Genomic DNA, 57164 nt, shown 5'->3' on the forward strand with positions numbered 1-57164 from the left:
CCATCGCCGAGAGTCTGGAGCGCTTCGTCCCAGTAATGGACGCGGCCAAGGCCCACGGCATCAGCGTGCGCGGCTATGTCTCCTGCGTGCTTGGCTGCCCCTATGAGGGCGAAATCGCACCCGAGCAGGTCGCTGCGGTGGCCCGCGAGCTGCTCGCCATGGGCTGCTACGAAGTCTCGCTGGGCGACACCATCGGCACTGGCACCGCCGGGCAGACTCGCCGCCTGTTCGAGGTGGTCGGTCGTGACATCCCGCGCGAAAAGCTCGCCGGGCACTTCCACGACACCTACGGCCAGGCCCTGGCCAATATCTACGCCAGCCTGCTGGAAGGCATTGCCGTATTCGACAGCTCGGTCGCCGGCCTGGGCGGCTGCCCGTACGCCAAGGGCGCCACCGGCAACGTTGCCACCGAGGACGTGCTTTACCTGCTTAATGGCCTGGGCATCCACACCGGCATCGACATGGAGCAACTGATCGCCGCCGGCCAGCGCATCTGCGACGTGCTCGGTAAGCCCAATGGCTCACGCGTGGCCCGCGCCCGCCTTGGCTGTCAGGGAGTCTGAGCATGCACACCCCGCTCTGGGCTCCGTCCGCCGAACGCATCGCTGCCAGCCGCATGGATGCGTTCCGCCGCTTCGTCAACCAACGCCACGCCCTCCAGCTGGCCGACTACCCCGCCCTGCACGCCTGGAGCGTGGCGCAGCGCGCGGCGTTCTGGCAGGCCATCGTCGATTTCTTCGAAGTGCGTTTTACCCAGCAGCCCGAGGCGGTTCTGCGCGAAGGCCCAGCCATGCCCAGCGCGCACTGGTTCCCCGGCGCCAGCCTGAACTTCGCCGAGCACCTGCTACGCCGCCGCGACGCGCATCCGGCGCTGATTGCCATTGGCGAGGACGGTTCGCGCGAGCAGCTCTCCTACGCCGAACTGGCCGCGCATGTCGCCGGTTTGCAGCAGAGCCTCAAGGCCGCCGGTGTTGGCGTGGGTGACCGCGTGGCCGCCTTTATGCCCAATACCTGGCAGACCGTGGCGGGCATGCTGGCCACAGCGAGCCTGGGGGCGACCTGGTCGTCCTGCTCACCGGACTTCGGCACCCAGGGGGTGATCGACCGCTTCGGCCAGATCGAACCCAAGGTGCTGATCGCCGCCGCCGGCTACCGCTACGCCGGCAAGAACCTCGACCTGACCGGCAAACTCAACGAAATCCTCGAACGCCTGCCCTCGCTGGCACAGCTGGTGGTGGTGCCCTACTCCCGCCCTGAAGCCCAGGCGGACGACTTCCGCAGCAACGCCCGCGTCAGCCTGTGGCAGGACTTCTACCAGGCCGGCGGCGAGCCGCAGTTCACGCCAGTCGCCTTTGAGCAGCCGCTGTACATCCTCTACTCCAGCGGCACCACCGGCGTGCCCAAGTGCATCGTCCACGGCGTCGGTGGCACCCTGCTGCAGCACGTCAAGGAACTGGGCCTGCACACCGACCTGACGGCCGACGACACCCTGTTCTACTACACCACCTGCGGCTGGATGATGTGGAACTGGCTGATCTCAGGGTTGGCGCTGGGCGCCAGCCTGGTGCTGTTCGACGGCTCGCCCTTCCACCCTGGGGCCGAGCGCCTGATCGACCTGATCGACGCCGAGAACATCAGCCTCTTCGGTACCAGCGCCAAGTTCATCGCCGCCCTGGAAAAGGCCGGTGCCAGGCCGCGCGAAACACACAACTTGAGCCGCCTGAAGGCCATTCTCTCGACCGGCTCGCCGCTGGCCCATGAGAGCTTCGAGTACGTCTACCGCGACATCAAGCGCGACGTCTGCCTGTCCTCCATCTCCGGCGGCACGGACATCGTCTCCTGCTTCGCCCTCGGCAACCCGGTGTTGCCGGTATGGCGCGGCGAGCTGCAGTGCAAGGGCCTGGGCATGGACGTGCAGGTATGGAGCGATGAAGGCCGTCCGGTGACCGGCGAAAAAGGCGAGTTGGTCTGCGCCCGCCACTTCCCGTCGATGCCAGTGGGCTTCTGGAACGATGCGGCAGGCGAGAAATTCCACGCGGCCTACTTCGCCAGCTTCCCCGGCATCTGGGCCCATGGCGACTATGCCGAGATCACCAAACACGGCGGCCTGGTCATCCACGGTCGCTCCGACGCCGTGCTCAACCCCGGCGGCGTGCGCATCGGCACCGCCGAGATCTACCGCCAGGTGGAAAAGGTGCCGCAGGTGCTGGAATCCATCGCCATCGGCCAGGACTGGGCAGGCGATGTGCGCGTGGTGCTGTTTGTCCGTCTGCGCGAAGGTGTCGTGCTGGATGACGCGCTGCAGGCCGCGATCCGCCAGGTGATCCGCAGTAACACCACGCCACGCCATGTGCCGGCGAAGATCGTCCAGGTCGCCGACATCCCGCGCACCATCAGCGGCAAGATCGTCGAGCTGGCGGTGCGCAACGTGGTGCACGGCAGACCGGTGAAGAACACCGACGCCCTGGCCAATCCACAGACGCTGGAGTTGTTCCGTGACCTGCCGGCGCTACGCGACTGAGCAAATGCGCGCGTGCGCAGGCAAAATAGCCTTTTGACCATTACGAGAGTCCCTCCATGGCCAAGGCAATGGCACGCCACATCCTGCTCAAGACGGAAGCTGAAGCAGCCGCCTTGAAAAAACGCATCGCCGCTGGCGAAGCCTTCGACATGCTGGCGCGCAAATACTCATTATGTCCGTCCGGCAAGCGCGGTGGCGACCTGGGCGAAGTTCGCCCTGGGCAAATGGTCCGTGCGGTGGATCAGGTGATCTTCAAAAAGGCTCTGCGCGAGGTGCATGGCCCGGTGAAAAGCAGCTTCGGCTATCACCTGATCCAGGTCTTCTACCGGGACTGATCGACACGCCGCAGGATCACCCCCTGGCGTGCCACTCGCAACAGTTCCACCAGCCAGTCGCCTGGAGCCGCCGTACTGCGTACCGCGGCAAAGTGATAGTGATCATCCGGCTCGCCAAGCAGTTGCTGCCAGTTATCCAGGCTATCGAGCTTTGGTGCCGACACGGCACGACTCCATTGTGCCAGCTGGGCCAGTTGCAGGTCTGGGCTGAGGAGAACGCGTGGCAGCTCGGCACGGCAAGCCTGGGTGATCGCGCTCAGGCGCAAAATGCGGGGATGTGGGGACATGCTGGATACTCCGCCTCGTTGCTGCAGCTGGGCAGCGGTGCGAGGCAACACCGGGGCCAGCGCTTTAGCGGAATTTGTTACCGGCAATCTGGGCCGGCGGCGCCCCGCAAGTAGCTGACTAAATCGGCGCGCAGCCATCTTACCCATGCGCCAGCTGCTTTTCAGCAAAAAATCCGGCCTTCTGCTACCGCACGCGATACGGCGGTTGCCATCGGTAACACCAGCTCCCCTCAAGGCTTGTATCTGCGAAAGGCACAGCCCGTCGCAGAGCCTTTGCCAACCATGGCACGTTTCCTGCTATTTGCTGGCAGTCGTACGCCACCAGGACGGTGCGCGAGCTGGCGCAGGGAAAGCCCTTTCTGCCTATTCAATCGAGAGCACAGATGAACAAGAACAAGACCCTGCTCGCCCTCTGCCTGGGTGCCGGCCTGTTGGCCTCCGCACCGAGCCATGCCTTTCTGTTTGGCTCCAGTGGCTACACCAAAACCAAGTACCCTATCGTGCTGACTCACGGCATGCTGGGTTTCGACAGCATTCTGGGTGTCGACTACTGGTATGGCATTCCGTCGGCCCTGCGTCGCGACGGCGCCCAGGTGTACATCACCGAGGTCAGCCAGCTGGATACCTCCGAGGCCCGGGGTGAACAGCTGCTGCGCCAGGTCGAGGAAATTGCCGCGATCAGCGGCAAGGGCAAGGTCAACTTGGTCGGCCACAGCCATGGCGGCCCGACCATTCGCTACGTGGCAGCCATTCGCCCGGACCTGGTCGCCTCTGTTACCAGCGTCGGCGCACCACACAAGGGTTCCGATACCGCTGATTTCATTCGTCAGGTACCTCCGGGATCGGCGGGTGAAACCCTGCTGGCCGGGATCGTCAATGGCCTCGGCGCGATGATCAACTTCCTCTCCGGCAGCTCCAGCACAACCCCGCAGAATGCACTGGGCACCCTGGAGTCGCTCAACAGCGAAGGCGCGGCACGCTTCAATGCCAAGTTCCCGCAAGGCCTGCCGACCACCGCCTGTGGCGAAGGGGCCTACAAGGTCAATGGCGTGAGCTACTACTCGTGGAGTGGCACCAGCCCGCTGACCAACATGCTCGACCCAAGCGATCTGTTGATGGGCGTCAGCTCGCTGACCTTCAAGGATGCAAACGATGGCCTGGTAGGCCGTTGCAGCTCGCGCCTGGGCATGGTCATCCGTGACAACTACCGGATGAACCACCTCGACGAGGTCAACCAGTTCATTGGCCTGACCAGCCTGTTCGAGACCAGCCCGGTCACCGTGTACCGGCAACAGGCCAATCGCCTGAAGAACGCCGGCCTCTGAGTCAGTAGTCGATCTGTAACCCCATGGCCAGCGGCTGTTCGCATCCGCTGGCCATGTTGTTTGTGGAGTCACCCGTGAAGAAATACCTGCTGTTGGCGCCGCTGAGCTTTGTACTGGTACTGACCTGGCTGCAATGGCGTCAGCCTTCCCCCACGCCGCAGGCTGAAGCACCTGCGAGTTCGTCTGCACAGACTACCGCCACGCCAGCGCTGGCCTTGAGCGAGCCCTCCAGCGACAGCCCGCGCCAGACGCCAGCCAAACCTCGCCAGGCATTGCCTGCGTCGTTCCGCGGCACGGAGATTGACGGGGGGTTCACGCTGGATGCCGCCGGCAACCTGCTACCCGGCGAGGACGTTCGCCAGCTGTTCGACTATTTCCTGGCAGCCATGGGTGAAGACAGCCTGCCCGCGACGCTGCAACGCTTGCGTGACTATATTCGTGACAGCCTCGATGAGCCTGCCCGCAGCCAGGCGCTGGCTGTGCTTGAGCAGTACCTGCAGTACAAGCAGCAACTGGTTGAGCTGGAAGGCAACTGGCCGCAACTGCCTGACCTGCAAGCCATGCTGCAACGCGAGCGCGCGGTACAGGCCCTGCGTGCACGGCTCTTCGATCCACAGTGGCATCAGGCGTTCTTCCAGAACGAGGAAGGACTCAATCATTTCACCCTGCAACGCATGGCCATTCAGCGCGACAGCAGCCTGAGTCCCGCGCAACGCGCAGCGGCCATCGATCAACTGCGCGCCGGGCTGCCGGAAAGCGTGCAGGAAGGACTGCTGCCACAATTGCACAGCGAGCTGCGTACGCAGACCCAGTTGTTGCTAGAGTCCGGCGGTGATAGTCGGCAACTGCGCGAGCTTCGCCAACAGCTGGTCGGCGCCGAAGCCACCGCACGGCTAGAAGCACTCGATCAGCAACGCCAAGAATGGCAAAGCCGCCTGGAGCAGTATCTCCAGGACAAACAGGCACTCCTCGACAACCAGGGGCTGAGCGAACAGGCGCGTGCCGAAGCCATTGAGCAACTGGCGGCAGAGCGCTTCAGTGAACAGGAGCGCCTGCGCCTGAGCGGCGCGCAGCAATTGCTCGAAGAACAACGCCGTAGCCGCGAACAAGCCTCCGGCTCATGATGGCAGATTGCTCTGCGACAATTTTTAGGCGCCAACTTTTGTTATGCTGCCAGCCATTTCTTCAGGAGGCTGCATGCAACTGGTCGATATCGGGGTCAACCTGACCCATCCCAGCTTTGCCGGTGATCGCCAGGCGCTTCTGCAGCGTGCCCAGGCAGCAGGTGTCGAACAGCTGGTACTGACGGGCACCAGCCTTGCAGACAACGAACAGGCACATGCACTGTGCCTGGAGCTGGATGACACAGCCAGCCGGCTGTTCTGCACCGCCGGGATTCATCCGCACTACAGCGCGCAATGGCAGCCTTCCCAGGCCGCACAGCTGGCCGAGCAACTCAGCCAGCCTCGCGTGCGGGCTGTGGGCGAATGCGGCCTGGATTTCTATCGCGACCTCGCTCCCCGTCCCCAGCAGGAAGCAGCACTCTGTGCCCAACTGGAGCTGGCCGCCAACCTGGGCCTACCGGTTTTCCTGCATGAGCGTGATGCCTCGGTACGCCTGCTGGCTATACTGCGTGACTACCGTGACCAGCTGAGGGCGGCGGTTGTCCATTGTTTTACCGGTGATCGCCAGAGTCTGTATGGCTACCTGGACATGGACCTGCATATCGGCATTACCGGCTGGCTGTGCGATGAACGACGGGGGCTTGAGCTGCAGGGGCTGGTTGCAGATATTCCCGAACAACGCCTGATGGTGGAAAGCGATGCCCCCTACCTGGTGCCCCGTTCGCTGCATCTCAAGCCCAGGCCACAACGTAACGAACCCGCCTACCTGGTTGAAACCCTCACCACCCTGGCTGGCTTGCGAGGTGTATCGGTTGCCCAGCTAGCCAGTACAACCAGCCGGGTTGCGCGTGATTTTTTTACCCTGCCCGAGCCTCAAGAAGCTGCCTGGCAGGCCGTTAAACATGACTGACCACTCAACTCTGGCGGCGGGCAGAGCGGTTGCAGACCGACTGCCGGCACAACATAAGAAGAGCATCCCATGAGCGACTGGATTCGCGATCTTTCCCTGCGCTACAAGTTCTGGGCGGTCAATGCCGTCGTCTTCTTCATCACTCTGCTGCTGGTGCTGTTTGCCATGCACCTGGAGCAGGATGCCCGCCAGCAACAAGCCAGACAGGCCGCTGAACAGCAAGCCGTGTTGCTGGCCGCCTGGCCCGCCGGGCAAACGCCACCTAGCGGGGCATGGTTCAGCTGGAAGGAAGGTGAAACACCACCACGCCTGAGCCACAGCCTATCCGCCAACGCACGCGGCTGGGTGGCCATTGCCCACAACCCGTTGTTTGATGAGCCAATGCTCAGTGGCGTGGTGGTGACCTCAGGCAACGAAGGCCTGCGTTACGCGGTACCTGCCTACAGCAGTAGCCTCTGGCAAGTGTTTTGTGATCGCTTCTTCGCCTATGCAGGCGCCGTGCTGATCCTCATGCTGATGCTGCTGGGCGCCTCGCAGATGCTCATCCAGTTCATCCTGAAGAGTCTGCACAAGCTCAAGGATGTCATGCTGCACGTCGAACAGACCGGTGATCTATCGGCGCGCGCGCCCATGCGCGGCCGTGATGAGGTAGGCCAGATGGCGTCGGCCTTCAATGCCATGCAGACCTGCTACCAGCGTGTGGTGGGCACTGTAGCCAGCGCAGCACGCGACCTGGATCAGGGCACGACACGCCTGGCCAGCAGCATGACGCAGGTTCGCCAAGGCATGCTGGGACAGCAGAGTGAAACCGATCAGGCCGCCACGGCCATCAACGAAATGTCCACCACCGTGCACCATATCGCGCAGCATGCCGCCGATACCCGCGACCGCTCGCAGCAGGCCGACCAATTGGCTGGCGCAGGCCGCCAGGTCGTTGGACGGGTCAGCAAATCGATTGCCGAACTCTCCAACGGCGTACAGCAAACCGCAGAGATGATCGGCAAGCTGGCCGAAGACAGCCAGCGCATCAGCAGCGTAGTCAGCGTGATTCATGGCATCGCCGAGCAAACCAATCTGCTGGCCTTGAATGCAGCCATCGAAGCCGCGCGCGCCGGGGAAATGGGCCGGGGCTTTGCCGTAGTAGCCGACGAAGTCCGCAACCTGGCCAAGCGCGTACAGGACTCGACTGACGAAATCACCCAGATGATCAATGCCCTGCAAAGCGGCACCCGTGATGCCGTGGAATTCATGCAGGAAAGCTCTTACAAGGCCGATGGCTGCGTACAACAGGCCGAGGAAGCCAGCCAGGCGCTCACGGCCATCGCCGAAGCGGTAGCGCAGATGCGGGAGAGCAACACGCAGATTGCCGTGGCCGCCGAACAACAAAGCCAGGTTGCCGAGGAAATGACTCGTTCAGTGATCGGTATTCGCGATGTAACCGAACAAACCGTTGGTCAAACCCTCGACTCCGCAGCCATCAGCGACCAACTGGCTGGCCTGGCCAGCGACTTGGCAAAAGCCATTCAACAGCTCAAGTTATGAGATATGGCCAGACTGCTCAGGCAGCCTGGCCAATCATTCAGGCAAACACCGTCACCGTCTGTCGACTGATGGCCACTTGCCGGCCCTGACTGTCCCACAAACCCGCCGCTACATGGCCATAGCCATCGGCGGCGTGCTCGATGGTTGCCAGGTAGGCAAAACGGCTATTTGCTGCACAGACCTGCAAGGGCTGCATGAACTCGATGGTCCAAGTCAGCGAACTGCCGGCAGCCGGTGCCTTCAAGTGTGGCAGCAAGGCCGGCGGCCAGGCATCCACCAGCCCCAGCAGATGGCACTCATCCAGACGTTGATCGGCCAGTTGCACGTCAGCAAAACTCACCCAACCGCCCATTTCCCGTGAAAGATTGCCGCTGAAAGGCAGGCCACCCACCGCCCAGCGCATGTCGAAATGCTGGGTGAAATTAGGCGTGATGCCAGGCAACCAGGGCATGCGTTGGCAGACCTCAGCCGCTTTGAAAGACGGCGCTGGTAGCCCAGCAACCTGTACCTGCGAAAGGCGTGAGGCCCCGAAACTGCCCTGCAGCAGCGCTACCACCTGTCCATCCTGGCTGGCTCGCGCCAGCAACTGGCTGACGGCGCGCCCCTCGCGCAGCAGTTCGACTTCGACCTGCATACCCTGCCCCAGCGCTGCCGGAGCAATGAAGCTGATCGACAAGGCACGCAGACAGCGCTCCGCCGGCACCTGCTGACGCATGGCGTCCAGCAGTAACGCGGCCATCATGCCGCCAAACAGCGTACGCCCTTGCCCCCAGTCCTCCGGCAGCCCGGCGAGCTGCCCAGTGCGCTGGGCGTCGAGTAGTTCCTGGAAGTTCATGCCGGCTCCTCGCCTGACTGCTGGAAGGGCGATACTAGTGACCTGCCAGGCAAATTCAAAGCGTGCATTTCAGCCGACAAGCCAGACAGCGCTGCCCTGCCCCGCTAGCGTGACCAGGGCCATCGCTGCATACGCCGGCGCAGCTGCACATAGGCCTGCCGCAGTGCGGACAGATCACCCCGCTCGGCATACTGCAACTGCTCGTAGTAGCGACTGAACGCCTCGATAGCCGTGGCCTGCTCAGGCAACTTGCGCGCCGCGCGACGGGCGTAGGCACGTATTCCCTCGCCCGGCTGGCGGGGCAATCCATGCTGTGCCAGCAATCGTTCATAACGCAGCAACAGGCGTTGCGCGGGCGTGCCTCGTTGCTGCCAGGGTTTGAACAGCCACAGGGCCAACACCCCCATAGCCAGCACAGCCAGGCCCGCCAACCAGCTCGCTAGTCGCCAGCCATCCAGTTGTCCCAACCAGCGCTGCAGGAAAGCCAGTTGCTGCTCTTCCTGGTATCCCAGCACCCAGCGCTGCCAGCCATGGTTGATACTTTCCCAGTGCAGGCGCAGCTGATTGAGCCAGGGCCGGTCGCGATAACGCAACGGCGAGAGCAGCTCGCCTTCCAGGAAGCTGCCCTCCTCGGCGACCGCATCCTGCAGGCTCATCTCGATACGCTGCGGCGCCACCTGATAGGTGGGGTCGACGCTTCGCCAGCCCTGCCCCGGACGCCAGTATTCCACCCAGGCATGGGCATCGAACTGGCGTACCTGCAGATAACTGCCCTGCGGATTGAATTCGCCACCCTGATAGCCTGCCACCACCCGCGCCGGAATACCCGCGGCGCGCAGCACCAGCGTCATGGCGCCGGCATAGTGGGCACAAAAACCTCGGCGCTGATCGAAAAGGAATTCGTCGACGGCCTCCTCGCCATAGCTGGGAGGTCGCAGGGTGTAAACGAATGGCTGGCGATTGAACTCCTCCAGCAGATACGCCACCAGCTGTTCGTCGTCAGCGAAGCGTGCGCGCAACTCGTTGCCCCAGGCCCGCGCACGCGGATTACCCTGGGCAGGCAGGCGTAGTGAGGCACGCAGATTGCTTGGTGCGGCTTCGGCTTCGCGAACGGCCTCGGGCCAGGAAGTCAATTGATAGCTGAATAACTGATCGACGGGTCGCCGTCGCTGCAGATAGAACCCTTGCTGCATGTCCACCCGAGGGATGGCGTGTTGCGGTGTGTCCAGGCTGAACAGCCAAGGCTGGCCCGTGGGCTGCATGATCACGCTGTAACTCAAGGATTCGCCCTGCGGCTGCCAGCTCGGCGCCACCTGCCCGGAAAAAGCACTGTCGCGCCGTGACCAGCGCCGACCGTCGAAGTGCTCCAGGGTCAGGCCACGCCAATAAAGCTGCTCACGGGGCGGCAAGGGCCCCTCGAACGTGACACGGAAGGCCAGTTCGCTGGAGCGACTGAGCTCAACCATGTCATAAGGGCTCATGCTCTCTGCCAACCCGGTGACGCCACGCTCCTTGGCCACCGGCAGGCTCCACAGCGGTGCGATGCGCGGAAACAGCAGGAACATCAGCAGCATCAGCGGTAGCGCCTGCAGCAACAGGCTACTGGCCGTGCGTAAACTATGCCGAGCACCCAGCGTACCAGCAGGACGCTGCAAGGCGATCAACGCGGTCAGCAGTGCGCTGATCGGCAACAGGCTGTATAACGCCGCCAGCAGGCTGCTATCGAACAGGTAATAGGTCAGCACCACGAAGAAGCCGAGGAAGATCAGCACCAGGCCATCCCGCCGGCTGTGCATTTCCACCAGTTTGAGAATGAATGCGGCGACCAGCAGCACCACACCGGCTTCCAGACCAACCAGACTACCCCGCGACAGGTACACCGCGCTCCCCGCCAACAGCAACAGCAAGAGCTTGGCCGCCGTCTTGGGTGCTGGCAGGCGCATGCGGACAATCTGGATACGCCAGCCTAGACAGAACAGCCAGAGTGCGAGGATCCACAGCGGCACATGTAGCAGGTGCGGAATGATCGCCAAAGCTTGTGCCAGCAGCAGCCAGGTCAGCGCATGGCGCGTGAGCATCGGGCTACTGCTCATGCGGCCTTCCCATACAAAGCCAGTGCCTGCAGGCACTGTTCGCGATGTTGGGCGCCACTGCCCGGCGCAATCTCCAGCCCCCCCAGGCGCAGCGCAAAGGGCTGCTGCTGGGCACTGAGCTGCAGCACCCAATGGCACAACTGACTCAAACGGCTTTCCAGATCACCCTCCATAACCGCTAGGTCAAGACACCAGTCATGCCCGGCCAAGGCCTGAAACTGTCGAACCTGCAGGCCCTGGCCACGCGAATAGGCCTTCCAGTCCAGGCGCTGCAAGGCATCGCCTGGCTGGTAGGCGCGCAAACCAGCGAAGTCATCAACACCCTCAGCACGGGCACGTCGTCCGTCCAGCTCCTCGGCCTGCTGCCCCGCTGCCAGCGGTGGTAGCGTGCAGCTCAGCGGAGCCGGATAGACCAGCACACGCTGCTGCAGATCCAGCCAACTCCAGGCCACCAACAGGCCCAGCGGATAGCGACTTTCCACGCGCAGACGCGGTGCCAGCAGCCAGCCGCGCCGGCTCGCCGGCAGGCTCAGGCGACACTCCGCCTGGCCATCGCCAGGCACGTCCAGGCATTCCAGGGCATCCGCCGACCAGCCCAGCGCAATAGCCAGCCTGGCACGCTGCGGGCTATGCAACTGCACAGTAAAAGCGGCCTGTTCGCCTGAGAAAACTGCGCTGTTATTGCTGGCACTCAGCTGCAGGCCCGCCAGGTTGCGGTAGGTATGCAGGATCGCTACGACAAACAGTGCGCCGAGCAAAAAGGTCAGCGCATAGGCCATGCTGTTCTGGTAATTGATCGCCGCCAGCAGCATGACCAGCAAGGTGACCGCGAAGGTCACCCCGGCAGCACTTGGCAGGATGAAAATCCGTCGCTGGTTTAGCTCCAGCTGGCGCGCCGCCGGTATGCGCCGATCCAGCCAGCCGCGCCAGCCGCGCTGTAGCCATCCACTGTGGTACATCAAAGCACCGGCACTTCACGCAGCAGCCATTGCACCAACCCATGGCCGCTCTGCCCACTGCCATCACTGGCCTCGCGCAGACGGTGCCCGGCTACCGCGGGCAATACCGCCTGTACATCCTCGGGAATCACATAATCACGCTGTTCCAGCAGTGCCCAGGCCTTGGCTGCATTCAGTAATGCCAGGCTGCCACGCGGCGACAGCCCCCAGGCGAATTGCGTGTGACTGCGGGTAGCCTGGGCCAGGCGCAGCACGTAATCGACCAGTGCATCGCTGGCGCGAATCTGTGGTACCAGTGCCTGCAACTGGGCCAGACGGGCATGGTCAAGCAACGGCTCCAGGCGCGGCAACAAGGCGCGTCGCTGCTCGCCGAGCAGCAGCGCCTTTTCTGCCGCCAGCGACGGATAACCAAGTGACAGGCGCATGAGAAAACGATCGAGCTGCGATTCGGGCAAGGCGAATGTGCCACTCTGGGTCACCGGGTTCTGCGTGGCGATGACGAAAAAAGGATCGGGCAACGGGCGGGTCTGCCCCTCGATACTGACCTGCCCTTCTTCCATAGCTTCCAGCAAGGCGCTCTGGCTTTTCGGTGTGGCTCGGTTGATCTCGTCAGCCAATACCAGCTCGGCAAAGATCGGCCCGGGATGAAAGACAAAGGCACTGCTCTGGCGATCAAATACCGAAGTACCCAGGATGTCCCCCGGCAACAGGTCGGAGGTGAACTGGATGCGTTGATAACTCAGCCCAAGCACCCGTGCCAGCGCCTGGCTGAGGGTCGTTTTGCCCATGCCGGGCAGGTCCTCAAGGAGCAGATGACCACGTGCCAGCAGACAGGCCAACGCCAGGCGAACCTGGGTCTGCTTGCCCAGCAATACCTGATTGATCGCCTGCTGACAGGCTTGCAGCGTATCGTGCATGAACAGTCTCCTCGTCCTGATAGGCACATGCTAAGTCGTCGCAACCGACGACGGTAGCTCCGTGACATGTTTACTTACCAGATGCGCTCGCCCTGCACGGCTGTTTATTGATTTATGCCCGGTGCGGCAGGCAGTCTGTCATCCAGGATGAAACGCATCATTCATGCAGGAGGCCTTATGCAAACGCATCATGACACCCCAGCCTGGCATGCTCTGGACGGTGCAAGTTGTCTGCAGCAGCTGGACAGCCAGTCCAGCGGGCTGACGGCCGAGCAGGTGCAGCAACGCGTTCAGCAGTATGGCCCCAACAGTCTGCCGTCGGCCCCTCCGCTACCGGCCTGGCGCCGTTTTCTGCGCCAGATGCAGAACACCCTGATCTATGTCCTGCTAGGTTGTGCCGGCCTGACGCTGCTGCTCGGCCACTGGCTGGACAGCCTGGTGATCCTCGGCGTAGTCCTGATCAATGCACTGGTCGGTTTCATTCAGGAAGGCCGTGCCGAGCAGGCCATGCGCGCCATTGCCGGCCTGCTCAGCCTGCACTGCCGGGTACGCCGTGAACACGGCTTGCAAGAGCTGCCCGCCGAACAACTGGTACCCGGTGACATCGTCCTGCTCGAAGAAGGCGATCGCGTACCGGCCGACCTGCGCCTGCTCAACTGCCGCGACCTGCGCATCGAAGAAGCGGCCTTGACCGGCGAATCGCTTCCCGCTGACAAGCAAAGCGAGCCAGTGAGCAGCAGCGCCGTACTGGCCGACCGGCAAAGCATGGCCTACTCCGGCTGCCTGGTCAGCACGGGGAGTGGTTACGGGGTCGTGGTCGCCACCGGACAGGCTACCGAACTCGGGCGCATCAGCCACCTGCTGCAACAGGTTGAGGTACTCCAAACGCCGCTACTACGCGACATGGCACGTTTTGCCCGGCAGCTCAGCCTGGTCATTCTCGTATTGGCGGCGGCTACCCTGGCCTTCGGATTTCTACTGCGCGACTACAGTAGCGCGGAACTGCTCATGGCCAGCGTGAGCCTCGCAGTGGCGGCGATTCCCGAAGGACTGCCCGCCGTATTGACCATTATCCTGGCACTGGGCGTACAGCGCATGGCCCGCGAGCGGGCGATCATCTGTCGGCTACCTGCCGTGGAGAGCCTTGGTGCCGTGACCGTGATCTGCTCGGACAAGACCGGCACCCTCACGCGCAACGAAATGACCGTACAACACCTGTTCTGTGCCACCGCGCACTATCAGGTCGAGGGCATTGGCTATGCCCCCTACGGTGCGCTGTGCAACGCTTGCGGCGAAACGCTGGAAAAAATCCCCGCTGAGGTGCTGCAATTGGCACGCTCCGGGTTGCTGGCCAACCATGGCACCCTGTACCGCGACCAGGACACCTGGCAGATCAGCGGCGATCCTACCGAGGCCGCGCTGCTCACCCTGGCCGGCAAGTTGGGCCTGGACAGTAGCGCCGAGCATGCCGAACAGCCGCGCGTGGACAGCCTGCCTTTCAGCAGCGAACGCCGTTGCACCGCCAGCTTGCATCACGACCATCACGGCAATGGCTACCTGTACTGGATCGGCGCGCCGGAACGCCTGCTGGAGGTAGCTGACCAACAATGGCAGGACGCCCAGGCGCGTCCTATCGACCGTAACTACTGGCAAGACTGCCTGCATCAGGGTGCCAGCATGGGCCTGCGCATGCTCGGCATCGGTATGCGCAGGATGCCGGCTGATAAGCAGCAACTCGACTATGCCGACATCGAGGCGCAGTTCATCCTGCTCGGACTGGTTGGCCTGCAGGACCCGCCCCGCGAGGAGGCTATACGCGCCATTGCCGCCTGCCACAGCGCCGGCATCGCGGTGAAGATGATCACTGGCGACCATGTCGCCACGGCTACAGCCATCGCGGCACGTCTGGGCCTGGTCGGTACGCGCGCACTGACCGGGGCGCAACTTGATGAGCTCGACGATCCGGCCTTGGATGCCTGCCTGGACGAAACAGCTGTATTTGCCCGCACCACTCCCGAGCACAAGCTCCGCCTGGTACAGCGCCTGCAAGCCTGTGGCGCACGGGTGGCCATGACTGGCGATGGCGTCAATGACGCCCCCGCCCTCAAACGAGCCGACATTGGTATCGCCATGGGCATAAAAGGTACCGAAGCGGCCAAGTCAGCGGCACAGATGGTCCTCGCCGATGACAACTTCGCCACCCTGGAGCGTGCCGTTGCTCAGGGCCGTGCCGTGTATGACAACCTGAAGAAGTCCATTCTGTTCATTCTGCCGACCAATGGCGGACAGGCCATGGTCATGCTCAGCGCCATCCTGCTGGGGCTACAACTGCCCATCACTCCCCTACAAATTCTCTGGGTAAACATGGTCACCGCCGTGACCCTGGCCCTGGCCCTGGCCTTTGAGCCGGCAGAAGCCGGGCTTATGCAGCGTCCGCCACGCGACCCTCGTCAGCCTTTACTCTCCGGCCTGCTGCTATGGCGCATTGTTTTCGTTTCGCTCTTGCTGAGCGGCGCATGCCTCGGGCTGTTCCTCTACAGCCAGCAATTGGGCTGGAGCCTGGAGGCCAGCCGCAGCCTGGCAGTCAATGCTCTGGTGCTGGGTGAAATGGGCTATCTGTTCAGTACGCGACGCCTGCATGGTGTGGCCAACTTCGCCTGGCGCGACAACCCCATGGCCTGGACAATGGTTGGCATACTGCTTGTCCTGCAACTGGCCTTCATCGAGCTAGCCTGGCTGCAGCAGCTGTTCGCCACGCAAAGCATCGGCTGGCAAGGCTGGCTGTACTGCCTGCCCGTAGCCGTCTTGATCTGCCTGCTCAGCGAACTGGAAAAATACCTGCTGCGCCGCTGGCAGCTTTCATCTATCCACAAGGAAACCCCATGAGCCAACGTGTTGCCCTGGTACTGGGTTCGGGTGGCGCCCGTGGCTATGCGCACATCGGCGTCATCGAAGAACTGCTGGCCCGCGGCTATCAGATTGACTGCATCGCCGGCTGCTCAATGGGCGCAGTAGTCGGCGGCATCTATGCGGCCGGAAAACTCGACGAGTACCGCCGATGGTGCGAAAGCCTTGATTATCTGGACGTCCTGCGCCTGCTTGATGTGAGCTTTCGCCTGGGCGCCATTCGCGGTGAAAAGATCTTCGGCAAGATTCGCGACATCCTCGGTGAAATCAGCATTGAGGAACTGCCCATTCCCTTCACGGCGGTAGCCACCGACCTGAGCAATCAGCAGGAGATCTGGTTCCAGGAAGGCTGCCTGCATCAGGCCATGCGCGCTTCGGCAGCCATTCCCAGCCTGTTCAGCCCCGTCGTGCAAGGCTCACGCATGTTGGTCGATGGCGGCCTGCTCAATCCGCTGCCGATCATTCCGGTGGTCTCCAGTCATTGCGACCTGATCATTGCGGTGAACCTCAACGGCGATAATCACCGGCACTACAGCCTGCCGCAAATCGAACGGCCTGCAGCCTTCAAGCAACGCCTGGATCAGCTGATGGGCAGCCTGGGTGAACGCTTACCCTTTCTGCGCCGCAGTAGCGAACTGGAACTGCCTGACGAGCCAGCCACCCCGCGCGCCGCACGCTCGGCCAGTGGCTCGCAGGTTTCCGAGATCAACGGGCCGGCTTCCCTGCTGGAGCTGGTCAATCAGAGTTTCGAGGTCATGCAAAGCTCGCTGGCGCAGTACAAGATTGCCGGTTATCCGCCGGACCTGCTGATCAACGTGCCCAAGCGCGTCTGTCGTTTCTTTGAGTTCTACAAGGCCCCTGAGCTGATCCAGCTGGGACGACAGATTGCCCGCGACAGCCTCGAGCAATTTGAAAGGCAGGGCTGACAGCGTTCAGCCTGCACTGAAATGCAAAAGGGCGACCGAAGTCGCCCTTTTGCTGGAAACACAGAACTTAGTTCTGGTTGCCCATCTGGGCACGGATCAGATCACCAATGGTGGTCGGACCAGTGCTCTCAGCTTCCTGCTTGTTACGCAGCTCTTTCATCGCGTCCTTCTCGTCTTCGACGTCTTTGGACTTGACGGACAGGCTGATAACGCGGGACTTGCGATCAACGCTGATGATCTTGGCTTCAACTTCGTCGCCTTCCTTCAGCACGTTGCGCGCGTCTTCAACGCGATCACGGCTGATTTCAGAGGCTTTGAGCACGCCTTCGATCTCGTCAGCCAGGGTGATGATGGCACCCTTGGCATCTACTTCCTTGACTACGCCGCGGACAATGCTGCCCTTGTCGTTGAGGGAAACGTAGTTGCTGAACGGATCATCTTCCAGCTGCTTGATGCCCAGGGAGATACGCTCACGCTCCGGGTCAACAGACAGGATGACGGTTTCCAGCTCGTCGCCTTTCTTGAAGCGACGCACGGCTTCTTCGCCGGCTTCGTTCCAGGAGATGTCGGACAGGTGAACCAGACCATCGATGCCGCCGTCCAAGCCGATGAAGATACCGAAATCGGTGATCGACTTGATGGTGCCGGAGATCTTGTCGCCCTTGTTGAACTGGCCAGAGAAGTCTTCCCAAGGATTGGACTTGCACTGCTTGATGCCCAGGGAGATACGACGACGCTCTTCGTCGATGTCGAGAACCTGAACTTCCACTTCATCGCCAACCTGAACGACTTTCGACGGGTGAATGTTCTTGTTGGTCCAATCCATCTCGGATACGTGCACCAGGCCTTCGACACCCTCTTCCAGCTCGGCGAAGCAGCCGTAATCGGTGAGGTTGGTGACGCGAGCGGTAACACGGGTCCCTTCCGGGTAACGGGCCTTGATGGCAACCCACGGATCTTCGCCCAGTTGCTTCAGACCCAGCGATACGCGGTTGCGCTCGCGATCGAACTTCAGCACCTTGACATCGATCTCGTCGCCAACGTTGACGATTTCCGACGGATGCTTGATACGCTTCCAGGCCATGTCGGTGATGTGCAGCAGACCATCGACGCCACCCAGGTCAACGAACGCACCGTAGTCGGTGAGGTTCTTGACGATACCTTTGACTTGCTGGCCTTCCTGCAGGTTTTCCAGCAGGGCTTCGCGCTCGGCGCTGTTCTCGGCTTCCAGCACGCTGCGACGGGAAACGACAACGTTGTTGCGCTTCTGGTCGAGCTTGATGACCTTGAACTCCAGCTCTTTGCCTTCCAGGTGAGTGGTATCACGCACCGGACGAACATCAACCAGCGAACCCGGCAGGAATGCACGGATGCCATTGACGTCAACGGTGAAGCCACCCTTGACCTTGCCGTTGATGACGCCCTTGACCACTTCTTCAGCAGCGAAGGCCGCTTCCAGAACAATCCAGGATTCCGCGCGCTTGGCTTTTTCGCGGGACAGCTTGGTTTCACCAAAGCCATCTTCAACCGCGTCCAGTGCAACGTGGACCTCGTCACCTACCTTGATGGTCAGCTCGCCCTGTTCGTTATAGAACTGCTCGACCGGGATGACGCCCTCGGACTTCAGACCGGCATGGACGGTGACCCAGTCACCATCGATGTCGACCACGATGCCGGTGATGATGGCGCCCGGCTGCATGTCGAGGGTTTTCAGGCTTTCTTCAAAAAGTTCTGCAAAGCTTTCGCTCATGTTGATTCCTGTTGATCAAGGGCAGGCTATCTGCCCAAACCACATTCCAGACAATGTGGGTTCGTTCACGTAAAAACGCCATGCAGGACGATGACTGGACTCCTGGCACAACGTTTGCGACCACGCCTGTGGTCTTTCAATCCAGTAAGTCGCGCTGGGCGGCTTCCTGGAGAATTCGTTCCAGCACTTCCTCGATGGACATTTCCGTCGAGTCCAGCTGAATTGCATCGACTGCCGGCTTGAGCGGAGCAACCGCACGATTCATGTCCCGGTCATCCCGCGCCTGAATCTCTTCTAGCAGACTCGGCAGGCTAACATCTTCACCCTTGGCTTTCAACTGCAGGTAACGGCGACGCGCCCGCTCTTCCGCGCTGGCGGTAAGAAAAATCTTCAGCGGCGCATCGGGAAACACCACCGTGCCCATATCACGCCCGTCGGCCACCAGGCCAGGCGCCTCTCGAAATGCCCGTTGGCGCTGCAGCAAGGCATCCCGCACAGCCGGCAGGGCAGCCACTTGCGACGCCCCGGCGCCGACCTGCTCATTGCGAATGCGCTCGGTAACGCTTTCCCCTTCCAGAATGATCCCGCCGGCAACGAACTGCACATCGAGATTGGCCGCCAGCATCGCCAGCGCCGCTTCATTGTCCAGGGCAATTCCATGCTTGCCGGCGGCATAGGCCAGCAGCCGATAGAGGGCGCCGGAGTCCAGCAACCGCCAACCCAGACGCGCCGCCAGCAGACCAGCCAGCGTGCCTTTGCCCGAGCCGCTCGGCCCGTCGATGGCAATAACCTGGGCCGTCATGCCTTACCCTCTTGCGCCACGCGCATACCCACCTGCTGACACAGCGCCAGGAAGTTGGGAAAAGAGGTGGCGACATTCGCGCAATCATGGATGCGGATCACACCATCGGCGCGCAACGCAGCCACACTGAAAGACATGGCGATACGGTGGTCGCCATGCGCCCAGACCTCACCACCCGCCAGTCGCCCGCCATCGATGATGATGCCATCCGGTGTCGGCTGGACCTGCGCCCCCAGAGCCTGCAGACCATCGGCCATGACCTGAATGCGGTCAGACTCCTTGACGCGCAGCTCCTCTGCACCGCGCAGCACGGTACGACCCTCGGCGTAAGCGGCGGCAATGAACAGCACGGGGAACTCGTCGATGGCCAGCGGCACCAGATCCTCAGGAATATCGATACCCTTGAGTTGCGCGGAACGCACGCGAATATCCGCCACCGGCTCGCCGCCGACTTCGCGCAGGTTTTCCAGGCTGATATCGGCACCCATCAACTTGAGGATATCGATCACCCCGGTGCGTGTCGGGTTGATACCGACATGCTCCAGCAGCACATCCGCATCTTCGGCAATACTGGCGGCAACCAGGAAGAACGCCGCCGAGGAAATATCCGCCGGCACTTCGATATGGCAAGCCGTCAACTTGTGGCCGGAAGCCACGCGCGCCGTGTTGCCCTCGACAGACACCGGATAGCCGAAACCACGCAGCATCCGCTCGGTATGATCGCGGGTTGGTGCAGGCTCGCTGACCGAGGTGCTGTCGGCGGCATACAGGCCCGCCAGCAGCAGGCAGGATTTCACCTGGGCACTGGCCATGGGCATTTCGTAGTCCATGCCGGTCAGACGCTGGCCGCCACGAATGGTCAATGGCGGGCGACCTTCCGGCCCGGTCTCGATCACTGCACCCATGGCACGCAGCGGTTTAGCCACACGATTCATCGGGCGCTTGGACAACGACGCATCACCAGTCAGTGTGCTATCAAAGGGCTGCGCGGCCAGCAAACCGGCCAGCAGGCGCATCGACGTACCCGAGTTACCCAGGTAGAGCGGCCCAGGTGGCGCTTGCAAACCGTGCAGGCCGACGCCGTGAATGGTTACCCGACCATGATGCGGCCCCTCGATAACCACCCCCATGTCACGAAAGGCCTGCAGGGTAGCCAGGGCATCTTCACCCTCGAGGAAACCCTCGACTTCGGTAGTCCCCTCGGCAAGCGAGCCGAGCATGATCGAACGGTGCGAGATGGACTTGTCGCCCGGAACCCGGATACGGCCCTTGACGCTACCACCCGGCTGGGCAAGAAAGATCAGATCGTTGTTATGCATGGCGTCCACATAGGCCCGACGGGCCAGGATTTTACTGAAATGTTCACGGGCTACCCGGGCACGGGTAAACACCCCGAGCAGGTGATGACCATCACCCTCGGCAACGGCTTCGCGCAGAGCATCCAGGTCATCGCGGAAGGCGTCCAGGGTGCGCAGTACGGCATCACGGTTGGCAATGAAGATGTCGTGCCACATCACCGGGTCACTGCCGGCAATACGGGTAAAGTCTCGGAAACCTCCCGCGGCATAGCGGAAGATCTCCAGGTTTTCGCTGCGCTTGGCCAGCGAATCAACCAGGGTAAAGGCCAGCATGTGCGGCAGATGACTGGTGGCTGCCAGTACCTGGTCATGGTGCTCGATATCCATGTGTTCGACATCGGCACCCAGCTCGCGCCACAGCAGGTCGATGCGCGCCAACGCCGCAGCATCCGTCTCCGCCAGCGGGGTCAGGATCACTTTGTGGCGACGAAACAGATCGGCCTTGGCCGCCTCCACCCCACTCTGTTCGGAACCGGCAATCGGATGTCCCGGCACCAGGCGCGCCAGGCGCCCCTCCAGCACACGACGCGCGGCACGCACCACGCTGCCCTTGGCACTGCCTACATCGGTCAGCACCGCATCACCGAGGTCCAGCTGCGCTAGTTGTCCGAGCAGTTTCTCCATCGCCAGGATAGGCACAGCCAGCTGGATTACGTCCGCCCCCTGGCAGGCCTTGGCCAGGTCGCTTTCGCAGCGGTCGACCACGCCCTGCTGCACGGCCAGCTGGCAGGACTGTGCATCCAGGTCGACACCCACCACTTCGAAGAACAGCCCACGTTCACGTAGCCCCTTGGCGAAGGAACCACCAATGAGTCCCAGGCCGATCACCACCAGACGACCAAACAGCGGCGGGCCGGATTGCCGCGAGGAAAGCATTGCACGCGAATCAGACACCCTGCAGCACCTCGCCCAGCGCCTGCAGGAAGCGCGCATTCTCGGCCTGGGTGCCGATGGAAATACGCAGGAAATTCGCCAGCCCATAACCAGCCAACGGCCTGACGATCACGCCCTTGTGCAACAGCGCCTGGTTGATCGGTGCCGCATCGCGGCCCAGATCGAGGGTAATGAAATTACCCCGCGAGCTTATCCAGCGCAGGCCAAGTGCGCTAAAACCTGCTTCCAGTTGTTGCATGCCGGCATCGTTGAGTGCACGACTGGCAGCCAGGTACTGCTCATCAGCAAGGGCCGCGCAGGCCGCATCCAATGCCAGGCTGTTGACATTGAACGGCTGGCGTACGCGGTTGAGCACTTCGGCCACCTGCGCTGAAGAAAGCGCGTAACCGACCCGCAAGGCAGCCAGGCCGTAGGCCTTGGAGAAGGTGCGGGAAACGATGAGATTGGCATAGCGTGCCAGGTAATCCAGGCCATCGGGCAGGTCGCTGGCACTGGCGTATTCGATATAGGCCTCATCCAGCACCACCAGCACGTGCTCAGGCACCGCGGCGAGGAACGCCTCCAAAGCCTCGGCCGAGAACCAGGTCCCGGTCGGGTTGTTAGGATTGGCCAGGAACACCACCCGGGTATTGCCATCGATCGCCGCCAGCATGGCCGGCAGGTCATGACCATAGTCACGCGCCGGCACGCAGCGTGCTTCGGCACCGGCAGCCTGCGTGGCAATCGGATAGACGGCAAAGGCGTACTGACTGAATACCGCATTGCGCCCTGGCGCCAACCAGGCACGCGCTACCAGCTCCAGTACATCATTGGAGCCGTTGCCCAGCGTGACCTGTTCCGGGCGTACCCGGCAACGCTCAGCCAGCGCCTGCTTGAGCACGAACCCACTGCCATCGGGGTAGCGCGTCAGCTCTGCCAAGCTGGCCTGCACCGCGGCCAGCACTTTGGGGCTGGGGCCCAGTGGGTTCTCGTTACTGGCCAGCTTGACGATACCGGCCGGGTCGAGATTTAGCTCACGGGCCAGTTCATCCACCGGCTTGCCAGGCACATAGGGGGAGAGTTTTTGCACCCCCGGCACAGCCAGGGCGAGGAAATCGCAACTCATTTTCAGCTCCAACTGGCTTCACCAGTCGCAGGGGGCTATAGGCTGAGCGATCAGCGCTCTAGCCCGCCCTAGTTCATCGGCACATCCGTACCGCTTTTGTCGTCTAGCCTTCAGCCTTTAGGCCGCGCTTACAGAACGGCTTTCGGATAAGAGCCCAGTACCTTGAGCGCCACGGCTTCCTCGCCAATTTTCTCCAGCACGTCGCGAATCAGCGGATCACGGTGATGGCCGACGAAGTCGATGAAGAACACATAGGTCCATTTGCCACTGCGTGACGGGCGGGTTTCGATGCGCGTCAGGTCGATGCCATTGTTGTGGAACGGCACCAGCAGCTCATGCAAAGCCCCCGGCTTGTTGCTCATGGAAACGATGATCGACGTCTTGTCATCACCGGTTGGTGGCACTTCCTGGTTGCCGATGATCAGAAACCGTGTGGAGTTGTCCGGACGATCTTCGATCTTCTCCTGCAACTTGCTCAGACCGTAGAGCTCGGCAGCCATATCACCGGCAATCGCCGCACTGTTCCATTCGCTCTTCACGCGCTTGGCGGCATCGGCGTTGCTGGCCACGGCAACCCGCTCGACATTCGGATAATGCGCGTCGAGCCACTTGCGGCACTGAGCCAGGGACTGTGCGTGGGAATAGATACGGGTGATCTTGTCGGTCTTGGTGGTATCGCCGACCAGCAGGTGATGGTGGATGCGCAGTTCCACCTCGCCACAAATCACCAGGTCATGCTCGAGGAAGCTGTCCAGGGTGTGGTTGATGGCGCCCTCGGTGGAGTTTTCCACCGGCACCACACCGAAATTGACCGCCCCGGCGGCCACTTCGCGGAACACTTCGTCGATGGCCGCCATCGGCTGGCTGACCACCGCATGACCGAAATGCTTGAGCGCTGCGGCCTGACTGAACGTCCCCTCGGGGCCGAGGTAGGCGATCTTCAGCGGCTGCTCCAGGGCCAGGCAGGAGGACATGATCTCGCGGAACAGACGCGCCATTTCCTCGTTGTCCAGCGGCCCCTTGTTCAGTTCCATGATGTGCTTGAGCACCCAGGCTTCACGCTCGGGACGATAGAACACCGGCTTTTCGCCTTCCTTGAGCGCCAGCGTCTTGACCCGCGCCACATCCTGGGCACAGCGCGCGCGCTCACTGATCAGCTCGAGGATCTTCTCGTCGAGGCTGTCGATACGCACCCGCAGCGCCTTGAGCTGATCAACGTCGCTCATCAGGCATGCTCCTTCTCGAACTCGGCCATGTAGGCCACCAGCGCCTCGACGGCATCCAGGCCGGTCGCGTTGTAGATCGAGGCGCGCATACCACCTACCGAGCGGTGCCCTTTCAGGTTGAGCAGGCCGCGCGCTTCGGCGCCGGCCAGGAAGGCCTTGTCGAGCTTCTCATCGGCCAGCCGGAACGGTACGTTCATCCACGAGCGGGCGCTCGGCTGGATCGGGTTGGTGTAGAAGTCGCTGGCATCGATGGCCTTGTACAGCAGGTCCTTCTTCGCCTTGTTGCGCTTCTCCATCGCAGCAACGCCACCCTGCTCCTTCAGCCACTCGAAGACCAGGCCGGAGAGATACCAGGAATAGGTCGCCGGGGTGTTGTACATGGAGCCGTTGTCGGCGGCGATCTTGTAGTTGAGCATGGTCGGGCAGACGCTGCGGGCGCGACCCAGCAGGTCTTCACGGATGATCGCGACGACCAGGCCGCTGGGGCCGATGTTCTTCTGCGCGCCGGCGTAGATCAGGCCGAACTTGGAGACGTCGATCTCGCGGGAGAGGATGTCCGAGGACATGTCCACCACCAGCGGGGTGTCGCCCACCTCGGGAATCCAGTCGAACTGCAGGCCGCCAATGGTCTCGTTGCTGGCGTAGTGCACGTAGGCCGCGTCTTTAGACAGCTGCCACTCGTTCTGTCCGGGAATGGCGAAGTAGTCATAGCCCTTGGCGCTCGCGGCGACATTCACTCGCCCGTAGCGCTGCGCTTCTTCGATAGCCTTCTTCGACCAGATACCGGTCTCGATATAGTCGGCCACGCCGTCTTCGGGCAGCAGGTTGAGCGGAATCTCGGCAAACTGCTGGCTCGCCCCGCCCTGCAGGAACAGCACCTTGTAGTCGTTGGGGATGCACAGCAGGTCGCGCAGATCCTGCTCGGCCTTCTCGGCAATGGCTACATACTCGTCGCTGCGATGGCTCATTTCCATCACCGACAATCCCTTACCCTGCCAGTCAAGCATCTCGGCCTGGGCACGTTGCAGTACAGCGGTAGGCAGCGCGGCTGGGCCGGCGCAGAAATTGTGGGCTCGCTTCACGTGTGGTTCTCTCGGCTCAGCGCAACCGCCGGCCAGGCGGCGGTGCGTCATACGGGGTTATCGGTTATTCCTCGGCGACACTGCTCTCGGCATCATCATCGCCTTCGCCATCCAGCAGCTCGTCCTCATCCACGCCAGAGGGCTCCTGCACGCGCTCCAGGCCAACCAGCGTTTCATCGCTGGCCAGTTTGATGAGAATCACGCCCTGGGTGTTGCGCCCCATTACGCGCAGCTCGTCGACACGGGTACGCACCAGGGTGCCCTGATCGGAAATCAGCATGATCTCCTCACCGTCCTGCACCTGGATGGCGCCTACCAGCTGACCGTTACGCTCGTTGATGACCATGGCGATCACCCCCTGGCCACCACGACCACGCCGCGGGAACTCATCCATGGCCGTACGTTTGCCATAGCCACGCGCAGACGCGGTCAGGATCTGCGCCCCCGGCTCGGGGATCAGCATGGAAATCAGCCGCTGCCCTTCAGCCAGGCGCATGCCTCGTACGCCGCGAGCGATACGACTCATGGTGCGGACGTGTTTTTCCTTGAAGCGGATCACCTTGCCGGCATCGGAGAACAGCATGACCTGCTTGGCACCATCGGTGATCGCAGCAGCGATCAACGTGTCGCCCTCCTCCAGCTTGAGGGCGATCAGGCCGCTGGAGCGCGGTTTGCTGAACTGCACCAGGGGGGTCTTTTTCACGGTACCGAAGGCGGTGGCCATGAAGATGTAGGCGCCGGTCGGCTCATCCTGTTCATCATCGGCCACTTCACCATCGAGCTCTTCGGCAATGTCAGCTACTTCAGGCTCGACCAGCTCGCCCTCGATCACTGCGCCATCGCTGTCGTCCAGCTCCTCGCCCTGTTCGGCGGCCTGCTGGCGCAAGGCCTCCAGGTCGACCTGCAGCATCGCGGTGATACGCTCACCCTCGTCCAGCGGCAGCAGGTTGACCAGCGGGCGACCACGCGCAGTACGCGAAGCCTCGGGGATCTCGAAGGTGCGCAGCCAGTAGACCTTGCCCTTGCTGGAGAACAGCAGCAGGGTGGCATGGCTGTTGGCGACCAGCAGGTGCTCGATGTAATCCTCGTCCTTCACCCCGGTGGCCGACTTGCCCTTGCCGCCGCGACGCTGGGCCTGGTAGGCAGCCAGCGGCTGGCTCTTGGCATAGCCACCATGGGAGATGGTCACCACACGCTCTTCCTCGGGAATGAGGTCGGCAATGGTCAGGTCTTCCTGGCTGGCACGAATCTCGGTACGGCGGGCATCGCCGAACTCGGCCTTGACCTTCTCCAACTCCTCACGGATCACTTCCATCAAGCGCTCGGCACTGGTCAGGATACGAATCAGCTCGCCGATCTGGGTGAGGATTTCCTGGTACTCGGCCAGCAGCTTCTCGTGCTCTAGGCCGGTCAGGCGGTGCAGGCGCAGCTCAAGAATGGCCTGGGCCTGCTCGGGCGACAGGTAGTACTTGCCCTCGCGTAGACCATACTGCGGATCCAGGTCTTCCGGGCGGCAGGAATCGGCACCAGCACGCTGCACCATGGCTTCCACGGCAGAGGATTCCCAGGCCGTGGCGATCAGGCGCTCCTTGGCCTCGGCCGGCGTCGGCGAAGCCTTGATCAGTTCGATGACTGGGTCGATGTTGGACAGGGCGACCGCCTGGCCTTCGAGGATGTGGCCACGCTCGCGCGCCTTGCGCAGTTCGTAGACGGTGCGACGGGTCACCACTTCGCGACGGTGACGAACGAAAACCTCGAGCATGTCCTTGAGGTTCAGCGTGCGCGGCTGGCCGTCGACCAGGGCCACCACGTTGATACCGAATACGCTCTGCATCTGGGTCTGCGCGTAGAGGTTATTCAGCACCACCTCGCCGACTTCACCACGACGCAACTCGATGACCACGCGCATGCCGTCCTTGTCGGACTCGTCGCGCAGCTCGGTGATGCCTTCGATCTTCTTCTCTTTGACCAGCTCGGCAATCTTCTCGATCAGCCGCGCCTTGTTCAGCTGGTAGGGCAGTTCGGTAACGATGATTTGCTGGCGGTTACCGCCCTTCTCCATCTCCTCGACGGTAGCGCGGGCACGCATGTAGATGCGCCCACGACCGGTGCGGTAGGCCTCGATGATGCCTGCGCGGCCGTTGATGATGCCCGCGGTGGGGAAATCCGGACCGGGGATGTAGTGCATCAGTTCGTCGACGGTCAGCTCGGGGTTGTCGATCAACGCCAGGCAGCCGTCGATCACCTCGCTCAGGTTGTGCGGCGGGATGTTGGTGGCCATGCCCACGGCGATGCCCGACGAGCCGTTGACCAGCAGGTTGGGGATCTTGGTCGGCATGACCGCAGGAATCTGCTCGGTGCCGTCGTAGTTGGGCACCCAGTCGACGGTTTCCTTGTCCAGGTCGGCCAGCAGCTCATGGGCCAGCTTGGCCATGCGCACCTCGGTGTAGCGCATGGCCGCGGCATTGTCGCCGTCCACCGAACCGAAGTTACCCTGGCCATCGACCAGCATATAGCGCAGCGAGAAAGGCTGGGCCATGCGCACGATGGTGTCGTAGACAGCAATGTCACCGTGCGGGTGGTATTTACCGATCACGTCACCGACCACACGGGCGGACTTCTTGTAGGGCTTGTTCCAGTCGTTGCCCAATTCGCTCATGGCATACAGCACGCGGCGGTGCACCGGCTTCAAGCCATCACGCGCATCCGGCAGCGCACGCCCGACGATCACGCTCATGGCGTAGTCGAGGTAGGACTGTTTCAGCTCGTCTTCGATATTGACCGGGAGGATTTCTTTGGCCAGTTCGCCCATAGGTAGCCAGGTTCCTTGTTATAAGCGGGGTCCTGCGATAAGCCGCCGATAGTACCACAGCACGGCGCCACAAGGCTGCCGACAAGCGCAGCAGCTGGCAGCAGCCGGCCAAGCCACTCAATGCAAGCGCTTGCGACTCATCAGCTGGGCCATTTTCTCTTCCGTGGGGCGTTCGACCACACCTTTTTCAGTGACGATCACGTCAATCAGGTCGGCGGGAGTGACATCGAACACCGGATTGACCGCAGGCACCTCGGCAGCCACGCGCTGCCCGCCCAGCTCCAGCAATTCGCGGCCATCACGCTCCTCGATGGGAATGTCGTCGCCATGCGCCAGGCTCATGTCGATGGTCGAACTGGGAGCCACCACCATGAAGCGCAAGCCATGATGCATGGCATTGATGGCCAGCTGATAGGTACCGATCTTGTTGGCTACATCACCATTGGCGGCTATCCGGTCAGCGCCGACAATCACCCAGGTGATTTCCCCGCTCTTCATCAGATGCGCCGCTGCCACGTCGGCATTCAGGTAGACCGGCACACCATCCTCGGCCAGCTCCCAGGCGGTCAAGCGGGCGCCCTGCAGCCAGGGGCGGGTTTCATCGGCATACACCCGCTCCACCAGGCCGGCCAGATGCGCGGCGCGGATTACTCCCAGCGCAGTGCCAAAGCCTCCCGTCGCCAGGGCACCGGCATTGCAGTGGGTGAGCAGGCATTGCCGACTGGCCTGGTGACGACGAATCTGTTCCATGCCGTACTGCGCCATGGTCAGATTGGCTTCGCGGTCACTGGCATGAATGCCTCGCGCTTCTGCTTCCAGAACCTGTAGCAGGTCTTCGCCGGGGCGCAGACGCAGCCAGCGCTCACGCATGCAATTCAGTGCCCAGCTGAGGTTGACTGCCGTAGGGCGTGCGGCTGCCAACAAACGGCAATCGGCCTCAAGCCCGGCCAATTGCGCGGGCAGCGCCTGATCCCGGCGCTGCCGGGCAGCCAGCACCACGGCATAGGCGGCAGCGATACCGATGGCCGGAGCGCCGCGCACAATCATCTCGGCAATCGCCCGCGCCACCCCGGCCGCACTGTCGAACGCCAGCCAGACCTGCTGCTCCGGCAGCAGACGCTGATCAAGCAGGTACAAGGCGTCATCGCGCCAGTGGATGGCCTGGATTTGTTCCGCCGCCAGCAACTGCTCGCGCATAACACTCTCCCTCTACATAAAGGTCGCGCAGTATACGCACCCAATGCGGCATTGCCGCAGCCAGGTCACGAAACGCATGCCTCGGTTATACTGCGCGACCCAATCCGCCGGAAGCCCTGCGATGCCCAACCAGCCTGCCCCGCTCGACCTGCTGTTACTGCCCACCTGGCTGGTACCGGTGGAACCGGCTGGCGTGGTACTGCGTGAACATGCGCTGGGCATTCGTGACGGACGCATCGCCCTCATTGCTCCACGCGAACAGGCGCTACGCCTGGAGGCCCGCGAGGTACGTGAACTGCCCGGGCAGCTGCTTTGCCCCGGACTGGTCAATGCCCACGGACACGCCGCCATGACCTTGCTGCGCGGCCTGGCCGATGACCTGCCACTGATGAGCTGGCTGCAGGAGCATATCTGGCCTGCGGAAAGCCGTTGGGTGGATGAGGCATTCGTGCGCTGCGGCACCGCTCTGGCGATCGCCGAACAGGTCAAGGCTGGCATCAGCTGCTTTGCCGACATGTATTTCTATCCGCAGGTTGCCAGCGAAGTGGTGCATGCCTGCGGCGTGCGCGCACAGATCAGCATTCCTCTGCTCGACTTCCCAGTGCCCGGTGCACTGGATGCCCAGGACGCGTTACGCCATGGCCTGCAACTGTTCGATGACCTACGCCAGCATCCACGCCTGAGCGTGGCCTTCGGCCCGCATGCGCCCTATACGGTGAGTGACGACAAGCTGGCCAACATCGCCATGCTGGCCGAGGAAGTGGATGCCGGTATCCACATGCACATCCACGAAACCGCCGGGGAAATCGAGCAAAGCCTGGCCAGCCACGGCCAACGCCCGCTGGCTCGCCTGCAGCGCCTGGGCCTGTTGGGACCACGCCTGCAAGCCGTGCACATGACCCAGATCGACGAAAGCGACCTGGCCATGCTGGTGGAAAGCAATGCCAGCGTCATCCACTGCCCGGAGTCCAACCTCAAGTTGGCCAGCGGCTTCTGCCCGGTAGAACGCCTATGGCAAGCCGGGGTCAATGTAGCGATCGGCACGGACGGCGCCGCCAGCAACAACGACCTCGACCTGCTCGGCGAAACCCGTACTGCCGCCTTGCTGGCCAAGGCCGTCGCCGGTTCGGCGCAGGCCCTGGACGCCCATCGCGCATTGCGTATGGCTACGCTCAATGGCGCCCGCGCACTGGGCCTGGACACACAAATCGGCTCACTGGAAATCGGCAAACTGGCCGACCTGGTCAGCTTCGACCTCTCGGGGCTCGGCTGCCAACCTCTGTATGATCCGGTTTCACAACTGATCTATGCAGCCAACCGCCAGTGCACCCGCCACCTATGGGTTGCCGGCAAGCAACTGCTGGACAATGGACGCCTGCTACGCCAGGACGAAGAACAACTGATCAGCCAGGCCCAGCAATGGGCCGGGCGCATTACCGGCAGCCCGACAGCGACTGCCTGAGGACCCCAGATGAGCAACGTCGATCACGCTGAAATCGCCAAGTTCGAAGCTCTTGCCCACCGCTGGTGGGACCGCCACAGCGAGTTCAAGCCGCTCCATGACATCAATCCCCTGCGGGTCAACTGGATCGATCAGCGCATCCCTCTGGCCGGCAAGCGCGTGCTAGACGTCGGTTGCGGCGGCGGCATCCTCAGCGAAGCCATGGCGCAGCGTGGTGCCACCGTTACCGGCATTGACATGGGCGAAGCCCCCCTGGCGGTAGCGCGTTTGCATCAACTGGAATCCGGGGTCAACGTCGATTACCGGCAGATCACTGCCGAGGCACTGGCCGAAGAAATGCCCGAGCAGTTCGATGTGGTCACCTGCCTGGAAATGCTCGAACACGTCCCGGACCCCGCCTCGGTAATCCGCGCCTGCCAGCGCCTGGTCAAGCCAGGTGGCCAGGTGTTCTTCTCGACCATCAACCGCAACCCCAAGGCCTACCTGTTTGCCATCATCGGCGCAGAGTACGTACTGCGCCTGCTGCCGCGCGGCACTCACGAATTCAAGAAGTTCATTCGCCCCTCTGAACTGGGCGCCTGGTGCCGCGCAGCCGACCTGGAAGTCCGCGACATCATCGGCCTGACCTACAACCCGCTGACCCGCCGCTACAAGCTGGAGGCGGATGTCGAAGTCAACTACATGATCCAGACCCTGAAGGAGGCCTGATGCGTCTGCGTGCAGTGCTCTTCGATATGGACGGCACGCTGCTCGACAGCGCGCCGGACTTCATTGCCGTGATTCAGGCCATGCGCAGTGCCCGCGACCTGCAGCCCATCACGGCCCAGGCTATCCGTGATGTCGTGTCAGGCGGCGCACGGGCCATGGTTGCCGCCGCCTTTGCCGAAGCGCCCGGCACTGCCGCTTTCGAGGCCCTGCGCGAGGAGTTCCTGCAACGCTACCAGGCCCACTGCGCGGTGCTGACCCGGCCCTATCCAGGCATCAGTGAACTGCTCAGTGATATCGAGCGTGCCCATCTGCGCTGGGGCGTAGCCACCAACAAACCGCTACGCTACGCCGAGCCGATCATGCAACAGCTGCAGCTGCACACACGCAGCGCCGTGCTGCTCTGCCCCGAACATGTCGCACAGAGCAAACCGGCACCCGACATGCTGCTGCTGGCCTGCCAGCAGATGGCCCTGCAACCGGGCGAAGTGCTGTTCGTAGGCGATGACGAGCGCGACATTGCTGCCGGCCGCGCTGCCGGCTGCCGGACAGCGGCAGTGACCTGGGGCTACATCCATCCCGAGGACCACCCTAGCCACTGGGGCGCGGACGTGATCGTCAACCATCCCGGCGAACTACGCAGCGTGCTGGACAACGCACTGTGCGGCTGCTGAGCAGCGCACCCCATTGAACCGTACCCCCGACTTTTTCTCGGCATGCCGGGCACAGACTTGCAGCCTTGCTGCCTGAAGCTGGACGCTCAGCGAAGGAGCTCTTCCATGTTCGACTATCAAGCCCGCCCCGATCTGCTCAAAGGTCGAGTAATTCTGGTCACCGGCGCCGGGCGCGGCATTGGTGCCGCCGCCGCCAAGAGTTATGCGGCACACGGTGCTACCGTGCTACTGCTGGGCAAGAACGAAGAAAATCTCAACCAGGTGTATGACCAGATCGAAGCGGCTGGGCATGCCCAGCCCGTGGTGATTCCCTTCAACCTGGAAACCGCCCTGCCTCACCAGTATGACGAACTGGCCGCAACCATCGAAGGCGCCTTCGGCCGCCTCGACGGCCTGCTGCACAATGCCGCGGTACTGGGGCCGCGCACGCCGATCGAACAGCTGTCTGGCGATCACTTCATGCGCGTCATGCAGATCAACGTCAACGCCGCCTTCATGCTCACCAGCACCCTGCTGCCGCTGCTTAAGCTCTCCGCAGACGCCTCGGTCGTCTTCACCTCAAGCAGTGTCGGTCGCCAGGGACGCGCCTATTGGGGGGCTTATGCCGTCTCCAAGTTTGCCTGCGAAGGCTTGATGCAGGTACTGGCTGACGAGGTCGAGGGAATCAGCCAGGTGCGCGCCAACAGCATCAACCCAGGCGCCACCCGCACCGACATGCGCGCCCTGGCCTATCCCGGCGAAAACCCGGCCAGCAACCCCGCGGCGGAAGACATCATGCCGCTGTACCTCTATCTCATGGGGCCGGATAGCCAGGGCATCAACGGCCAGGCGCTCAACGCGCAATAAGCAACCTCGGTGACGGCTTTCCGTCACCGGAGCGAAGTGCGGCAATGGATTGCCGCCAACAAGCGCCAGACTGTCGGCGCGGCATTCGAGAAAATCGCCAACGGCAAACGTATCTTATTGATTTAAAACGAATAATATAATTGGCATGGAAATCGCTTAAACAACCTCACCATCGCATTACGCGTTAGAGGTTAGCGACCATGCCGACGCCCACCCGCAGCAACACCATCGACTTCGATGCCGCCAAGCTCCAACGCCTGGGCTTTGCCGGCAAGCGTCGCCCCTCTCCCAAACCGGTGACCCTGGGCGAACTGCGTCGGCAACTGAACCTGCAACTGCAGACCAGCCTGGAAGCCGAGCGCATCCTGGGCCTGTTCTTCCAGGAGGTACAGCGCCTGGTGCCCCTGGACGCACTCTGCTATCAACACAGCAACGATGACTTGCGTATTGAGCTGGGCCAGCGTGCGCCACATTCGGCAGCCTATCGTCTCAGCCATGACGGCCAGTACCTGGGCGACCTCACCTTCCGGCGTGCCCTGCGTTTTGATGAAGGCGAACTGGCACAACTGGAAACCCTGCTCAGCTGCCTGCTGTTCCCGCTGCGCAATGCCCTGCTGTATCGGGAAGCTGTGCTCAGCGCCCTGCGCGACCCGCTGACCCAGACCGGCAACCGCATCGCCATGAATCAGGCCCTGCAGCGCGAAGTGGACATAGCCAAGCGCAGCAGCCAGCCGCTGTCAGTACTGATGGTGGATATCGACCACTTCAAGCGCATCAATGACAACTACGGTCACAGCGTGGGCGACGAGGCCTTGCGCGAAGTAGCTGGCGTACTGAAGGCCAGCCTGCGCAACATCGATATGGTATTTCGCTATGGTGGCGAAGAATTTCTGGTGCTGCTGTCGAACACCAGCAGCGAGGTCGCGGCGATGGTCGGAGAACGCCTGCGCCAGGCCGTACACAATCTGCAAGTGGTGTTCCAGGGGCAGGCCCTGCAGATGTCGATCAGCCTGGGCTGCGCCACGCTACAAGCCGGCGAGTCCGCTGACGGACTGCAACAGCGAGCCGATCAGGCGCTGTATCAGGCCAAGCGCAACGGTCGCAACCGCCTCAACCTGGCCAGCTGATCAGCCATTGCTCAACTGCAACAAACTGCCCTGCCGATCAAAAGCAAGGAAGCTGGCGACTCGCCCAGTACGAATCCCCTCGACCATATAACGCAACGACTGCTCGACCTGCTCCTCTCCCGGCCCCACGCCAGCCTGACCAGACAGCGCGGCAACAAACATCACCACCCAGTCCTGGGCAGCCTGTTGTGACTCCTCAACCAGGGCGGCGAAGCTGCTCAACTCCTCGGGCGTCTTATCCACACAGACTACCGGGGCCAGATGGCCACCCGCACCCGCCGCAAAGCGCTCCGCCTGCTCGGCGGTATGCCCTTCCGGTAGCTCCGGCTGAGTAAACACGAACAGCAGACGCTGCGGATCAGGCTGCTGGCGGGCCAGCAAGAGAAGGTCATCAAAGGATTCGATCGACATCTGGGACATACGGGACTCCCGGCAGGAGGGCTGTTAGACCGGCAAGCGGGTTAACCAGCCACCGGAAGCAGACCGGCAGGCAAAAACGCGCGCCTACCGGCGAAAGTGGTGCCCGAAGCCGGACTCGAACCGGCACGCCATTGCTGGCGAGAGATTTTAAGTCTCAATCGGCCACCCTGAATAGCTTTTATGTAACAGCACTTAGTCGCCAACCACGGGGCTTTGAAGCATACTTAGTCCCTAACGCGGCCTAGTTATTTTGAACTCAGCCGCTACATATCCGCTACATAGGGACATGCCATGCCTGAGCCAATCAAACTCACCAAAACCAAGGTTGAAGCCCTCAAACCTGACCCAGAAAAACAGATCGTCGTGTGGGATTCAGCCTTAACGGGCTTCGGCGTTCGCCTATCCCCAGGCGGTAGCAAAACCTTTTTTGTGCAGGGGCGCTTGCGCGGCACTCAACAGCTAGTCAAGTTCACCATTGGCAAGTTCGGGCCAGCCTTGACAGCAGAGCAGGCACGAGCCGATGCAGAAGAGGCGCTCAGCGCCATGCGAAAAGGAATTGATCCACGCACCAAGGACAAGCGGGAGCAAGGTGCCGTTACATTTGGCGAGATGATGACAGCCTATGCGGACATGCTCAAGGCCGCAGGCAAAGCTAGTGCGCGGAATGTGGGCAATGCGATCAAGAAAGACATACAGACGGCTTTCCCCAAGCTGTGGAAAAAACCAGCGCACGAAATAACGATAGATGACTGCGTGGAAATCATCGCCAAGCTCAACGACCAAGGCTTGCCAAGACAGGCGGACAAGATCCGCTCTTACATAAAAACGGCATTCACTGCCGCCATAAACGCCCGTGGCAACGTGAAAGCGCCCAAGGCTATGCGCGACATGCGCCTGACCGTAAACCCTGCACAGGTAATACAGAAGGTCGCAGGCAGTTCACAGGCCAGCGAGCGCGCTTTGTCCCTGGCTGAGTTCCGCGCCTACTGGCGACGCGCTCAAGATCTGCCCGAGCCGCGCCGCAGCATCGCCATGCTGCACGTTCTCACAGGCGGCCAGCGCATGGAACAACTCGCACGCGTCACCCTGGCCGACATCGACCACGACGCAAAACTGATGCGTATGGCAGACGGAAAAGGCCGCAGACAGCAGCCAAGAGTCTATTGGGTGCCTCTGCTCCCCCAGGCGCTGGAGTGCATAAAAAACGTCACCGGCTCAGGGCAGTTTGTGTTCTCTAGCAATGGCGGCCTGTCACCGATGCACGCCAGCTATATCAGCAACATTGCGTCAGACATATGCGCGGCAATGGCTCAGGCCGGCGAGCTGGAAGGCGAACCATTCACCGGCAAGGTTATCCGCGCCACCATCGAAACGCGCCTGATGAAAGCGCCTTATCGGGTATCTAGTGACGTGCTGGCCCGCCTGCTCAGCCATGGCCTAGGCGGCGTTCAGGCAAAACACTACGCGCACGACCCCATGCACGAGGAGCAAGTCGAAGCCTTGGAAAAGCTGTGGCGTCTGCTGCATGACGAGGCCGAGCCGAGCGCCCAGGTTATTCAGATGAGGGCCGCAGGATGAGCGACAAATTAGCTAGCCCATTTACCTTGGCCAGTGCTCAACTGGAAGCGCTATGGATTGAGTCAGAAAGCCTTCAATTCGACGGCGACATTGAAACCATAATTGATCTATGGACAGAAAGCGCCACGAAATTGCCAGATAGCACAACTCAAAAGCTCGTAATTTTGAAATACCTTGCAGTGTCTCGAGATTATTACAGAAGCGGAGACGATAAGAACTTCCGATTATTCTTTCTTCGCGCAATGAAAAACATGGATGCAGCACGTATTGACCAGTTGATAGATATGCAGCAAAGAAGGCAACAGCCTATCGATGAGGCAAACCAGCAGAGGCAATCAGTGATTAACTCAGCTCAAGAAGAAGCTCGGCGCATATGGAATGCGGACGAAAGCAAATCCTTGAAGGTTGGAGAAGTCTCTGAGCGCATATGGTCAATGCTCGGTGATAAAAAGCCAAAGACCATTACCACTGTTCGTAAGTGGATAGGGAAAGTTGCACCGGACTATGCGAGGGAGGGCGGGAGACCATCCAAGAAAAAATAACTATGCCAGGCGTACGAAAAACATATTTACCCTACGCCGAGCAAATATAACTCATTGTTTTTGTTTGAAAAACTGGCCTTGTTCAAATCTGAGTGAGGCCACTTCAAATGCAAAACCACCAAGCCACCCCCGCAACACCCGCACAGCTCCCCGCTGAGTTGTGCGCCCTTCCCCGCCTGATGACCCAGCGCGACCTGGCCGCCTATCTGTGCAAGTCAACTGCATGGTGTGAGCGCGCCCGCTGGGCCGGCGATGGCCCGCGCTTTGTAAAGCTGGGCAGGCATGTTCGATACCGCGCAGAAGATGTTATGGCGTGGATTGACGCCAACTCCCGCACTTCGACCACCGAAGAATAAGGGGGCATAAATGACGGAAATAAAAAAGGCCGCCCATGAGAGCAGCCCCGAAAGTTCGCACTTCCAGTTTAGCACTACAGCAAACGGCCTCCTACAGCCAAGTGCGCCAATGACCGCCCCTGTCACCATCGCCACAAGCAACAACCCGAAACGCCTGACCAAACTCTGGCAGCTCAAGGACGGCCAGCCGGTAAAGCAGCACGCCGGGGAAATGATCGCCGGTCACGTCAACGCTGTGGATCTGCCGACCCCTGCCGAGCTTGCCGAAGCGCTCGAGCAACTGGAGTGCAATCAGGCGCTGATTTTTGGCCTGCCGCCTGTGTCGTCCGCGCCTGTGGTCACACAAGCGCAACTGCCGACCGCAGCCCCTGGCACCATCGCCCGGACAAAGGAAACATTCCGCTGGCACGCGGGGCCGGGCTGGCTGCTGCTGGACGGCGACCCGCTGCCCGGTGATGAGCCTCTGGCCCGTGACCAGTGGCTGGCGCTGCTGTACAAGGTCGCCCCCGCCCTGGCTGATGCGCCCTGTGTGTGGGGCGTTAGCAGCTCGAGCTGTATTTACAACAGCGAAACCGGCGAGCAGATAACAGGCATTCGAGGGCAGCGGCTGTATGTCCTGGTAGCTGATGCCCGCGACATTCCGCGAGCAGGTAAAGCCCTGTTTGAACGCCTGTGGCTGGCCGGGCATGGTCGCTATGTGGTGAGCAAATCAGGCCAGACCCTGAGCCGCGCCCCGGTGGACGCCAGCGTCTGGCAAACCAACCGCCTGGACTTTGCCGCGCCGCCTGTGTGCCTTCCCCCGCTCGAGGCACGCCGCCCCGCACCCGAACCGCTGAACAATGACGCCGCACCGCTGGACACCGCTCAAGCCCTGCCGGATCTAACCGAAGCCGAGCGCCAGCAACTGGCCGACATTCAGGCCGCTGAGCGTGGCTGTGACGATCTGCTGGCAGAGATCCACCTAGCACGCGAAACGTGGATTGATGAGCGCCTGGCGGCACTAGGCGACCTGCCCGAAGCTGAGCAGGCCGAAGCACGCGAGCGGCTGCGTGATGCTGTGGAGCGTGGCCGCCTGTTCGGTGACTTCGAGCTGATCCACTCGAGTGGCCGCCGGGTAACTGTGGGGGATCTGCTGGACAACCCCGACCAGTGGCACGGCGAGCGCTTCCATGATCCGCTCGAGCCGGATTACTCCAACGGCGACAAGCGCATTGCATGGGCCAACCTTAAAAGCGGTGGCGCGCCCTACATATACAGCCACGCGCATGGCGGCACCCGTTACCGACTGCTGCGACCCGTCCAACAGCTCAAGCTGCAACAGGGAGAGCTGCCCCAGGTACTGCCCAAGATCATGCAGCGCCTGGCAGTCGATGGCGAGATATTCGAGCGAGGTGGACGCCTGATGCGCCTGGCTGATGACGAGCTGCTGACTGTAGAAAAACCGTGGCTGCAAACGTACCTAGAGGGCGCGTTCCGCTTTCTGGTGTTCGACAGTAGGGCCGCTGGTGGAGGTGAATGGTCGGTGCGTGACTGCCCCGACAAGGTGGCCGCCCGCGTGATGGCCGCTCGAGGTGCGTGGGATCTGCCGAAAGTAACCGGCCTGGTATCGTTTCCCGTCATGCGCCCGGATGGCAGCGTTATCACTCAACCGGGCTTCGATGAGGCAACCGGGCTGCTGTACCTGAGCGACAGCAACAGCCGCCCAACGCCGCACCCGCTCGACCGTGCCGCCCTGGTGGAGACATTGCGCCGGATCTGGGAACCGTTCGCCCTGTTCCCGTTCGACAGCGACACAAGCCGGGGCGTGTTTCTGGCTGCACTGCTGACCACCGTTTGCCGTGCTGCACTGCCGACAGCGCCGGGCTATCTGGTGAGAGCCTACACGGCAGGCACCGGCAAAACCCTGCTGAGTGAATGCCTAATGCTGCTGGTGGGTGCGCCTGTTAAGGCTATGCCGCTGCCCGAGGGCAACCCCGAGGAAATCGGCAAACGCCTGTTCTCGGTTCTGCTAACAGGCCGGGCCGGTGCTGTGCTGGACAACCTGACCGGCGTTATCGACAGCACCGACCTGTGTGTATTTCTGACCAGCGCCGAACCCGAGGGGCGCATTCTGGGCCAGTCCGAAACCCGGAGCGCAATCAACCGCGTGCTGTGGGTGCTGAACGGCAACAACGTCACCGCTGGGGGCGATACGTTCCGGCGCATTTTGCCGATTGGCCTGGACGCCGATTGCGAGTCACCCGAGCGCCGCAAGTTCGCGTTCAACCCCCGCGACCTGATCCGCGACCGCCTGGACGCCTACCGGGCCGACCTGCTGAGCGTGCTGCTGTCTTATCAGTGGGAAGGCGCGCCCGTTGTCGCTGCTGGTGGCCTTGGGAGCTTCGACGAATGGGAAAGCCTGGTGCGCCAGTGCGTGTGCTGGCTGATCCGTGAGGGCGTCACACCTGCCCCCATGGCTGACCCGGTGGAAGTCCTGCAACTGAGCAAGGCCGAAGATCCCTACCACCAACAGCACATTGAAGTGCTGCAAGCCTGGTGGGAGCTATACGGCGACCGTGAAGTTAAGGTGCGCGAGATTGCCAAGCTAGTGGGCAGTGCTGACTTTAGCCAGACCAAAGCCGAGGCCGCATTGATCGAAGCAGTAAGCGAGATCTCGCCCCCGCGTGGAGGGTTTAACAGCAGGTACTTTGCCGGATGGCTGCGACGGCACAAAGGGCGTGTGGTCGCTGGGCTGCGAGTTGACCCAGGCGACCAGAAACGCAAGGAACCCGGATGGCGCGTCACCATGCGGTTTTAACCAACAACAGCCCCGGCACCCGCTGGGGCTTTTCATTGAAAAGGGGGATTAGTGGGATTATTGGTATTTTTTCCAACCCCAAGGGCAAAACTGTCAGTGACATATCTCATATAGGGGCTGAGATTTATCCCATTTATTCCACTTATCCCCCTTTGCTTAAAGGCAGCAAATCCGCTTGGAATCTACTCGCAACCATCACCCCGAAAAACGCCACTACCCTTCCCGCCAAGCCTAAAAACATTCACCCAAGGGATATATTGTCCCTATTAAAAGACGCTCTAAGTCCCGTTATATATGGCCTACAGAGCTGTCCTGTCAAAATGTGAAGCAGATATGTAGCACTTGCCCAGCATTTAGGCCGTGAATATGAGCAAAGCCCAGGCAGTACCCGAGCAGTTCCGCGCCGGCTTTATGGCCGAGCTAGATGGCCGCACTGCCGTTGCCCAGGATCTACGCCAGCGATACGAAGCCCTAACCGCCGACCTTGGCGGCCTGCCCGCGCTCAGCTATCAGCAGCGCAGCCTAGTGGAGCGCTTCTTGTGGCTCGAACATTGGCTAAGGACTGAGGAACAACGCCTGGCCGCTGGTGCGGACTTCGACGTCGGCAAATGGACTCAGGCTTGCAACAGCGCCCAAGGCATTCTGGCCAAGCTGGGATTGCAGCGCCAGGCGCGTGACGTATCGCTGGCCGACCTGCTGCGCAAGGAGGCTGGCAAGTGAACATCCTAGAGGCTATGCAGACCCCTGCCCTGTTCGGTGACGCCTTCGCTGGCGAGAGCTGGGAGGCTTGGCGGGCCGTTCTCAGCGGCGCTTTCGGGCTGCCCATGGGTGACGACCGCCTGGCGCTGTTCAAGCAGCTAGCGGGCGACAGAGAGCCGCCTGGCGAGCGTGTGCGCGAACTGTATGTAATCGCTGGCCGGCGCTCAGCCAAGACCCAGAACGCCGCAGCCATCGCCGTTTACCTGGCCACCGTCGGCGCGGCGCTCGAAGGGCTAACCGACAAGCTGGCAGTAGGTGAGCGCGGCACCGTTGTACTGTTCGCCACCGACCGCACCCAGGCCAAGATCATGCTTGGCTTTATCGCGGGCATGATTGACGCCAGCCCTGTGCTATCGGCCATGGTTGAAAAGCGCGGGGCCGAGGAGATCCACCTAAATAACCGGGTGAGCATCGAAGTCACGACCAGCAACTATAGGGCCGTGCGTGGTCGCGCCATCCTCGCCTGTATCTTCGACGAGCTGTGCTTTCTACGCTCGGAATCAACCGACGCCGCAGACGTGGAAATCGTCCGTGCGGCACGTCCTGGCCTGGCCACAACAGGCGGCCTGCTGATCGGTATCAGCTCGCCATGGGCCAAGCGCGGCGTTATGTATGAGCAGTACAAGCGCCACTATGGCCAGGACTCAGACGTCCTAGTCGTGAAAGGTGCTACTACGCAGTTCAACCCGACGCTTGATCCCCGAGTGATCGAAGAAGCCCTTGCAGAAGATCCCGAGGCGGCCAAAACCGAGTGGCTGGGCGAGTGGCGCGACGGGATAAGCAGTTATGTCGACCGCAACGTCGTGGAAGGCTGCACACGCGACTTTCCGCTGATCGTTCCGCACCAGCCGGGCCACACCTACACGGCCTTTGTCGACCCGTCCGGGGGCAGCAGCAACCCCAACGCCGACGAGTTCACCCTGGCCATTGGCTACCGCGATAAGGACAACACCGTCGTGGTGTGTGGCGTATGGGCGCGGCGTGGTTCGCCTGATGAAACCATCGAAGCCTTCTCCAAGATCCTGCACGACTACAACGTCCGCACCGTTCGCAGCGACCGCTATGCAGGACGCTTTCCGGCTGACTCTTTCGCCCGTCACGGCATCACCCTGCAATTCACGGACAAGAACCGCAGCCAACTTTATATCGACGCCTTGCCGCTGCTGTTCACTGGCCGTATCGAGTTGCCGCCTGACCCTGTGCTGGCAAACCAACTGTGCGGCCTGGAGCGCCGGACGGGGCGCACGGGTGACGTTATCGACCACCCAGCCGGGGCGCATGACGATCGCGCCAATGCCGCGCTCGGTCTTGCCGCACACGCAATGGCTCACAAGGCCATGCCGAAAGTCGCCGTCCGTTTTTGTTTCTAGACCACTGCCCAGGAGGGTGGAACATGCTGAGCGCAACCATAACAGGCGAGATCGTCACGTTTTTGCAGCAAGACCCGACCGGGGCCAAGTTCTGCACCGTAAACAGCCCCGAGGCGCGGCGTTCGGTGCGCGTCTATTTCCGAAACGAGCAGCAGGCGGCGCTAGTCGAGCGACTGCCCAAGCATGGCCGCCTGACGGTATCAGGCCGGTTGAAATCGCAAGGCGCAATCAGTGACACCGGCAAGGCCGTGGCTTTGCTCAGCATCTACGCCCAACAACTCAAGATCCACGAGGACAGACCATGACCGAGCAGACCCAAGACGCCAAGACCGTCGAGCAACTGCAAGACGAGATCCAGAAATTAAAGGACAAGAACACCCAGCTACTCAGCGAAAAGCGGGCCGCTGTGGCTCAGCGCGACGAGATGGCCGAGAAGTTGGCCGCAGCCGAAAAGCAGCGCGACGAAACGACCGCACGCCTCGACTATCTGACGATCCAACTGCCCCGCGACGAGATCCTGCAAGCGGCGGCTGTGGAAGATTCAGCGGAAATCCTGTGGCGAGAGCTGAGCCATCACGTCGACGTCGTGCGCGGCGATGACGGGCAGGACTATTTCCACGACAAGGAAGGCAAGCGCCTGGAGCATCAAGGCCAGCCGGTCACGCTGACCGTTAAGGGCTTGAACGCTCTTTACGATTCCGGCGCGGTAAAGACCATTGGCCGGCTTCTCAAATCCAGCGGCGCAACGGGTGGCGGCGCTACCGGCGCGGGCCGTGCGTACCACACCACCGACAAGGTACCGACCGCCAAGCCTTCTGGCTTTGGCTTGCGCTAGTGTTATAATGTAACAAGCGGCCTTCTGTGAGGGCCGCAACCCCCTCCCTGGCCTGTGGCCACCCCGCTTTACCCGCTCGCGTCTGTGACCTGGCGAATCAATCCCCTTTTTGATTCGAGGTTTACCCCATGGCTACTACTCAGATTTCCGACATCATCGAACCGTCGGCATTCACCCGCTATATCACCCAAAACACGATGGAGCGCACGGCGCTTGTAGCGTCCGGCATCGTCGTGCCTAACGACGTAATCAATGCACAGCTTGCAGTCGGCGCACACGCCTTCAATGTGCCGTTCTGGCGTGACCTACCCAACGACGAGGCCAACACCGTATCGGATGACCCCGACGAACTGGCCGTGCCGCGCAAGATCCAAGCGGGCAAACAAGTCGTGCGCAAGTCCTACCTGCACCAGTCATGGGCAGCCATGAACCTGGCCAGTGAGCTTGCCGGTGCCGATGCCCTGGTGCGTATTCAGGAGCGTGTTCGCGCCTACTGGGAACGGCAGATGCAGCGCCGTCTTGTGTCGACCTTAAACGGCGTGATTGCCAGCAACGTGGCCAACGATTCTGGCGACATGATCCTCGACATTAGCGCCGAGACTGGCAACGCCGCGCTGTTCAGCCCTGAAGCAGTGATCGACGCAGCCGGCACCCTTGGCGATGCGATGGGCGACGTCGTGGGCATTGCGATGCACTCCGACCTGTACCGCCGTGCGCTCAAGGCTGATTTGATCGAGTTTGTGCAGCCCAGCAATGGCTCCATGCGCTTGCCGACCTATCGCGGCCTTGCCGTCGTTTCTGATGACGGTATGCCTGTGGTCGGTGGCGTCTACACCTGCGCACTGTTCGGCGCTGGCGCTGTGGGCTACGGCCTGACCGCTCCAAGCATCGCAGCAGGCACCGAGGTGGAGAACAAGCCGAGCGCGGGCAACGGTGGCGGGCAGCAAGTGCTGCACAGCCGTGTGAACCTGGCCGTTCACCCGCTGGGCTTCCAGTGGATCGAGGGCAGCATCGCCGGCGAGTCGCCAACCATTGCCGAGCTGGGCGCGGCTGCACACTGGGCGCGGGTAGTCGAGCGCAAGGCCACCGGCCTGGCCTTCTTGAAGTGTAAGTAAGGCGAGAGGACAGCCCCCAGGATCGTCTGGGGGCTTTCTCTGCAAGGAGCGCCGCGCATGACTGATATTCGCCTGTTAAGGCATCACCCCGAAGCAGAGCCTTACCTGGCCATTGTGCATGGCCGGCACCTGCCCAGGCGCTGCAATGAAACCCTGTGCCAATTCATCGCCCGAGCAGAGCAGCAGGCGGCCAGGCATCGGGAATCAGGGTGGCGGCTGGCCAAGAAGTGGTGCCCCGAGCCGGACTTGAACCGGCATAGACTCGCGTCTGGCGGATTTTAAGTCCGCTGCGTATACCTATTTCGCCATCGGGGCATTTTTTACAATTTGCTACATATTCGCTACATAGCATATCTGATTCAGGCCAAACCCTTGATTTACAAGGGATTTTTTCCTGGAATCAGGATTTTTTAAGTCTCCTGCGTCTACCGATTTCGCCATTCGGGCGGTAGCGCTACGCATGCCTGGAGCATGCGCTGGGGGTGGACTATATAGCCCATCGGCCGGCCTAACAAGCGCCAAGGGCACCTGCATCCCCAACAAAAAAGCCCGGAAATCATTGATTTACCGGGCTTTAATGTTTGGAGGCTGAGGTCGGAATCGAACCGGCGTTCACGGATTTGCAATCCGGTGCATAACCACTCTGCTACTCAGCCTTGAAACAAACGGGCCGCTTAAACGGCCCATATAAACTGGAGCGGGAAACGAGACTCGAACTCGCGACCCCGACCTTGGCAAGGTCGTGCTCTACCAACTGAGCTATTCCCGCTTGCTGTCAGCATCTGACGGGCGCCATTCTAACCATTCAAGAAAGCCCGTCAAGCCTTTGATTCAAAAAACTTTATTTACCCGCCCCAGGTGCACTCAGGTGCGGCCAGGCAGCGCGCAGGTATTGCACCATGGACCAGATGGTCAACCCTGCAGCAACCAGCAGCAAGGCATAGCCCAGGCCAATCCACAGGGTAAACTGCGGCGGATTGGCCAACAGAATAACCAGCGCCACCATTTGTGCCGTGGTTTTCCATTTCCCCAAGCTGGAAACAGCGACCTGGGCACGCGCTCCGAGCTCAGCCATCCACTCGCGCAAGGCCGAGATGACGATTTCCCGGCCAATGATGATGGCGGCCGGCAGGCTCAGCCAAAGATTGGCATGCGCCTCGACCAACAATACCAGCGCAACCGCTACCATCAGCTTGTCAGCCACCGGATCAAGAAACGCGCCAAACGGCGTGCTCTGTTGCCAGCGACGCGCCAGATAACCATCCAGCCAGTCGGTGATCGCCGCGAGGGAAAACACCGCGCTGGCTGCCAGGTAGCTCCAGCTGAACGGCAGGTAGAACAGCAGGATGAACACCGGGATCAGCAAAACGCGCAGTACGGTGAGCAGGTTGGGGATATTGATCAAAACGGTAGGCCTTCTGTAGGTGCAGGCATTCTACTCGGAGTGCAGGACGGCATAAATCTGCTCGGCCAGCTTTTTACTGATCCCGGGCGTTTTGGCAATTTCCTCGACGCTGGCTCGCCCCAGCTCCTGCAGACCACCGAAGTGCTTGAGCAGCTCGCGCCGACGTGTCGGACCAACCCCCGCCACATCCTCCAAACGTGAGGTACGACGAGCCTTGCCACGCCGGGCACGATGGCCGGTAATGGCAAAGCGGTGCGCTTCATCACGCACCTGCTGGATCAGATGCAGAGCCGGCGAGTCAGCCGGCAAGGTAAAGGCCTGATCGGCCGTGTCGCGGTACAGCACCTCGAGGCCTGGCTTGCGCGTGGTGCCCTTGGCCACGCCCAGCAGCAACAGGTCATGCAAGCCTAGTTCCTGCAGTACCTCGCGTGCCATGTTCAACTGCCCCTTGCCACCATCCACCAACAGGATATCGGGTCGTTTACCTTCTCCTTCGGCAAGCCGGGCAAAGCGGCGCTGCAAGGCCTGGCGCATGGCGGCATAGTCATCGCCTGGCGCCACGCCCTCGATGTTGTAACGACGGTAATCACTCTTCAATGGCCCTTCCGGCCCCATCACCACACAGGATGCCACGGTAGCCTCACCACTGGAGTGACTGATGTCGAAGCACTCCAGGCGCTGCGGCGGCTCATCCAGCTGCAAGGCCTCACCCAGCGCGTCGAAGCGTGCCGCCAAATGCTGCCGATTGGACAGGCGCGCCAGCAGGGCTTGCTCTGCGTTGGTCACGGCAAGCTGCTGCCAGCGCGCGCGCGTACCACGTACCCGCCAGGCAATGTCCACGGCTCGCCCGCGCACCTCGGCCAGCGCAGCCTGCAGCAGTGCCAAGTCACCGTGGTCGTGATTGACAATCAAGGCATCGGGCAGCTCTCGCTCACTGCCACCCAGGTAATACTGACCGAGAAAGGCCAGCAGCACCTCGGCGCCCTCTTCTTCGATGGCCACCTGGGGAAAGAAGTTCTTGCTGCCCAGCACCCGCCCGCCACGCACGCTGATCAGGTGCACGCAGGCACCACCGGGACTCACCAGTGCCGCCACCACGTCGACATTGCCCTGGCCACCCTCCATGTGTTGCTGATCCTGTACACGGCGCAGCAAGGCTATCTGGTCACGCAGTTCGGCAGCCCGCTCAAACTGTAGATCCTGCGCGGCCTGTTCCATGGCTGCAGCCAGTTCGGCACTCAGTACATTGCTACGCCCTTCGAGGAACATCACCGAGCGGCGCACATCTTCAGCATATTCGGCCTCGTCAACCAGGCCGACGCAAGGTGCCTTGCAGCGCTTGATCTGGTACTGCAGGCAGGGACGGCTGCGATTACGGTAGTAACTGTCCTCGCACTGGCGGACCTGGAACGCCTTCTGCAGCAGATTAAGGCTCTCGCGAATGGCCAGACCACTGGGATAAGGCCCGAAGTAACGCCCTTTGCTACGTTTGCTGCCACGGTGCAATGAAAGGCGCGGAAAGGCATCGTCACTGAGCAACACATAGGGGTAGGACTTATCGTCGCGCAGCAGGATGTTGTAAGGCGGGCGCCATTCCTTGATCAGGGTCTGCTCAAGCAGCAAAGCCTCGGTCTCATTGCCGGTAATGGTGGTTTCCACTTGGGCAATGCGCGCCACCAGCGCGGCTGTTTTGGGAGCCAGGCCACTCTTGCGAAAGTAGCTGGACAGGCGTTTACGCAGGTTCTTGGCCTTGCCGACGTACAACAGGCTACCAGCCGTGTCGAACATCCGGTAAACACCCGGATGGCTGCTGCAGGTTGCCAGGAAGGCCGCCGCATCAAACGTATCGCTCATGGATCAGCCCGCGGTATCGACCATGCCGTGGCGCACCGCCAGCAGGGTCAGTTCCACATCACTGGTGACACCCAGTTTCTCGTAGATGCGATAGCGGTAGGTATTGACCGTCTTCGGCGAGAGGCACAACTTGTCGGAAATGTCCTGCACCTTGTGGCAATTGACCACCATGAGGGCAATCTGCATTTCTCGCTCGGAGAGTGTCTCGAACGGTGAGCTACCCGCCTGCGGACGCAAGGCCTTGATCGCCAGATCCTGAGCCACGCTGGGCGTCAGATAGGTACGCCCGGCAAATACCTGGCGAATAGCGCTAACCATTTCCTCCTGCGAGGCGCCCTTGGTCAGGTAGCCACTGGCGCCTGCCTGCAACAGGCGAGAGGGAAACGGGTCCTCTTCACAGACAGTCACCGCAATGACCCGGCACTGCGGCAGGCTAACCGCCATCTTGCGGGTCGCTTCCAGGCCGCCGATACCCGGCATGCGCACATCCATCAGCACCACATCCGGCTTGTGGGTGCGCGCCAGCTGCAGCGCCTCCTCCCCCGAGCGGGCCTCGGCAATCACCTGCAGGCCATCGACCTCCTTGAGCAGCTGGGTGATGCCTCTGCGCACCAGGTCATGGTCGTCTACCACCATCAGACGGATCACCGATCACCTCACCCACAGCCGCACGGCCGAACAAAGAGACACAGTCGTGCACAGGGCACGAGACAGACGGCATTCTACACGTTTCGTCTCGCTTGGCACTGCAACTGCTCCTCAGGCAACTTGCCTGTGGTCAATGTCACGGTGGCGATTTATCGGCAGCATGGGCATCCTTGCCACTCTCTCAATTGGCGTCCTGCTTCGCGACGCCTGCTGTTTCATAGGTCAGTGATGTCAGATTTTCAGTGCGCCAGACTCGACTGGGATGAACAAGGCCAGCCGTTATCCAGCGAATTCGATGATGTGTATTTCTCCCGAGCCAGCGGCTTGGAAGAAACCCGCCATGTATTCCTGCAACACAACCAACTGGCAGAGCGCTTTGCCCAACTCAGTCCCGGCAGTCATCTGGTTATCGGCGAAACCGGTTTCGGTACCGGGCTGAATCTGCTGTGTGCCTGGCAATTGTTCGAACAGCATGCACCTAACGGCTGTCAACTGCATTTCATCAGCACGGAAAAATACCCGCTGCGCCGGGATGACTTGCGTCGCGCCCTGGCGCTGTGGCCGGAACTGGCTGACTACAGCAGCGAGCTGCTCAACCATTACATTGCCATTCACCCCGGCTTCCAGCGCCTGCATCTGGCCAAGGGCCGAGTCATCCTGACCCTGCTGCTGGGCGATGCGCTGGACAGCCTGCGCGAACTGGATGCCCAGGTGGATGCCTGGTTCCTCGACGGCTTTGCTCCAGCCAAGAATCCGCAAATGTGGAGCGCCGAGCTGTTCGCCGAACTGGCCCGTCTGTCGGCACCTGATGCGACACTGGCCACCTTCACCAGCGCTGGCTTCGTGCGGCGCGGACTGCAGGAAGCCGGCTTCTCGGTGGCCCGCGTCAAGGGCTTCGGACACAAGCGCGAAATGCTCGCGGGCCACTACCGAGGGCCGGCACAAAATCCCCATACGCCCTGGTATGCACGGCCACCGCAGTCTGGCGAGCAGCGTCAGGCGCTGGTCATCGGTGCCGGTTTGGCCGGTTGTTCGGCAGCAGCCAGCCTGGCCCGGCGGGGCTGGCAGGTAACGATACTGGAACGCCGCGATCAGCTCGCCGGAGAAACCTCCGGCAACCCGCAGGGCATGTTGTACATGAAGCTGTCCGCGCATCACACGCCGCTCTCTCGCTACATTCTCAGCGCTTTCGGCTACAGCCGTCGGCTGCTTCAGCAGCTTCCCGAGGGCACCTCCTGGTCACCCTGCGGGTTACTGCAACTGGCCTACGACGACAAGGAGCGCGAGCGCCAGGCGCAATTGGCCAAGGCTTTTCCTGCTGACCTACTGCACCCGGTCAGCCAGGCAGAAGCCGAGACGCTGGCTGGCGTGGCCCTGCCCTGGGGAGGGCTGTTCTATCCGCAAGCCGGCTGGGCCAATCCCACCAGCCTGTGCCGGCAACTGGCTGAACACCCGAATATCCGTGTCCGCCTGGGCTGCGAAGTCAGCCGGCTGCAACGCGTCGATGGCCAGTGGCAAGCCTGGCAAGGCAACGACGCCCTGGCCAGTGCACCGGTACTGGTACTGGCCAGCTCAGCCGAAGCCGACCGGCTGCTACCCGAGGCCGAGCTGCCACTCAAACGAATTCGCGGCCAGGTAACCTGCGTCCCCGTCACCCCGGCCAGTCGTGCTCTGCGTACGGTGGTCTGCGCTGAAGGCTATGTGGCTCCGCCCATGGGAGACGTGCACACCCTGGGCGCCAGCTTCAGGTTCCACAGCGAAAACCTGGCCCTGAGCCCAGAAGAACATCAAGACAACCTGCGCCAGCTGCAGGAAACCTCGCCTGACCTGGCCGAACGCCTTTGCCTGGATGAGCTGGACGTCCGCCATCTGGACGGCCGCGCCGGATTCCGCTGCACCAGTCCCGATTACCTGCCACTGGTCGGCCCGCTGGCTGCTAGCGATAGCTTCAAGCAGACTTACCAAGCACTGGCACGTGATGCACGTCTGCAACCGGATGCACCCTGCCCCTGGCTGGAGGGGTTGTACCTGAGCACTGCTCATGGTTCGCGAGGACTGCTCAGTGCCCCCATGGCTGGCGAACTATTGGCGGGCTGGATCAACCAGGAACCGCTGCCCGTGCCACGCGCCGTCGCCGAAGCCTGTCACCCCAACCGTTTCATGCTGCGCAAACTGATCAGGGGACAGTCGTGATGCCTCGCCTGGCCATTGCCGATTGCCAGGAAGTAGCAATGCAAACATACTCACGGCAGTATCCTGAGACGGAGATAAGCCGATGCGTTTAGCCCTATTGCTTGCCGCCCTGCCCAGCCTGGCGCTGGCCCAGCCCACCACTGACGATAGCCACCTTGCGCAGCAGGCCGCGCAGTTGATCCCCGCGTTTCAACAGCAACTGCTAGCCACCGTCAAACAGGCCGTAGAACAGGGTGGTCCGGCACAGGCCGTGCAGGCATGCCAGACCCTGGCGCCACGCATCGCCGCAGAGCACAGCCAGCAGGGCTGGCAGGTCGCTCGCACAGCGCTGCGCGTGCGTAATCCGGCGAATCGCCCTGACGCCTGGGAGTTACAAACCCTGCTGGACTTCCAGCAACGGGCAGCGGCGGGCGAAGACCTCAGCCAAATGACCGCAAGCACTACCCTGGATGGCGAGTTTCGCTTCATGAAAGCCATCCCGACCGGTGAACCCTGCCTGGCCTGCCACGGCAGCGAAATCAAGGCAGAACTAGCCACCCTGATCGACCAGCGTTACCCCGACGACCAGGCCCGCGGCTTCCAGGCGGGTGAATTGCGTGGCGCCTTCAGCCTGCGCCGAACCGTGGAGAACACCCCATGACCGACAATATTGCCGCCGCCCATCAGGACGCCATGCTCAAACGCCTGGCGCGCATCGAAGGGCAGATTCGTGGCATTCAGGCGATGATCCGCCGCGGTGACAACTGCGAGGCCATCGCACAACAGTTCGCCGCCTCCCGCAAGGCGCTGGACAAGGCTTATCAGCAGATGCTTGCCTGCCTGCTTGAGGAAGCCGTGCTCAACCCTGAACTGGACAGCACAGCAACCCTGGCACAGGTACGGGCCATCTTTACCAAGTACACCTGATGCCCGCGCCGGCCTTGCAGCGAGCCACACCATGCTGATTCCCCATCACCAACTGGCTGACGACACCCTGACGCGCCTGATTGAGGATTTTGTCACCCGTGACGGCACCGATCACGGTGACGAAACGCCCTTGCCGGTACGCGTGGCACGGGTACGCCAGGCGTTGGCAAAGGCCGAGGCAGCCATTCTCTATGACCCGGACAGCCAGCAATGCCAGTTGCTGGCCTGGCATGAACTGCCCAAGCCATGGCGGGATGAATTGCGCTGCCTGCAGCAGGAAGACCACGACCGGTAACCGCCGACCGGCAAGGTCGGCGGTTACCCGGATCAGAACAGCTCGTTGCGCGCCGCTTTGTCGAGTAACAGAGCAGGCGGCAGGAAGCGCTCGCCGTACTGCTCAGCCAGGTACTGGGCGCGGGCGACGAAGTCCTGCACACCGTACTGGTTGATGAACTGCAGCGCACCACCGGTCCAGGCGGCAAAGCCGATGCCGAAGATCGAGCCGATGTTTGCATCGGCGGTCGACAGCAAAACGCCCTCTTCGACGCATCTCACCGTTTCAATCGCCTGGATAAACAGGATGCGGTCACGCACGTCCTCCTGGGAGATCTGCGCATCGGTTTTCTCGAAGCGCGCCTTGAGCTCCGGCCACAGGTGTTTCTTGCCACCGGCCGGGTAGTCGTAGAAACCGCCACCGGCGGCTTTGCCCGGACGCTTGTACTCCTGCAGCATCAGATCGATCACGGCGAAGGCCGGATGCTCGGGGATGGCTTTGCCTTCGGCAGCGAGGTCGGCCACGGTCTGCTTGCGGATGTGGTCCATCAGGCTCATCGACACTTCGTCGCTGATCGCCAGCGGGCCCACCGGCATGCCGGCCTTGCGCGCCTCGGCCTCGATCATCGCCGCGCTCACGCCCTCTCCGAGCATGGCGATGCCTTCGTTGGTGAAGGTGCCGAACACGCGGGAGGTGAAGAAGCCGCGGCTGTCGTTGACGACGATCGGGGTCTTCTTGATCTGCAGCACGTAGTCGAAGCCGCGCGCCAGGGTCTCGTCGCTGGTCTTCTCGCCCTTGATGATTTCCACCAGCGGCATCTTGTCGACCGGGCTGAAGAAGTGCAGACCGATGAACTTCTCCGGCTTGGCCACGGCAGTCGCCAGGCCGGTGATCGGCAGGGTCGAGGTGTTGGAGGCAATCACGGCATCGGCCAGCGCGGCGCGCTCGGCGGCGGCAGTGACCTTGGCCTTGAGGTTACGGTCCTCGAACACCGCTTCGATGATCAGGTCGCAACCCTCGAAGTCGGCTTCGCTGTCGGTCGCCTTGATGCGGGCCAGGAAGGCGTCGCGCTTCTCCGCCGTCATATGGCCCTTGCTGACCTTTTTATCCAGCAGCTTGGCCGAGTAGCTCTTGCCCTTCTCCGCCGCTTCCACGGACACATCCTTGAGCACCACCTCGATGCCGGCCGCGGCCGACACATAGGCGATACCGGCGCCCATCATGCCGGCACCGAGCACGCCGACCTTCTTGGTCTGGTACTTGGGATAACCCTGCGGGCGCGAACTACCGGCGTTGATGTCGTTCAACTGGAACCAGAAGGTGCCAATCATGTTCTTGGCGACCTGGCCGGTGGTCAGCTCGGTGAAGTAGCGCGCCTCGATGATCTGCGCGGTGTCGAAGTCGACCTGCGCGCCCTCGACGGCGGCGCACATGATCTTCTCCGGCGCCGGGAAACAGCCCTTGGTCTTGTCGCGCAGCACGCTCGGGGCGATGGCCAGCATCTGCGCCACGGCCGGGGTGCTCGGCGTACCACCGGGGATCTTGTAGCCCTTGGCATCCCACGGCTGCACGGCACTCGGGTTGGCGGCAATCCAGGCGCGAGCCTTGCTCAGCATCTCTTCCGGAGTCGCGGCGATGTCGTGGATCAGGCCGGCCTTGAGCGCGGCATCCGGGCGCACCTTCTTGCCTTCGGCCAGGTACGGCAGCGCCTTCTCCAAACCCAGCAGGCGCACCATGCGCACCACGCCGCCACCGCCCGGCAGCAGGCCGAGGGTCACTTCCGGCAGGCCCAGCTGCACGCTGGAATTGTCCAGGGCGATACGGTGGTGACAGGCCAGGCAGATCTCCCAGCCGCCGCCCAGCGCGGCGCCGTTGATCGCAGCGACCACCGGCTTGCCCAGGGTTTCCAGGCGGCGCAGCTGGCCCTTGATGTTGAGGATCATCTCGTAGAACGGCTTGGCGTCGGCCTTGGTGACCTTGATCAGCTCGTTCAGGTCGCCGCCGGCGAAGAAGGTCTTCTTCGCGGAGGTGAGGATGACCCCGGCGATGGAATCCTTCTCGGCTTCCAGGCGCTCGACAATCTTGCCCATGGCCTCGCGGTACACCGCGTTCATGGTGTTGGCGCTCTGGCCTGGCATGTCCATGGTCAGGACGACGATATTGTCCTGGCCCTTTTCGTAACGGATGGCGTCAGTCATTTCTTTCACTTCCCAAATGTTCGGGGAGCGCTTCAAGGGCGTCACGAGCGAAGGTCAGGCTAGGCGGAAATCATTCGGAAAGCGGAGTTTGCTGGTGCAAATGAGCATTTCCGGAGGATTTCCAACGCCGCTTGGCCGAGCGCAGTAGCCCGTGATAGCTCCTTAAATACGCTCAATGATGGTGGCGATACCCATACCGCCGCCGACACACAGCGTGGCCAGGCCGTAGCGCAGCTCGCGCTTCTCCAGCTCGTCGAGCAGGGTGCCGAGGATGGCACAGCCGGTGGCGCCCAGCGGGTGACCCATGGCGATGGAGCCGCCGTTGACGTTGACCTTGCTCTCCGGCACGCCCATGTCCTTCATGAACTTCATGACGACGGAGGCAAACGCCTCGTTGACCTCGAACAGGTCGATGTCTTCCACCGACAGCCCAGCCTTGGCCAGCGCCTTGCGGGTGGCCGGCGCCGGTCCGGTGAGCATGATGGTCGGGTCGGTGCTGGTCACCGCGGTGGCGACGATGCGCGCACGGGGTTTCAGACCCAGCTCCTTGCCCTTGGCTTCGGAGCCGATCAGCATCAGCGCCGCGCCATCGACGATGCCCGAGCTGTTGCCCGGCGTATGCACGTGGTTGATGCGCTCGACGTGGGAGTACTTGCGCAGGGCCGTGGCGTCGAAGCCCATCTGCCCCATCATCTCGAAGCTCGGCTTGAGCTTGCCCAGGCCCTCTAGCGTGGAATCGCCACGGATGAATTCGTCGCGGTCGAGCAGCACGATGCCGTTCTGATCGGTCACCGGCACCAGGGATTTCTGGAAGGAACCATCGGCGCTGGCGCGGGCGGCCTTCTGCTGCGAGCGCAGGGCGAAGCTGTCGACGTCAGTGCGGGAGAAGCCTTCGAGGGTGGCGATCAGGTCCGCGCCCACGCCCTGCGGCACGAAGTTGGTGTGCATATTGGTCGCCGGGTCCATCGCCCAGGCACCACCGTCCGAGCCCATGGGGATGCGCGACATGGATTCCACGCCGCCAACCACCACCAGGTCCTCGAAGCCCGAACGCACCTTCATGGCGCCGAGGTTCACTGCCTCCAGACCCGATGCGCAGAAACGGTTGAGCTGCACGCCCGACACGGTTTCATCCCAGTCAGCCACCAGCGCGGCGGTCTTGGCGATATCGGCACCCTGGTCGCCCACCGGGGTCACGCAGCCGAGAACGATATCGTCGACCTGGCTGGTATCCAGCGCGTTGCGCTTCTCCAGGGCCTTGAGCAGTCCGGCCAGCAGATCGACCGGCTTGACGCTGTACAGCGCACCGTCCTTCTTGCCCTTGCCGCGCGGCGTGCGCACGGCATCGAAAATATAAGCTTCGGTCATGGCGTTCTCTCGTCTTGACGTTGTTCTAGGAGCACACCGGCAGGCGGTTGCGTGGTTCCCTACCTTACGCGCACGGCAAGCCCACTCAATGACCGAAATGCTCAGGCCGATTGACCGCTCGGCTCAGACGAATGGTCAACCGGCCTGGACATAGCCTAAAAAACCGGCCAAAGGCTCTGCCGTGCCTACTACAGCGACGCCTAGAGCTCAGCGGAATAGCCAGCCATTACAAGCCGGCAATGTCTTGTGGCAAAGCGTTCTAACCCGTTCACAGCAAGCCATCTAGGGTGAACAGAACAAGGACTCCCGGTGCTGCCCGGGATCTACCGGGACGGTGCTCGACGAGCTGTGTGCGCCTCCACTCACAAGAACAACAAGGCACGCCGTCATGTTCAAACACCCTGCAAAGCCTATCGACGCCAAATGGCGCCAGGCCAGCCTGATACTGACCGTGGTACTGATGCTACTGGTACTGCCAAACCTCGGCCTGTGGCTGAATTAGCCGAAATCGTTGAAAAACTCAGTCGTTGTACAGCGGGCTGTTAATGCTGCAGGTGGCCATACAGCTTGGCATACAGTCCGCCTTCGGCGATCAGGGCCTGGTGCTCACCCTGTTCGGCAATCCGCCCGCCATCGAACACCAGGACCCGGTCAGCCTGTTTAACCGCCGACAGCCGATGGGCAATGATCAGGGTGGTGCGACCAGCCAGGAAGCTGTCGAGTGCCTGGTGCAGGGCATACTCGGTAGCGGCATCCAGTGCTGATGTGGCCTCGTCGAGAATCACCACCTTGGGATCGGCCAACACCATGCGGGCAATCGCCAGGCGCTGGCGTTGCCCGCCAGAAAGCCGCACGCCGGCCCGTCCCACGATGCTGTCCAGGCCATCCGGCAAGGCGGCAATGGTCTCACGCAACTGGGCAATTTGCAGGGCCTGCCAGCATTGTTGATCGGAGCGTTCGCGCCCCATGCACAGGTTGGCCCGCACCGTGTCGTTGAACAGTGCCGGATGCTGGAGCACCACGGCCACGGCATCACGCACCTGCTCCAGGCCAATCTCCTCGATAGCCACGCCACCGTAAGCGATCCGCCCGTCCTGCGCCTGATAAAGCCCCAGCAACAGCTGCACCAGGGTACTTTTACCGCCGCCTGAAGCGCCCACCAGGGCCACCTTCTCGCCGGCCGCAATGTGCAGGCTCAAACCATCCAGCACGGGCTCGTCGCGGTAGGCAAAGCGCAGCCCGCTGACTTCAATGGACACGCTCTGCTGGCCGGCGAAGGGATCATGGCGCCCCACATAGGCCGGTTCGTCGGCCCGCGCCAACAGCTCGTTGATGCGCTGCAGCGCAGCACCCGCACCGTAATAGGCGTACTGCAAGCCCAGCAGTTGTTCGACAGGACCGATCATGAACCACAGGTAGCTGAATACCGCGAGCATCTGTCCGATCGACAGGTCGGACAACAGCACGGTCAGCATGGCGGCGGCGCGGAACAGGTCAATACCGAATTGAAACAACAGGCCGCTGGCACGCCCCGAGGCATCGCTTTTCCATTGCGAGGCCACAGCCCGGTCGCGCACCTCACGGGCGCGCTGGCCTAGGCGACCGAGGAAAAAGCCCTGGCGGTTCCCCGCACGGATTTCCTGAATAGCCTCCAGCGTCTCGGTCAAGGCCTGGGTGAAGCGCGCGGTGCTGTCGTTTTCCAGCTTCTTCAGGTGCTTGACCCGCTTGCCCAGTTGCACCGTGGCGTAGATCACCAGCGGGTTGAACAACAGGATCAGTACCGCCAGCTGCCAATGCATCCACAGCAGGATCAGCGAGGTACCCAGCAAGGTCAGCACCGCCACCAGGAAGCGACTGAGCGTCTCGCCGACAAACTTGTCCAGGGTGTCCAGGTCGGTGACCAAGTGAGCACTCACTGTGCCGCCACCGAGATTTTCATATTCGCCCAGGGAAATCCGCTTGAGTCGCTCGATCAGGCGCAGCCGCAGGCGATACACCACATCCTTGGACAGTCGGGCAAACAGGCGCGCCTGCAATACATTGAGCAGCAAGGCCATGCTGCGCATCAGCAAGGTCAGCAGGAGCATCAAGCCGATATAGCCGGCAGCCTGCTGCCAGGCATCCGGCAACAGGTGATCCATCAGGCGCAGCGCGGCATCCCCCTCCCCGAGCAGGACCTCATCGACCAGCAGCGGCAACAGCAAAGGAATCGGCACGCTGCACAGGGTGGCCAGCACGGCGGTCAGGTTGGCCAGCCACAAGGCCTTGCGGTGGCGCAGCGCCAGCTGGCGGATCTGTTGCCAGTCGATCTGCTCAGGCATGCACAGCACCATGTGCCAGCCAGCGCTGCAACAGCGGCTGCAATTGTGCAAGCGGCTGATAGCCATTGGTCAGCAGGGCATAGCCGGAGGCACCGGCACCCAGCAAGGTCGGAAAGCCACTGATGCCCAGGTCACGTACCCAGGCGAAATCCGCCTCGGTCGCCTGGTGCAGTGCCGGGCTGTCGAAATGTTCGGCAAAGGCCCGCCGCGAGAAACCGACCTGCTCGGCCAGCGCCAGCAGCACGCGTGCCTGGGTCAGGTCCTCGCCCTGCTGGTAGAAAGCCTGTTGAATTGCCTGCAACAAGGCCCAGACTCGCCGCTCATCGAGCCGTCTCGCAGTGACCAGGGCACGGCAGGTCGGCTCGGTGTCGTAGACGAAACCGGGCGGTAGGCCTCGCTGGAAGTCGAAGAGCTGTCCGCTGGCGGCATTCACTGCTTGCCAGTAGCCGAGAATGCGCACCCGCTGGGCCGGGGTCAGGCTGGCTTGCTCACGCCGGAGACCAC

At 62.0% G+C, this 57164-nt stretch carries 49 protein-coding genes and 3 tRNA genes (2 of these 52 only partly in view); 28 read left to right on the forward strand and 24 right to left on the reverse strand.

What is annotated here, in order from left to right; translation table 11 throughout:
- The 3 genes in view from CW360_RS02290 to CW360_RS02300 are tightly spaced (at most 56 nt apart) and all read left to right on the forward strand, a layout consistent with a single transcriptional unit that may run on beyond the window.
- Positions 1-563, forward strand: the 3' portion of a protein-coding gene (locus CW360_RS02290; RefSeq protein ID WP_101192603.1) for a hydroxymethylglutaryl-CoA lyase. Its footprint begins 346 nt before the window's first position; only the last 563 of its 909 coding nucleotides appear in the window; its start codon lies beyond the left edge, outside the window; it ends in the stop codon at positions 561-563.
- A gap of 2 nt (positions 564-565) precedes the next feature.
- On the forward strand, positions 566-2521 hold the full coding sequence (locus tag CW360_RS02295; RefSeq protein ID WP_101192604.1) for an acetoacetate--CoA ligase: 1956 nt from the start codon (positions 566-568) through the stop codon (positions 2519-2521).
- A gap of 56 nt (positions 2522-2577) precedes the next feature.
- A complete protein-coding gene (locus tag CW360_RS02300; RefSeq protein ID WP_093986831.1) occupies positions 2578-2856 on the forward strand; it encodes a peptidylprolyl isomerase in 279 nt (92 codons plus the stop codon).
- On the opposite strand, the gene CW360_RS02305 is transcribed toward CW360_RS02300, so the two are convergent.
- Positions 2844-3143 carry a hypothetical protein gene (locus CW360_RS02305; protein ID WP_101192605.1) on the reverse strand — a complete coding sequence of 100 codons (300 nt, stop codon included), beginning with the start codon at positions 3141-3143 and terminating at the stop codon, positions 2844-2846. The genes CW360_RS02300 and CW360_RS02305 overlap by 13 nt on opposite strands.
- Positions 3144-3526: 383 nt before the next feature.
- Here CW360_RS02305 and CW360_RS02310 point away from each other — a divergent pair, with 383 nt between their 5' ends.
- The 4 genes from CW360_RS02310 to CW360_RS02325 all read left to right on the forward strand — a co-directional run bounded on the left by CW360_RS02310 (position 3527) and on the right by CW360_RS02325 (position 8044).
- Positions 3527-4468 (forward strand): triacylglycerol lipase, encoded by a 942-nt coding sequence (locus CW360_RS02310; protein WP_101192606.1) that lies wholly within the window; start codon positions 3527-3529, stop codon positions 4466-4468.
- Between the two features lie 74 nt (positions 4469-4542).
- Positions 4543-5592, forward strand: coding sequence for a lipase secretion chaperone (locus CW360_RS02315; protein WP_170307344.1), 1050 nt, complete (start codon positions 4543-4545; stop codon positions 5590-5592).
- Between the two features lie 73 nt (positions 5593-5665).
- Entirely contained in the window at positions 5666-6502 is an 837-nt protein-coding gene (locus tag CW360_RS02320; protein WP_101192607.1) for a TatD family hydrolase, read from the forward strand.
- 69 nt (positions 6503-6571) lie between these two features.
- The gene (locus CW360_RS02325) at positions 6572-8044 is read left to right on the forward strand and encodes a methyl-accepting chemotaxis protein (protein ID WP_101192608.1); all 1473 of its coding nucleotides are present in this window, start codon (positions 6572-6574) and stop codon (positions 8042-8044) included.
- Positions 8045-8081: 37 nt separating this feature from the next.
- Here CW360_RS02325 and CW360_RS02330 read toward each other — a convergent pair whose 3' ends face one another.
- The 4 genes from CW360_RS02330 to CW360_RS02345 form a co-directional block, all read right to left on the reverse strand.
- Positions 8082-8879 carry an acyl-CoA thioesterase gene (locus tag CW360_RS02330; RefSeq protein WP_101192609.1) on the reverse strand — a complete coding sequence of 266 codons (798 nt, stop codon included), beginning with the start codon at positions 8877-8879 and terminating at the stop codon, positions 8082-8084.
- A 104-nt stretch (positions 8880-8983) separates the two neighbouring features.
- Positions 8984-10972 (reverse strand): transglutaminase TgpA family protein, encoded by a 1989-nt coding sequence (locus CW360_RS02335; protein WP_101192610.1) that lies wholly within the window; start codon positions 10970-10972, stop codon positions 8984-8986.
- Complete coding sequence (locus CW360_RS02340; protein ID WP_101192611.1) at positions 10969-11931, reverse strand: DUF58 domain-containing protein; 963 nt, start codon at positions 11929-11931, stop codon at positions 10969-10971. The genes CW360_RS02335 and CW360_RS02340 overlap by 4 nt, the downstream gene beginning before the upstream one ends.
- On the reverse strand, positions 11931-12848 hold the full coding sequence (locus tag CW360_RS02345) for an AAA family ATPase (RefSeq protein ID WP_093986823.1): 918 nt from the start codon (positions 12846-12848) through the stop codon (positions 11931-11933). Before CW360_RS02345 ends, CW360_RS02340 begins: the two co-directional genes overlap by 1 nt.
- A gap of 177 nt (positions 12849-13025) precedes the next feature.
- Between CW360_RS02345 and CW360_RS02350 the strand changes: the two genes are divergently transcribed.
- Both CW360_RS02350 and CW360_RS02355 read left to right on the forward strand, forming a co-directional pair.
- Positions 13026-15734 carry a cation-transporting P-type ATPase gene (locus CW360_RS02350; RefSeq protein ID WP_101192612.1) on the forward strand — a complete coding sequence of 903 codons (2709 nt, stop codon included), beginning with the start codon at positions 13026-13028 and terminating at the stop codon, positions 15732-15734.
- Positions 15731-16681 (forward strand): patatin-like phospholipase family protein, encoded by a 951-nt coding sequence (locus CW360_RS02355; RefSeq protein ID WP_101192613.1) that lies wholly within the window; start codon positions 15731-15733, stop codon positions 16679-16681. Before CW360_RS02350 ends, CW360_RS02355 begins: the two co-directional genes overlap by 4 nt.
- Positions 16682-16748: 67 nt before the next feature.
- On the opposite strand, the gene rpsA is transcribed toward CW360_RS02355, so the two are convergent.
- The 8 genes from rpsA to mtnA form a co-directional block, all read right to left on the reverse strand.
- Complete coding sequence (rpsA, locus tag CW360_RS02360) at positions 16749-18431, reverse strand: 30S ribosomal protein S1 (protein ID WP_093986820.1); 1683 nt, start codon at positions 18429-18431, stop codon at positions 16749-16751.
- Between the two features lie 136 nt (positions 18432-18567).
- Complete coding sequence (gene cmk / locus CW360_RS02365) at positions 18568-19233, reverse strand: (d)CMP kinase (protein WP_093986819.1); 666 nt, start codon at positions 19231-19233, stop codon at positions 18568-18570.
- Complete coding sequence (locus CW360_RS02370) at positions 19230-21467, reverse strand: bifunctional prephenate dehydrogenase/3-phosphoshikimate 1-carboxyvinyltransferase (RefSeq protein ID WP_101192614.1); 2238 nt, start codon at positions 21465-21467, stop codon at positions 19230-19232. The genes cmk and CW360_RS02370 overlap by 4 nt, the downstream gene beginning before the upstream one ends.
- Before the next feature lie 10 nt (positions 21468-21477).
- Positions 21478-22590: a histidinol-phosphate transaminase gene (hisC, locus tag CW360_RS02375; protein WP_101192615.1), complete on the reverse strand. Its 1113-nt coding sequence runs from the start codon at positions 22588-22590 to the stop codon at positions 21478-21480.
- Between the two features lie 128 nt (positions 22591-22718).
- The gene (gene pheA, locus CW360_RS02380) at positions 22719-23816 is read right to left on the reverse strand and encodes a prephenate dehydratase (RefSeq protein WP_101192616.1); all 1098 of its coding nucleotides are present in this window, start codon (positions 23814-23816) and stop codon (positions 22719-22721) included.
- Positions 23816-24898 (reverse strand): 3-phosphoserine/phosphohydroxythreonine transaminase, encoded by a 1083-nt coding sequence (serC, locus tag CW360_RS02385; protein WP_245874650.1) that lies wholly within the window; start codon positions 24896-24898, stop codon positions 23816-23818. Before serC ends, pheA begins: the two co-directional genes overlap by 1 nt.
- Before the next feature lie 64 nt (positions 24899-24962).
- Positions 24963-27710: a DNA gyrase subunit A gene (gyrA, locus tag CW360_RS02390; RefSeq protein WP_101192618.1), complete on the reverse strand. Its 2748-nt coding sequence runs from the start codon at positions 27708-27710 to the stop codon at positions 24963-24965.
- A gap of 117 nt (positions 27711-27827) precedes the next feature.
- A complete protein-coding gene (mtnA, locus tag CW360_RS02395) occupies positions 27828-28907 on the reverse strand; it encodes an S-methyl-5-thioribose-1-phosphate isomerase (protein ID WP_101192619.1) in 1080 nt (359 codons plus the stop codon).
- A 121-nt stretch (positions 28908-29028) separates the two neighbouring features.
- On the opposite strand from mtnA, the gene CW360_RS02400 reads away from it, so the two are divergent.
- The 5 genes from CW360_RS02400 (at position 29029) to CW360_RS02420 (ending at position 33721) form a co-directional block, all read left to right on the forward strand.
- A complete protein-coding gene (locus CW360_RS02400) occupies positions 29029-30369 on the forward strand; it encodes a TRZ/ATZ family hydrolase (RefSeq protein ID WP_101192620.1) in 1341 nt (446 codons plus the stop codon).
- 9 nt (positions 30370-30378) lie between these two features.
- Positions 30379-31077, forward strand: a complete 699-nt coding sequence (ubiG, locus tag CW360_RS02405; RefSeq protein ID WP_093986811.1) for a bifunctional 2-polyprenyl-6-hydroxyphenol methylase/3-demethylubiquinol 3-O-methyltransferase UbiG — start codon at positions 30379-30381, stop codon at positions 31075-31077.
- Complete coding sequence (gene mupP / locus CW360_RS02410) at positions 31077-31748, forward strand: N-acetylmuramic acid 6-phosphate phosphatase MupP (RefSeq protein WP_101192621.1); 672 nt, start codon at positions 31077-31079, stop codon at positions 31746-31748. The genes ubiG and mupP overlap by 1 nt, the downstream gene beginning before the upstream one ends.
- Positions 31749-31853: 105 nt before the next feature.
- Positions 31854-32594 (forward strand): YciK family oxidoreductase, encoded by a 741-nt coding sequence (locus CW360_RS02415; RefSeq protein ID WP_101192622.1) that lies wholly within the window; start codon positions 31854-31856, stop codon positions 32592-32594.
- A 200-nt stretch (positions 32595-32794) separates the two neighbouring features.
- Positions 32795-33721, forward strand: a complete 927-nt coding sequence (locus CW360_RS02420; RefSeq protein ID WP_101192623.1) for a GGDEF domain-containing protein — start codon at positions 32795-32797, stop codon at positions 33719-33721.
- Here CW360_RS02420 and CW360_RS02425 read toward each other — a convergent pair whose 3' ends face one another.
- On the reverse strand, positions 33722-34141 hold the full coding sequence (locus CW360_RS02425) for a ribonucleotide reductase subunit alpha (RefSeq protein WP_308809870.1): 420 nt from the start codon (positions 34139-34141) through the stop codon (positions 33722-33724).
- A 291-nt stretch (positions 34142-34432) separates the two neighbouring features.
- On the opposite strand from CW360_RS02425, the gene CW360_RS02430 reads away from it, so the two are divergent.
- The 10 genes from CW360_RS02430 (at position 34433) to CW360_RS02470 (ending at position 43493) form a co-directional block, all read left to right on the forward strand.
- Positions 34433-35719 carry a tyrosine-type recombinase/integrase gene (locus CW360_RS02430; protein ID WP_101192624.1) on the forward strand — a complete coding sequence of 429 codons (1287 nt, stop codon included), beginning with the start codon at positions 34433-34435 and terminating at the stop codon, positions 35717-35719.
- On the forward strand, positions 35716-36261 hold the full coding sequence (locus CW360_RS02435; RefSeq protein WP_101192625.1) for a hypothetical protein: 546 nt from the start codon (positions 35716-35718) through the stop codon (positions 36259-36261). Before CW360_RS02430 ends, CW360_RS02435 begins: the two co-directional genes overlap by 4 nt.
- A 179-nt stretch (positions 36262-36440) precedes the next feature.
- Positions 36441-36617 (forward strand): helix-turn-helix transcriptional regulator, encoded by a 177-nt coding sequence (locus CW360_RS17210; RefSeq protein WP_342749376.1) that lies wholly within the window; start codon positions 36441-36443, stop codon positions 36615-36617.
- Positions 36618-36627: 10 nt separating this feature from the next.
- A complete protein-coding gene (locus CW360_RS02445) occupies positions 36628-39414 on the forward strand; it encodes a hypothetical protein (protein ID WP_157825243.1) in 2787 nt (928 codons plus the stop codon).
- Complete coding sequence (locus CW360_RS16720; RefSeq protein ID WP_157825244.1) at positions 39390-39740, forward strand: hypothetical protein; 351 nt, start codon at positions 39390-39392, stop codon at positions 39738-39740. The genes CW360_RS02445 and CW360_RS16720 overlap by 25 nt, the downstream gene beginning before the upstream one ends.
- 40 nt (positions 39741-39780) lie before the next feature.
- Complete coding sequence (locus CW360_RS02450) at positions 39781-40134, forward strand: hypothetical protein (RefSeq protein WP_101192628.1); 354 nt, start codon at positions 39781-39783, stop codon at positions 40132-40134.
- Positions 40135-40238: 104 nt separating this feature from the next.
- Entirely contained in the window at positions 40239-41543 is a 1305-nt protein-coding gene (locus CW360_RS02455; RefSeq protein WP_212633277.1) for a hypothetical protein, read from the forward strand.
- A 23-nt stretch (positions 41544-41566) separates the two neighbouring features.
- Positions 41567-41848, forward strand: coding sequence for a hypothetical protein (locus tag CW360_RS02460; protein WP_101192630.1), 282 nt, complete (start codon positions 41567-41569; stop codon positions 41846-41848).
- Positions 41845-42378, forward strand: a complete 534-nt coding sequence (locus CW360_RS02465; RefSeq protein WP_101192631.1) for a hypothetical protein — start codon at positions 41845-41847, stop codon at positions 42376-42378. The genes CW360_RS02460 and CW360_RS02465 overlap by 4 nt, the downstream gene beginning before the upstream one ends.
- A gap of 128 nt (positions 42379-42506) precedes the next feature.
- A complete protein-coding gene (locus CW360_RS02470; RefSeq protein ID WP_101192632.1) occupies positions 42507-43493 on the forward strand; it encodes a hypothetical protein in 987 nt (328 codons plus the stop codon).
- 228 nt (positions 43494-43721) lie between these two features.
- Here the strand turns inward: CW360_RS02470 and CW360_RS02475 are convergent.
- From CW360_RS02475 to uvrY, 6 genes are all read right to left on the reverse strand, one after another.
- A tRNA-Leu gene (locus CW360_RS02475) sits at positions 43722-43808 on the reverse strand.
- Between the two features lie 267 nt (positions 43809-44075).
- Positions 44076-44149 (reverse strand) — tRNA-Cys (locus tag CW360_RS02480).
- A gap of 37 nt (positions 44150-44186) precedes the next feature.
- Positions 44187-44262 (reverse strand) — tRNA-Gly (locus CW360_RS02485).
- Positions 44263-44334: 72 nt separating this feature from the next.
- On the reverse strand, positions 44335-44895 hold the full coding sequence (gene pgsA, locus CW360_RS02490; RefSeq protein WP_101192786.1) for a CDP-diacylglycerol--glycerol-3-phosphate 3-phosphatidyltransferase: 561 nt from the start codon (positions 44893-44895) through the stop codon (positions 44335-44337).
- A 33-nt stretch (positions 44896-44928) separates the two neighbouring features.
- On the reverse strand, positions 44929-46752 hold the full coding sequence (gene uvrC / locus CW360_RS02495) for an excinuclease ABC subunit UvrC (protein WP_101192633.1): 1824 nt from the start codon (positions 46750-46752) through the stop codon (positions 44929-44931).
- A gap of 3 nt (positions 46753-46755) precedes the next feature.
- Positions 46756-47400 (reverse strand): UvrY/SirA/GacA family response regulator transcription factor, encoded by a 645-nt coding sequence (uvrY, locus tag CW360_RS02500; RefSeq protein WP_093986806.1) that lies wholly within the window; start codon positions 47398-47400, stop codon positions 46756-46758.
- 228 nt (positions 47401-47628) lie between these two features.
- Between uvrY and mnmC the strand changes: the two genes are divergently transcribed.
- The 4 genes from mnmC (at position 47629) to CW360_RS02520 (ending at position 50794) form a co-directional block, all read left to right on the forward strand.
- Entirely contained in the window at positions 47629-49593 is a 1965-nt protein-coding gene (gene mnmC, locus CW360_RS02505) for a bifunctional tRNA (5-methylaminomethyl-2-thiouridine)(34)-methyltransferase MnmC2/FAD-dependent 5-carboxymethylaminomethyl-2-thiouridine(34) oxidoreductase MnmC1 (RefSeq protein WP_101192634.1), read from the forward strand.
- Between the two features lie 82 nt (positions 49594-49675).
- Positions 49676-50233 (forward strand): Tll0287-like domain-containing protein, encoded by a 558-nt coding sequence (locus CW360_RS02510; RefSeq protein ID WP_101192635.1) that lies wholly within the window; start codon positions 49676-49678, stop codon positions 50231-50233.
- Positions 50230-50499 (forward strand): metal-sensing transcriptional repressor, encoded by a 270-nt coding sequence (locus CW360_RS02515; RefSeq protein WP_093986803.1) that lies wholly within the window; start codon positions 50230-50232, stop codon positions 50497-50499. Before CW360_RS02510 ends, CW360_RS02515 begins: the two co-directional genes overlap by 4 nt.
- A gap of 31 nt (positions 50500-50530) precedes the next feature.
- Complete coding sequence (locus CW360_RS02520) at positions 50531-50794, forward strand: YheU family protein (protein WP_093986802.1); 264 nt, start codon at positions 50531-50533, stop codon at positions 50792-50794.
- A 32-nt stretch (positions 50795-50826) separates the two neighbouring features.
- Here the strand turns inward: CW360_RS02520 and CW360_RS02525 are convergent, their stop codons facing one another.
- The 4 genes from CW360_RS02525 to CW360_RS02540 form a co-directional block, all read right to left on the reverse strand.
- On the reverse strand, positions 50827-52971 hold the full coding sequence (locus tag CW360_RS02525; RefSeq protein ID WP_101192636.1) for a 3-hydroxyacyl-CoA dehydrogenase NAD-binding domain-containing protein: 2145 nt from the start codon (positions 52969-52971) through the stop codon (positions 50827-50829).
- Positions 52972-53133: 162 nt separating this feature from the next.
- Positions 53134-54339: an acetyl-CoA C-acetyltransferase gene (locus CW360_RS02530; RefSeq protein WP_101192637.1), complete on the reverse strand. Its 1206-nt coding sequence runs from the start codon at positions 54337-54339 to the stop codon at positions 53134-53136.
- Between the two features lie 542 nt (positions 54340-54881).
- On the reverse strand, positions 54882-56660 hold the full coding sequence (locus CW360_RS02535; RefSeq protein WP_093986799.1) for an ABC transporter ATP-binding protein: 1779 nt from the start codon (positions 56658-56660) through the stop codon (positions 54882-54884).
- Positions 56653-57164: the 3' portion of a DsbA family protein gene (locus CW360_RS02540; RefSeq protein ID WP_101192638.1), read on the reverse strand. Its footprint extends 127 nt past the window's final position; 512 of the gene's 639 nt are visible here — the last part of the coding sequence; its start codon lies off the right edge, out of view — the gene reads right to left on this strand; it ends in the stop codon at positions 56653-56655. The genes CW360_RS02535 and CW360_RS02540 overlap by 8 nt, the downstream gene beginning before the upstream one ends.

This window comes from Pseudomonas fluvialis (assembly GCF_002835605.1).
Lineage (GTDB): Bacteria > Pseudomonadota > Gammaproteobacteria > Pseudomonadales > Pseudomonadaceae > Aquipseudomonas > Aquipseudomonas fluvialis.

Excerpts from the sequence above, each read along its gene's own strand:
- CW360_RS02295 (WP_101192604.1), top strand. The coding sequence starts at position 566 with ATGCACACCCCGCTCTGGGCTCCGTCCGCCGAACGCATCGCTGCCAGC.
- CW360_RS02300 (WP_093986831.1), top strand. The coding sequence starts at position 2,578 with ATGGCCAAGGCAATGGCACGCCACATCCTGCTCAAGACGGAAGCTGAA.
- CW360_RS02305 (WP_101192605.1), bottom strand. The coding sequence starts at position 3,143 with ATGTCCCCACATCCCCGCATTTTGCGCCTGAGCGCGATCACCCAGGCT.
- CW360_RS02310 (WP_101192606.1), top strand. The coding sequence starts at position 3,527 with ATGAACAAGAACAAGACCCTGCTCGCCCTCTGCCTGGGTGCCGGCCTG.
- CW360_RS02320 (WP_101192607.1), top strand. The coding sequence starts at position 5,666 with ATGCAACTGGTCGATATCGGGGTCAACCTGACCCATCCCAGCTTTGCC.
- CW360_RS02325 (WP_101192608.1), top strand. The coding sequence starts at position 6,572 with ATGAGCGACTGGATTCGCGATCTTTCCCTGCGCTACAAGTTCTGGGCG.
- CW360_RS02330 (WP_101192609.1), bottom strand. The coding sequence starts at position 8,879 with ATGAACTTCCAGGAACTACTCGACGCCCAGCGCACTGGGCAGCTCGCC.
- CW360_RS02335 (WP_101192610.1), bottom strand. The coding sequence starts at position 10,972 with ATGAGCAGTAGCCCGATGCTCACGCGCCATGCGCTGACCTGGCTGCTG.
- CW360_RS02340 (WP_101192611.1), bottom strand. The coding sequence starts at position 11,931 with ATGTACCACAGTGGATGGCTACAGCGCGGCTGGCGCGGCTGGCTGGAT.
- CW360_RS02345 (WP_093986823.1), bottom strand. The coding sequence starts at position 12,848 with ATGCACGATACGCTGCAAGCCTGTCAGCAGGCGATCAATCAGGTATTG.
- CW360_RS02350 (WP_101192612.1), top strand. The coding sequence starts at position 13,026 with ATGCAAACGCATCATGACACCCCAGCCTGGCATGCTCTGGACGGTGCA.
- CW360_RS02355 (WP_101192613.1), top strand. The coding sequence starts at position 15,731 with ATGAGCCAACGTGTTGCCCTGGTACTGGGTTCGGGTGGCGCCCGTGGC.
- rpsA (WP_093986820.1), bottom strand. The coding sequence starts at position 18,431 with ATGAGCGAAAGCTTTGCAGAACTTTTTGAAGAAAGCCTGAAAACCCTC.
- cmk (WP_093986819.1), bottom strand. The coding sequence starts at position 19,233 with ATGACGGCCCAGGTTATTGCCATCGACGGGCCGAGCGGCTCGGGCAAA.
- CW360_RS02370 (WP_101192614.1), bottom strand. The coding sequence starts at position 21,467 with ATGCTTTCCTCGCGGCAATCCGGCCCGCCGCTGTTTGGTCGTCTGGTG.
- hisC (WP_101192615.1), bottom strand. The coding sequence starts at position 22,590 with ATGAGTTGCGATTTCCTCGCCCTGGCTGTGCCGGGGGTGCAAAAACTC.
- pheA (WP_101192616.1), bottom strand. The coding sequence starts at position 23,816 with ATGAGCGACGTTGATCAGCTCAAGGCGCTGCGGGTGCGTATCGACAGC.
- gyrA (WP_101192618.1), bottom strand. The coding sequence starts at position 27,710 with ATGGGCGAACTGGCCAAAGAAATCCTCCCGGTCAATATCGAAGACGAG.
- mtnA (WP_101192619.1), bottom strand. The coding sequence starts at position 28,907 with ATGCGCGAGCAGTTGCTGGCGGCGGAACAAATCCAGGCCATCCACTGG.
- CW360_RS02400 (WP_101192620.1), top strand. The coding sequence starts at position 29,029 with ATGCCCAACCAGCCTGCCCCGCTCGACCTGCTGTTACTGCCCACCTGG.
- ubiG (WP_093986811.1), top strand. The coding sequence starts at position 30,379 with ATGAGCAACGTCGATCACGCTGAAATCGCCAAGTTCGAAGCTCTTGCC.
- mupP (WP_101192621.1), top strand. The coding sequence starts at position 31,077 with ATGCGTCTGCGTGCAGTGCTCTTCGATATGGACGGCACGCTGCTCGAC.
- CW360_RS02415 (WP_101192622.1), top strand. The coding sequence starts at position 31,854 with ATGTTCGACTATCAAGCCCGCCCCGATCTGCTCAAAGGTCGAGTAATT.
- CW360_RS02420 (WP_101192623.1), top strand. The coding sequence starts at position 32,795 with ATGCCGACGCCCACCCGCAGCAACACCATCGACTTCGATGCCGCCAAG.
- CW360_RS02425 (WP_308809870.1), bottom strand. The coding sequence starts at position 34,141 with ATGTCCCAGATGTCGATCGAATCCTTTGATGACCTTCTCTTGCTGGCC.
- CW360_RS02430 (WP_101192624.1), top strand. The coding sequence starts at position 34,433 with ATGCCTGAGCCAATCAAACTCACCAAAACCAAGGTTGAAGCCCTCAAA.
- CW360_RS02435 (WP_101192625.1), top strand. The coding sequence starts at position 35,716 with ATGAGCGACAAATTAGCTAGCCCATTTACCTTGGCCAGTGCTCAACTG.
- CW360_RS17210 (WP_342749376.1), top strand. The coding sequence starts at position 36,441 with ATGACCCAGCGCGACCTGGCCGCCTATCTGTGCAAGTCAACTGCATGG.
- CW360_RS02445 (WP_157825243.1), top strand. The coding sequence starts at position 36,628 with ATGACGGAAATAAAAAAGGCCGCCCATGAGAGCAGCCCCGAAAGTTCG.
- CW360_RS16720 (WP_157825244.1), top strand. The coding sequence starts at position 39,390 with ATGGCGCGTCACCATGCGGTTTTAACCAACAACAGCCCCGGCACCCGC.
- CW360_RS02450 (WP_101192628.1), top strand. The coding sequence starts at position 39,781 with ATGAGCAAAGCCCAGGCAGTACCCGAGCAGTTCCGCGCCGGCTTTATG.
- CW360_RS02455 (WP_212633277.1), top strand. The coding sequence starts at position 40,239 with ATGGGTGACGACCGCCTGGCGCTGTTCAAGCAGCTAGCGGGCGACAGA.
- CW360_RS02460 (WP_101192630.1), top strand. The coding sequence starts at position 41,567 with ATGCTGAGCGCAACCATAACAGGCGAGATCGTCACGTTTTTGCAGCAA.
- CW360_RS02465 (WP_101192631.1), top strand. The coding sequence starts at position 41,845 with ATGACCGAGCAGACCCAAGACGCCAAGACCGTCGAGCAACTGCAAGAC.
- CW360_RS02470 (WP_101192632.1), top strand. The coding sequence starts at position 42,507 with ATGGCTACTACTCAGATTTCCGACATCATCGAACCGTCGGCATTCACC.
- uvrC (WP_101192633.1), bottom strand. The coding sequence starts at position 46,752 with ATGAGCGATACGTTTGATGCGGCGGCCTTCCTGGCAACCTGCAGCAGC.
- mnmC (WP_101192634.1), top strand. The coding sequence starts at position 47,629 with ATGTCAGATTTTCAGTGCGCCAGACTCGACTGGGATGAACAAGGCCAG.
- CW360_RS02510 (WP_101192635.1), top strand. The coding sequence starts at position 49,676 with ATGCGTTTAGCCCTATTGCTTGCCGCCCTGCCCAGCCTGGCGCTGGCC.
- CW360_RS02515 (WP_093986803.1), top strand. The coding sequence starts at position 50,230 with ATGACCGACAATATTGCCGCCGCCCATCAGGACGCCATGCTCAAACGC.
- CW360_RS02520 (WP_093986802.1), top strand. The coding sequence starts at position 50,531 with ATGCTGATTCCCCATCACCAACTGGCTGACGACACCCTGACGCGCCTG.
- CW360_RS02525 (WP_101192636.1), bottom strand. The coding sequence starts at position 52,971 with ATGACTGACGCCATCCGTTACGAAAAGGGCCAGGACAATATCGTCGTC.
- CW360_RS02530 (WP_101192637.1), bottom strand. The coding sequence starts at position 54,339 with ATGACCGAAGCTTATATTTTCGATGCCGTGCGCACGCCGCGCGGCAAG.
- CW360_RS02535 (WP_093986799.1), bottom strand. The coding sequence starts at position 56,660 with ATGCCTGAGCAGATCGACTGGCAACAGATCCGCCAGCTGGCGCTGCGC.